Annotated in this window: 59 protein-coding genes (2 of these 59 running past the window's edge); 35 read left to right on the top strand and 24 right to left on the bottom strand. The window is 63.4% G+C overall.

Translation table 11 applies throughout. The features are described from left to right. Positions 1-1,650: the 3' portion of a glycoside hydrolase family 127 protein gene (locus X727_RS138840; protein WP_023835120.1), read on the top strand. 318 nt of this gene lie to the left of the window's left edge; the window shows 1,650 of its 1,968 coding nt (coding positions 319-1,968); its start codon lies off the left edge, out of view; the stop codon is at positions 1,648-1,650. Position 1,651: 1 nt separating this feature from the next. Here the strand turns inward: X727_RS138840 and X727_RS138835 are convergent, their stop codons facing one another. From X727_RS138835 to efp, 3 genes are all read right to left on the bottom strand, one after another. Beyond that, positions 1,652-2,452, bottom strand: a complete 801-nt coding sequence (locus X727_RS138835; protein ID WP_023671569.1) for an endonuclease/exonuclease/phosphatase family protein — start codon at positions 2,450-2,452, stop codon at positions 1,652-1,654. A gap of 81 nt (positions 2,453-2,533) precedes the next feature. Then, positions 2,534-3,994, bottom strand: a complete 1,461-nt coding sequence (locus X727_RS138830; RefSeq protein ID WP_023712778.1) for a phospholipase D-like domain-containing protein — start codon at positions 3,992-3,994, stop codon at positions 2,534-2,536. An 89-nt stretch (positions 3,995-4,083) separates the two neighbouring features. Next, positions 4,084-4,653, bottom strand: a complete 570-nt coding sequence (gene efp / locus X727_RS138825) for an elongation factor P (RefSeq protein WP_023682947.1) — start codon at positions 4,651-4,653, stop codon at positions 4,084-4,086. A 129-nt stretch (positions 4,654-4,782) separates the two neighbouring features. Between efp and epmA the strand changes: the two genes are divergently transcribed. From epmA to X727_RS1000000165740, 8 genes are all read left to right on the top strand, one after another. After that, positions 4,783-5,829, top strand: coding sequence for an EF-P lysine aminoacylase EpmA (gene epmA, locus X727_RS138820; RefSeq protein WP_023712779.1), 1,047 nt, complete (start codon positions 4,783-4,785; stop codon positions 5,827-5,829). Positions 5,830-6,031: 202 nt separating this feature from the next. After that, the gene (locus X727_RS138815; protein WP_023712780.1) at positions 6,032-7,375 is read left to right on the top strand and encodes a TldD/PmbA family protein; all 1,344 of its coding nucleotides are present in this window, start codon (positions 6,032-6,034) and stop codon (positions 7,373-7,375) included. After that, positions 7,362-8,168, top strand: coding sequence for a 3'(2'),5'-bisphosphate nucleotidase CysQ (locus tag X727_RS138810; RefSeq protein ID WP_023712781.1), 807 nt, complete (start codon positions 7,362-7,364; stop codon positions 8,166-8,168). Before X727_RS138815 ends, X727_RS138810 begins: the two co-directional genes overlap by 14 nt. 68 nt (positions 8,169-8,236) lie before the next feature. Further along, positions 8,237-8,482: a DUF4170 domain-containing protein gene (locus tag X727_RS138805; protein WP_023682943.1), complete on the top strand. Its 246-nt coding sequence runs from the start codon at positions 8,237-8,239 to the stop codon at positions 8,480-8,482. A gap of 5 nt (positions 8,483-8,487) precedes the next feature. Next, a complete protein-coding gene (locus tag X727_RS138800) occupies positions 8,488-9,276 on the top strand; it encodes a lysophospholipid acyltransferase family protein (RefSeq protein WP_023682942.1) in 789 nt (262 codons plus the stop codon). Next, the gene (gene waaA, locus X727_RS138795; RefSeq protein WP_023689593.1) at positions 9,273-10,589 is read left to right on the top strand and encodes a lipid IV(A) 3-deoxy-D-manno-octulosonic acid transferase; all 1,317 of its coding nucleotides are present in this window, start codon (positions 9,273-9,275) and stop codon (positions 10,587-10,589) included. Before X727_RS138800 ends, waaA begins: the two co-directional genes overlap by 4 nt. Further along, positions 10,590-11,618, top strand: a complete 1,029-nt coding sequence (gene lpxK / locus X727_RS138790; protein WP_023734236.1) for a tetraacyldisaccharide 4'-kinase — start codon at positions 10,590-10,592, stop codon at positions 11,616-11,618. A gap of 89 nt (positions 11,619-11,707) precedes the next feature. Continuing rightward, positions 11,708-12,187, top strand: coding sequence for a hypothetical protein (locus tag X727_RS1000000165740; protein WP_155923614.1), 480 nt, complete (start codon positions 11,708-11,710; stop codon positions 12,185-12,187). 60 nt (positions 12,188-12,247) lie between these two features. On the opposite strand, the gene X727_RS138785 is transcribed toward X727_RS1000000165740, so the two are convergent. Beyond that, positions 12,248-12,481: a DUF2093 domain-containing protein gene (locus tag X727_RS138785; RefSeq protein ID WP_023694434.1), complete on the bottom strand. Its 234-nt coding sequence runs from the start codon at positions 12,479-12,481 to the stop codon at positions 12,248-12,250. 112 nt (positions 12,482-12,593) lie between these two features. On the opposite strand from X727_RS138785, the gene X727_RS138780 reads away from it, so the two are divergent. Next, the gene (locus X727_RS138780; RefSeq protein WP_023734234.1) at positions 12,594-13,193 is read left to right on the top strand and encodes a hypothetical protein; all 600 of its coding nucleotides are present in this window, start codon (positions 12,594-12,596) and stop codon (positions 13,191-13,193) included. Between the two features lie 17 nt (positions 13,194-13,210). Here the strand turns inward: X727_RS138780 and X727_RS138775 are convergent, their stop codons facing one another. Further along, a complete protein-coding gene (locus X727_RS138775; RefSeq protein ID WP_023734233.1) occupies positions 13,211-14,137 on the bottom strand; it encodes a LysR family transcriptional regulator in 927 nt (308 codons plus the stop codon). A 91-nt stretch (positions 14,138-14,228) separates the two neighbouring features. Between X727_RS138775 and X727_RS138770 the strand changes: the two genes are divergently transcribed. Together X727_RS138770 and X727_RS138765 are read left to right on the top strand one after the other, a co-directional pair. Next, positions 14,229-15,122, top strand: a complete 894-nt coding sequence (locus X727_RS138770; RefSeq protein ID WP_031204698.1) for a DMT family transporter — start codon at positions 14,229-14,231, stop codon at positions 15,120-15,122. Positions 15,123-15,231: 109 nt separating this feature from the next. Continuing rightward, positions 15,232-15,993, top strand: coding sequence for a hypothetical protein (locus X727_RS138765; protein ID WP_155923615.1), 762 nt, complete (start codon positions 15,232-15,234; stop codon positions 15,991-15,993). A gap of 25 nt (positions 15,994-16,018) precedes the next feature. On the opposite strand, the gene mutL is transcribed toward X727_RS138765, so the two are convergent. Next, complete coding sequence (mutL, locus tag X727_RS138760; protein ID WP_023745493.1) at positions 16,019-17,872, bottom strand: DNA mismatch repair endonuclease MutL; 1,854 nt, start codon at positions 17,870-17,872, stop codon at positions 16,019-16,021. Positions 17,873-18,146: 274 nt separating this feature from the next. Further along, positions 18,147-19,049 carry a LysR substrate-binding domain-containing protein gene (locus X727_RS138755; RefSeq protein WP_023671586.1) on the bottom strand — a complete coding sequence of 301 codons (903 nt, stop codon included), beginning with the start codon at positions 19,047-19,049 and terminating at the stop codon, positions 18,147-18,149. A gap of 89 nt (positions 19,050-19,138) precedes the next feature. Between X727_RS138755 and X727_RS138750 the strand changes: the two genes are divergently transcribed. The 4 genes from X727_RS138750 (at position 19,139) to X727_RS138735 (ending at position 23,589) form a co-directional block, all read left to right on the top strand. After that, on the top strand, positions 19,139-20,689 hold the full coding sequence (locus X727_RS138750) for a trimethylamine methyltransferase family protein (RefSeq protein WP_023694427.1): 1,551 nt from the start codon (positions 19,139-19,141) through the stop codon (positions 20,687-20,689). A gap of 61 nt (positions 20,690-20,750) precedes the next feature. After that, positions 20,751-22,400: an ABC transporter substrate-binding protein gene (locus tag X727_RS138745; RefSeq protein WP_023698003.1), complete on the top strand. Its 1,650-nt coding sequence runs from the start codon at positions 20,751-20,753 to the stop codon at positions 22,398-22,400. Between the two features lie 93 nt (positions 22,401-22,493). Then, positions 22,494-22,973: a DUF3828 domain-containing protein gene (locus tag X727_RS138740; protein WP_023835126.1), complete on the top strand. Its 480-nt coding sequence runs from the start codon at positions 22,494-22,496 to the stop codon at positions 22,971-22,973. A 4-nt stretch (positions 22,974-22,977) separates the two neighbouring features. Beyond that, positions 22,978-23,589: a hypothetical protein gene (locus X727_RS138735; RefSeq protein WP_031204700.1), complete on the top strand. Its 612-nt coding sequence runs from the start codon at positions 22,978-22,980 to the stop codon at positions 23,587-23,589. Positions 23,590-23,808: 219 nt separating this feature from the next. On the opposite strand, the gene queF is transcribed toward X727_RS138735, so the two are convergent. After that, positions 23,809-24,270 (bottom strand): preQ(1) synthase, encoded by a 462-nt coding sequence (gene queF / locus X727_RS138730; protein WP_023682931.1) that lies wholly within the window; start codon positions 24,268-24,270, stop codon positions 23,809-23,811. A gap of 140 nt (positions 24,271-24,410) precedes the next feature. Between queF and X727_RS138725 the strand changes: the two genes are divergently transcribed. Next, on the top strand, positions 24,411-26,456 hold the full coding sequence (locus X727_RS138725) for an NADH:flavin oxidoreductase (protein ID WP_023835128.1): 2,046 nt from the start codon (positions 24,411-24,413) through the stop codon (positions 26,454-26,456). A gap of 220 nt (positions 26,457-26,676) precedes the next feature. Here the strand turns inward: X727_RS138725 and X727_RS138720 are convergent, their stop codons facing one another. Beyond that, entirely contained in the window at positions 26,677-27,084 is a 408-nt protein-coding gene (locus tag X727_RS138720; RefSeq protein ID WP_023745497.1) for a hypothetical protein, read from the bottom strand. A 162-nt stretch (positions 27,085-27,246) separates the two neighbouring features. Here X727_RS138720 and X727_RS138715 point away from each other — a divergent pair, with 162 nt between their 5' ends. After that, positions 27,247-27,681, top strand: coding sequence for a MarR family winged helix-turn-helix transcriptional regulator (locus X727_RS138715; RefSeq protein ID WP_023682928.1), 435 nt, complete (start codon positions 27,247-27,249; stop codon positions 27,679-27,681). 21 nt (positions 27,682-27,702) lie between these two features. On the opposite strand, the gene X727_RS138710 is transcribed toward X727_RS138715, so the two are convergent. Next, complete coding sequence (locus X727_RS138710; RefSeq protein WP_023745498.1) at positions 27,703-29,769, bottom strand: EAL domain-containing protein; 2,067 nt, start codon at positions 29,767-29,769, stop codon at positions 27,703-27,705. A gap of 310 nt (positions 29,770-30,079) precedes the next feature. Here X727_RS138710 and X727_RS138705 point away from each other — a divergent pair, with 310 nt between their 5' ends. After that, entirely contained in the window at positions 30,080-31,267 is a 1,188-nt protein-coding gene (locus tag X727_RS138705; protein ID WP_023835129.1) for a glycine C-acetyltransferase, read from the top strand. A gap of 45 nt (positions 31,268-31,312) precedes the next feature. Beyond that, on the top strand, positions 31,313-32,347 hold the full coding sequence (gene tdh, locus X727_RS138700; protein WP_023745500.1) for an L-threonine 3-dehydrogenase: 1,035 nt from the start codon (positions 31,313-31,315) through the stop codon (positions 32,345-32,347). Between the two features lie 209 nt (positions 32,348-32,556). Here tdh and X727_RS138695 read toward each other — a convergent pair whose 3' ends face one another. After that, entirely contained in the window at positions 32,557-33,795 is a 1,239-nt protein-coding gene (locus X727_RS138695; protein WP_023743968.1) for an FAD-dependent monooxygenase, read from the bottom strand. 19 nt (positions 33,796-33,814) lie between these two features. Then, positions 33,815-34,060, bottom strand: a complete 246-nt coding sequence (locus X727_RS138690) for a zinc-finger domain-containing protein (protein WP_023705697.1) — start codon at positions 34,058-34,060, stop codon at positions 33,815-33,817. A gap of 234 nt (positions 34,061-34,294) precedes the next feature. On the opposite strand from X727_RS138690, the gene X727_RS138685 reads away from it, so the two are divergent. Both X727_RS138685 and ppx read left to right on the top strand, forming a co-directional pair. Beyond that, entirely contained in the window at positions 34,295-36,487 is a 2,193-nt protein-coding gene (locus X727_RS138685) for an RNA degradosome polyphosphate kinase (protein ID WP_023689905.1), read from the top strand. Next, complete coding sequence (gene ppx / locus X727_RS138680) at positions 36,487-38,019, top strand: exopolyphosphatase (RefSeq protein WP_023697723.1); 1,533 nt, start codon at positions 36,487-36,489, stop codon at positions 38,017-38,019. The genes X727_RS138685 and ppx overlap by 1 nt, the downstream gene beginning before the upstream one ends. Before the next feature lie 256 nt (positions 38,020-38,275). Here ppx and X727_RS138675 read toward each other — a convergent pair whose 3' ends face one another. The 6 genes from X727_RS138675 to X727_RS138650 form a co-directional block, all read right to left on the bottom strand. After that, complete coding sequence (locus X727_RS138675) at positions 38,276-38,683, bottom strand: DoxX family protein (RefSeq protein ID WP_023734272.1); 408 nt, start codon at positions 38,681-38,683, stop codon at positions 38,276-38,278. 138 nt (positions 38,684-38,821) lie between these two features. Further along, complete coding sequence (locus X727_RS138670; RefSeq protein ID WP_023697721.1) at positions 38,822-39,244, bottom strand: DoxX family protein; 423 nt, start codon at positions 39,242-39,244, stop codon at positions 38,822-38,824. A gap of 255 nt (positions 39,245-39,499) precedes the next feature. Then, positions 39,500-40,897, bottom strand: coding sequence for a class II fumarate hydratase (gene fumC / locus X727_RS138665; protein WP_023697720.1), 1,398 nt, complete (start codon positions 40,895-40,897; stop codon positions 39,500-39,502). Between the two features lie 562 nt (positions 40,898-41,459). After that, a complete protein-coding gene (locus X727_RS138660; protein WP_023835130.1) occupies positions 41,460-42,446 on the bottom strand; it encodes a glycosyltransferase family 10 in 987 nt (328 codons plus the stop codon). A 103-nt stretch (positions 42,447-42,549) separates the two neighbouring features. After that, on the bottom strand, positions 42,550-43,311 hold the full coding sequence (locus tag X727_RS138655; RefSeq protein ID WP_023835131.1) for an SDR family oxidoreductase: 762 nt from the start codon (positions 43,309-43,311) through the stop codon (positions 42,550-42,552). 128 nt (positions 43,312-43,439) lie between these two features. Next, positions 43,440-44,201 carry an NIPSNAP family protein gene (locus X727_RS138650; RefSeq protein WP_023835132.1) on the bottom strand — a complete coding sequence of 254 codons (762 nt, stop codon included), beginning with the start codon at positions 44,199-44,201 and terminating at the stop codon, positions 43,440-43,442. Between the two features lie 85 nt (positions 44,202-44,286). On the opposite strand from X727_RS138650, the gene X727_RS138645 reads away from it, so the two are divergent. Next, the gene (locus X727_RS138645; RefSeq protein WP_023671495.1) at positions 44,287-44,973 is read left to right on the top strand and encodes a TetR/AcrR family transcriptional regulator; all 687 of its coding nucleotides are present in this window, start codon (positions 44,287-44,289) and stop codon (positions 44,971-44,973) included. Between the two features lie 18 nt (positions 44,974-44,991). Here the strand turns inward: X727_RS138645 and X727_RS138640 are convergent, their stop codons facing one another. After that, complete coding sequence (locus tag X727_RS138640; protein ID WP_023835133.1) at positions 44,992-45,585, bottom strand: hypothetical protein; 594 nt, start codon at positions 45,583-45,585, stop codon at positions 44,992-44,994. A gap of 131 nt (positions 45,586-45,716) precedes the next feature. Here X727_RS138640 and X727_RS138635 point away from each other — a divergent pair, with 131 nt between their 5' ends. Then, positions 45,717-46,841: a metallophosphoesterase gene (locus X727_RS138635; RefSeq protein ID WP_023835134.1), complete on the top strand. Its 1,125-nt coding sequence runs from the start codon at positions 45,717-45,719 to the stop codon at positions 46,839-46,841. A gap of 50 nt (positions 46,842-46,891) precedes the next feature. Here X727_RS138635 and X727_RS138630 read toward each other — a convergent pair whose 3' ends face one another. After that, positions 46,892-47,071 (bottom strand): CsbD family protein, encoded by a 180-nt coding sequence (locus X727_RS138630; protein ID WP_023835135.1) that lies wholly within the window; start codon positions 47,069-47,071, stop codon positions 46,892-46,894. Between the two features lie 170 nt (positions 47,072-47,241). On the opposite strand from X727_RS138630, the gene X727_RS138625 reads away from it, so the two are divergent. The 8 genes from X727_RS138625 (at position 47,242) to X727_RS138600 (ending at position 51,086) form a co-directional block, all read left to right on the top strand. After that, the gene (locus X727_RS138625) at positions 47,242-47,895 is read left to right on the top strand and encodes a glutathione S-transferase family protein (RefSeq protein WP_023735852.1); all 654 of its coding nucleotides are present in this window, start codon (positions 47,242-47,244) and stop codon (positions 47,893-47,895) included. Positions 47,896-47,924: 29 nt separating this feature from the next. Next, positions 47,925-48,254 (top strand): YciI family protein, encoded by a 330-nt coding sequence (locus X727_RS0134610; RefSeq protein WP_023705709.1) that lies wholly within the window; start codon positions 47,925-47,927, stop codon positions 48,252-48,254. A 467-nt stretch (positions 48,255-48,721) separates the two neighbouring features. Beyond that, complete coding sequence (locus X727_RS138620) at positions 48,722-48,931, top strand: cold-shock protein (RefSeq protein WP_023671502.1); 210 nt, start codon at positions 48,722-48,724, stop codon at positions 48,929-48,931. 291 nt (positions 48,932-49,222) lie between these two features. Then, entirely contained in the window at positions 49,223-49,447 is a 225-nt protein-coding gene (locus X727_RS138615; protein WP_023689917.1) for a hypothetical protein, read from the top strand. Beyond that, positions 49,447-49,854: a hypothetical protein gene (locus tag X727_RS138610; protein WP_023814785.1), complete on the top strand. Its 408-nt coding sequence runs from the start codon at positions 49,447-49,449 to the stop codon at positions 49,852-49,854. The genes X727_RS138615 and X727_RS138610 overlap by 1 nt, the downstream gene beginning before the upstream one ends. Position 49,855: 1 nt before the next feature. Beyond that, on the top strand, positions 49,856-50,020 hold the full coding sequence (locus X727_RS1000000168655) for a hypothetical protein (protein ID WP_023671505.1): 165 nt from the start codon (positions 49,856-49,858) through the stop codon (positions 50,018-50,020). A gap of 52 nt (positions 50,021-50,072) precedes the next feature. Then, positions 50,073-50,405, top strand: a complete 333-nt coding sequence (locus X727_RS138605) for a YkgJ family cysteine cluster protein (RefSeq protein WP_023671506.1) — start codon at positions 50,073-50,075, stop codon at positions 50,403-50,405. Positions 50,406-50,474: 69 nt separating this feature from the next. Next, positions 50,475-51,086, top strand: coding sequence for a LysE family translocator (locus X727_RS138600; RefSeq protein ID WP_023689918.1), 612 nt, complete (start codon positions 50,475-50,477; stop codon positions 51,084-51,086). Positions 51,087-51,109: 23 nt separating this feature from the next. Here X727_RS138600 and X727_RS138595 read toward each other — a convergent pair whose 3' ends face one another. Then, a complete protein-coding gene (locus X727_RS138595; RefSeq protein WP_023697711.1) occupies positions 51,110-52,102 on the bottom strand; it encodes an AraC family transcriptional regulator in 993 nt (330 codons plus the stop codon). Positions 52,103-52,284: 182 nt separating this feature from the next. Between X727_RS138595 and X727_RS0134615 the strand changes: the two genes are divergently transcribed. Continuing rightward, entirely contained in the window at positions 52,285-52,710 is a 426-nt protein-coding gene (locus X727_RS0134615) for a GFA family protein (RefSeq protein WP_023734267.1), read from the top strand. A gap of 56 nt (positions 52,711-52,766) precedes the next feature. Next, positions 52,767-53,282, top strand: coding sequence for an OsmC family protein (locus tag X727_RS138590; protein WP_023671510.1), 516 nt, complete (start codon positions 52,767-52,769; stop codon positions 53,280-53,282). Positions 53,283-53,353: 71 nt separating this feature from the next. On the opposite strand, the gene X727_RS138585 is transcribed toward X727_RS138590, so the two are convergent. From X727_RS138585 to X727_RS138575, 3 genes are read right to left on the bottom strand one after another with little or no spacing between them, the layout of a single operon-like run. Then, on the bottom strand, positions 53,354-53,740 hold the full coding sequence (locus X727_RS138585) for a nuclear transport factor 2 family protein (protein WP_023697709.1): 387 nt from the start codon (positions 53,738-53,740) through the stop codon (positions 53,354-53,356). A gap of 17 nt (positions 53,741-53,757) precedes the next feature. Further along, on the bottom strand, positions 53,758-54,207 hold the full coding sequence (locus X727_RS138580; protein WP_023697708.1) for an OsmC family peroxiredoxin: 450 nt from the start codon (positions 54,205-54,207) through the stop codon (positions 53,758-53,760). A 41-nt stretch (positions 54,208-54,248) separates the two neighbouring features. Then, positions 54,249-55,259 (bottom strand): NAD(P)-dependent alcohol dehydrogenase, encoded by a 1,011-nt coding sequence (locus X727_RS138575; RefSeq protein ID WP_023835136.1) that lies wholly within the window; start codon positions 55,257-55,259, stop codon positions 54,249-54,251. Between the two features lie 102 nt (positions 55,260-55,361). On the opposite strand from X727_RS138575, the gene X727_RS138570 reads away from it, so the two are divergent. Continuing rightward, on the top strand, positions 55,362-55,707 hold the 5' portion of the coding sequence (locus tag X727_RS138570; RefSeq protein WP_023828903.1) for a TetR/AcrR family transcriptional regulator. 263 nt of this gene lie beyond the right edge of the window; 346 of the gene's 609 nt are visible here — the first part of the coding sequence; the start codon lies at positions 55,362-55,364; its stop codon lies beyond the right edge, outside the window.

Here is a 55,707-nt window from a genome sequence, read left to right on the forward strand (position 1 = left end):
TCGCTCTACCGGCGCAAGAACGCGGCGCTCGAGACGAAGATCGATGCCGTCATCGACCTCTACGGCAGACTGCAGCAGGAAGACGGTTATCTCTCCAGCTGGTACCAGCGCATCCAGCCCGGCAAGCGCTGGACCAATCTGCGCGATTGCCACGAGCTCTATTGCGCCGGCCATCTGATCGAAGGCGCGGTCGCCTACTACCAGGCCACCGGCAAGCGCAAGCTGCTGAATATCATGTGCCGCTACGTCGACCATATCGCCGACACCTTCGGTCCGGAGCCGGGCAAGAAGAAGGGCTATTGCGGCCATGAGGAGATCGAGCTGGCGCTGGTCAAGCTGGCGCGGGCGACCGGCGAGCAGAAATACATGGACCTGGCCAGGTATTTCATCGACCAGCGCGGGCAGCAGCCGCATTATTTCGACGAGGAGGCGCGTGCGCGCGGCGCCGACCCAAAGGCCTATCATTTCAAGACTTATGAGTACAACCAGTCGCACAAGCCGGTGCGCGAGCAGGACAAGGTCGTGGGACATGCGGTCAGGGCGATGTACCTCTATTCCGGCATGGCCGACATCGCCACCGAATATGGCGACGATACGCTCAGGGTAGCGCTCGACCGTCTGTGGAACGATCTCACCACCAAGAACCTCTATGTCACCGGCGGCCTCGGGCCGTCGGCGCACAATGAGGGCTTTACCAGCGACTACGACCTGCCCAACGAAACCGCCTATGCCGAGACCTGTGCCTCGGTCGGCCTGGTGTTCTGGGCCAGCCGCATGCTCGGCATGGGTCCCAACGCCCGCTACGCCGACATGATGGAGCGGGCGCTCTACAACGGCTCGATCTCCGGCCTGTCGCTCGACGGCTCGCTGTTCTTCTACGAGAACCCGCTGGAGAGCCGGGGCAGGCACAATCGCTGGAAATGGCATCGCTGCCCCTGTTGCCCGCCCAATATCGGCCGCATGGTCGCCTCCATCGGCAGCTATTTCTACTCCCTCTCGGACGACGCGCTGGCCGTCCATCTCTACGGCGACAGCACCGCGCGCTTCGACATATCGAACCGGGCGGTCAGTCTGATTCAGACCAGCAATTATCCTTGGGATGGCGCGGTCTCGATCCGGATCGAAGCCGACGCGCCGGTCGAGTTCACCTTGCACCTGCGCGTCCCCTCCTGGTGCGGCAAGGCGGCGCTCAAGGTCAACGGCGCCGCGGTCGGTCTGGATGACATCACCAGCGACGGCTATGCCGCGATCCGGCGCGAGTGGCGCCAGGGCGACCGGGTCGAACTCGATCTCGAAATGTCGATCGCTCGTCTGTTCGCCAATCCGGAGGTGCGTCAGGACATCGGCCGCGTCGCACTTGCGCGCGGTCCGCTGATCTATTGCGTCGAGGAGACCGACAATGCCGGCCAGTTGCATCGGATCGCTCTGCCGCGAACGGCAAAAATCGAGGCGCATGCCGAGCCGAACCTGCTCGGCGGCATCGTCACGCTTTCGGCACTTGCCAGCAAGGAAGCGCAGGAAAACTGGGAACCCGGGCTCTATCGCACCGATCCGCCGGCGGTGAGCGAAACGAAAATCACCGCCGTTCCTTACTACGCCTGGGACAACCGTGAACCCGGCGAGATGCTGGTCTGGCTGCGGGACGGATGAGTTAGAGGCTGACAAACGCCGTCAGCGGCAAATGATCCGACGCAACCCGCGACAGCGGCGTGTCATGGGCTTCCACCGACGAGACCATGCCGTGCCGGTTGGCCATGATCCGGTCGAGCGCCAGTACCGGCAGGCCTGAGGGGAAAGTCGGCACCGCCGCCGGCGTGAAACCAAAGGTGGCGTGCAGCGTCTTGAGCGCCGAGCGGTTGCCCAGCCGCCATTCGTTGAGGTCGCCGAGCAGCAAGGTCGGCCTTTCATCCTGGTTGCTCATGATGTCGAGCACGACGCGGGCCTGCTCCGAGCGCGAGCGGCGCAACAGGCCGAGATGCGCGGCGATGACGCGCAGAGTGCGCGTTTCGTCGAGGTCGATCTCGGCAACCAGCGCGCCGCGGGGCTCCAGTCCCGGAAGCTTGATCTGATGGACGTCGCGCACGGTGCCGCGCTTGAACAAAAGCACGTTGCCGCGCCAGCCATGGCCCTTGCCGCTTCCGGAAACCGGCACCGGCACAAGCCCGGTTTCGTGTTCGATCCGGGCAAGGTCGAGCAGCCCGGCGCGATCGCCGAAGCGGTTGTCGGCCTCCTGCAGCGCGATGACGTCGGGGCCGATCTCGCGGATGACGCGGGCGGTGCGTTCGGGGTCGAACCTGCGGTCGGTGCCGATGCATTTGTGGACGTTGTAGGAGGCGACCACCATCTGGGCGCCTTCAATGTGCTTGCGCGGCGTCGCGTTCGCCTTGCGCGCTTTCCTGCCGCGGATCGACAGGAGCACTGTTTCAGGAAGGCTGCGTCCGTTTATGTCCATAGGCCTGCTATTCGATGTCCTGATTCTTTGTTCTATGCATATCGTTCTCTCACAACCGGGACCACTTCGAGGCGGTATGCATTAGAGATAGGGCGATCCCAGCCATAACAACCGGTCAAAAACCCGGATGAGAAATGGCCGCGCTTTCAAGGTTGCGAGTGTGACGGGTTTGGCGGAAGCGATTGCCGCTCCGATGCGCCCTTCGATCTCGGCGGCAAAGCCGGTATCCAGCACCTCCAGGTCGATTTCGAAATTCAGCCGCAGCGACCGGGCGTCGAGGTTGGAAGAGCCGACATAGGCCCAGACGCCATCGACCGACAACAGCTTCGAATGGTCGAACGACCCCTCATGCCGCCAGACGCGGCAATAGTGCTTCAGCACCTGGTCGTACTGCGCCGTCATGGCGCGGCCGACCAGGAAGAGATTGTTGACCGCGGGCACGACGATGTCGATCTCGACGCCGCGCCGGGCCGCCGTGACCAGCGCGCTGACAAATTCCCGGTCCGGCAGGAAATAGGGCGACATGATGCGGATCGATTTGCGGGCGACGGAAAATGCCCCCATCAGCAATTTATGGTTGGTTTCGATGCTGGCGTCAGGCCCCGAGGCCACCGCCCGCACCAGGATCGGTTGACCGGGAGGCGGCGAGGGCTTTTCCACGTGCCAGACCTCGTCCTTGAGGGCCTCGTTGCCGGCAAAACGCCAGTCTTCGGCGGCAACCGCGAAAAGGTCGGCCACGACGGGCCCCGTGACCTGGAAATGCGTATCCGCCGAACTGGCGCTGCCGGCGAATTCGGCCGAAAATCCCTTGCGGATGTTCATGCCTCCCGTGAACGCCACCACACCGTCGACGATCAGGATTTTCCTGTGCGTCCTCAAATTCGCATAGGGAAGTCTCAGGCCCATGACGATGTTGCCGTTGAACAGATCGACGGTGACGCCGGCTTCCCGGAGTGTCCCAAGGATGCTGGGCACGGAATAGCGCACGCCGACCGCATCGATCAGCACGCGAACCGTCACACCGCGCCGGACCGCGCCGGCCAGCGATTCCACAAAACGTCGTCCGATCTCGTCATTGTCGAAGATGTAGGTCTCGAGCAGAATGCTGCGCTGTGCGCTGTCTATCGCCCGGCACATTGCTGCGTAAGCTTCGTCGCCGGTCCTGAGGATCGTGATCGCGTTTGCCGACGTCAGTGCGCGCCGCGCCACCCTGTCGCCTAGCGTCTTCAGGCCGGCAAAGCGCTGGCCGAATTCGGCTGAGATGAGTGTTTCGAGCGCAATGTCGTGGTCGTGTTTGGCTGTCTCGGCTTCACCGGCGACGGGCCGCATGGCGCTGATCGTGGCGCGGCGGATGCGGTTGATGCCGGCAATGGCATAGATGATCGCGCCAAGGAACGGCGACAAGATCATCACGCCGACCCAGCCGGTGGCGGCGCGCACGTCTTCCTTGGTCATGATTGCGTGGACGATGCCGATGGCGGCCATCAGCATCGGAATGATCACAAGGATCAGAGGCCAGTAGGTCACAAAGGTCTGCCACATCGGCAGGACTATCGAGCCAGCGGCCGCAGAAGGCAATGTGGGGGATTAGTACCGGGCAAGGGATTAACCAGGACGGAGGCGCTCGCGCCTCAGTCCTTCGCCCGCTCCACATAGGCCCCGTCAGCCGTCATCACCACCACGCGGGTACCCGGCGCGATGTGCGGCGGCACCAGCGTGCGCACGCCGTTGGAAAGCACGGCCGGCTTGTATGACGAGGACGCCGTCTGGCCTTTGGTCGTCGGCTCCGTCTCGACCACTTCGAAAGTAGCGCGCTGCGGCAGCACCAGGGCTATGGCGATGCCGTTGAACTGCGAAATCTGCACCGCCATGCCTTCGAGCAGGTAGGGCGCCATGTCGCCGACCACGCTTTCCGGCACCGCGACCTGGTCGTAGCTTTCCGGGTTCATGAAGTGATACCCCTCGGCGTCGGCGTAGAGGAAGGTGTGCTCGCGCTCCTCGACATAGGCGCGCTCGACCTGCTCGGTGGTGCGGTAGCGCTCCGAAACCTTCACCCCGTCGGAGATGCGGCGCATGTCGAGCTGGGTGACCGGCGTACCCTTGCCAGGGTGGATGTTTTCGGCAAAGAGGATCACGTAAAGCTTGCCGTCCTTGTCGACGACATTGCCTTTACGGAGCGAACTGGCGATGACCTTCACCACGGTTTTCAATCCTAGACTTCGTTGGCCTGAAACGATCGTTCGGCGCAAATCGGCTGCGAGAGCCGTCGCCGTAGCGCATCTTGGCCCGAACCGCCAGCCCTGTCAGCAATTCCGTTGCCCGGCAAACCCATGACTGGCGCTTCGCCCTGGTGGACGCCGGATGTTCACGCCGACCGCCGGCCGCGGCTGATGGCCCGCAACGCCATAGCTGCCGCAATGCGCGGCTGGTTTGGCGAGCGGGACTTCATCGAGGTCGAGACGGCGGCATTGCAGATTTCGCCCGGCAACGAGGCGCATCTCTCAGCCTTCGCCACCGAGGCGATCGGCGCCGACGGCGCGCGCCGGCCGCTTTATCTCCACACCTCGCCGGAGTTCGCCTGCAAGAAGCTGCTGGCCGCCGGTGAGCGGCGCATCTTCAGCCTGGGCGCCGTCTGGCGCAACCGCGAGCGCGGCCCCTTGCACCATCCCGAATTCACCATGCTGGAATGGTATCGGGTCGGCGAAACCTATGACAGCCTGATGGCCGATTGCGCCGAACTGCTGAAGCTGGCAGCCGAGCGGGCCGGCGCCAAAACCTTCCGCTTTCGCGGCCGCGAGGCCGATCCGTTCGCCGAGCCGGAACGCGTGAGCGTGGCGGAAGCTTTTGCGCGTTACGCCGGCATCGATCTTCTTGCCACCGTTTCTGCCGATGGCGGCACAGACCGCGCCGCACTCCATGATGCTCTGATCAAGGCCGGCCTGCGCACGGCCGGCGATGACAACTGGGCCGATTTGTTCAGCCGGGTAATGGTCGAGAAGGTCGAACCGGTGCTGGGGCAGGGGCGGGCCACCATCTTGTACGGCTATCCGATCTCGGAAGCGGCGCTCGCCCGGCCGAGCGCGGAGGACCAGCGCGTGGCCGAGCGCTTCGAGCTCTATTGCTGCGGCGTCGAGCTCGCCAATGCTTTTGGCGAACTGACCGATCCGGCCGAGCAGCGCCGGCGCTTTGCCGCCGAGATGGACGAGAAGGAGCGCGTCTATGGCGAGCGCTATCCGCTGGATGAGGATTTTCTCGCCGCCCTCGCCATCATGCCGCAAGCCAGCGGCTCGGCGCTCGGCTTCGACCGGCTGGTGATGCTGGCAACGGGCGCGACGAGGATCGATGACGTGATCTGGACGCCGGCCGCCACTCCTTGACGGAAATCGGCCTCGGTTAAACTCACAAACCGGTCAAGCCGCGCGTCTCTGGCGGCCGCCGCCGCGGATAGCTTTCGCGCTCCGCTCGGGCGCTATGCCGCAGCGGGACAATTGTCCGTGCGCCATTGCACAAGCCGCATTGGGACAATAGATGGTGCAACAGCCGCTACCGCCCGGCGCGGCTTCAGCCAGGACCACGCGCATGACCGATACATCAGAGGCAGCGAAATTGACCGACCGCGTCGCGGCACTGGTCGAGGCTGCCAAGCGGGCCGGCGCCGACGCCGCCGACGCGGTTGCCGTGCGCGGCCGTTCGATCGGCGTGTCGGTGCGGCTGGGAAAGGTCGAGAACACCGAAGCGTCCGAGGGCGACGATGTCTCGCTGCGCGTCTTCGTCGGCAACCGGGTGGCGAGCGTCTCGGCGACGGCGGCATCGGACCCCAAGGCGCTGGCTGAGCGCGCCGTGGCCATGGCCAAAGTCTCGCCCGAGGACCCCTATCAGGGTCTCGCCGATCCGGCTTTGCTGGTTGGCAAGGTGCGCGACCTCGATCTGTTCGACGCCACCGAGGTTTCGGCCGATCAGTTGAAGGAAGCGGCCCTTGCCGCCGAGGAAGCGGCCCTTGCAGTCAAGGGTGTCACCAATTCGGCCGGCAGCGGCGCCAGCGCAGGCCTCGGCGGGCTGGTGCTTGCCACGTCGGACGGCTTCGTCGGCCACTATGTCGCGTCGCGCTTTTCGCGTTCGGCCAGCGTGATTGCGGGTGAGGGCACCGGCATGGAGCGCGACTACGAATACTCCTCGAACCAGCATTTTTCCGATCTCGACGCGCCGGAGCTGATCGGCCGCAAGGCCGGCGAGCGCGCCGTGCGCCGCCTCGGCGCCCGCAAGGCGGCGACCGGTCCGGTCAACGTGGTGTTCGATCCGCGCGTTGCGCGCGGCATTGCCGGCCATCTCGCCGGCGCCATCAACGGCGCTTCGGTGGCGCGCAAGACCAGTTTTTTGCGCGAGATGATGGGCAAGCAGGTTGCGTCGGCTGCCATCACCGTCACCGACGAACCGCTGCGGCGTCGCGGTCAGGCCTCGCGCCCGTTCGACGGCGAAGGCGTCGAGGGCGAAAAGCTGTTGATGGTCGAGAACGGCGTGCTGAAGCACTGGTTCCTGTCGACGTCCGCCGCGCGGGAATTGGGGCTGACCACCAACGGACGCGGCGCGCGCAGCGGCTCGTCGGTATCGCCGTCTTCGACCAATCTCGCCATCGAGCCGGGCGACAGGACGCCGGAAGACCTGATCAGGTCGCTAAAATCCGGCTTTTATGTCACTGAAGTGTTCGGCCAGGGCGTCGACATGGTGACCGGCGAATACAGCCGTGGCGCATCCGGCTTCTGGATCGACAATGGTGAGCTTGCCTATCCGGTGGCCGAGGTGACCATCGCCTCGAATTTGAAGACGATGTTCCTCAACATGGTTCCGGCGAGCGATCTTGACCGCGATTTCGGCACTGCCGCACCGACGCTGCTGATCGAAGGAATGACCCTTGCCGGAGCGTGACCCGGTCATATCGGCCGGGGCCTCGGAAGACCTCGATCTGCTGCGCGACGCCGCCCGCGAGGCGGGCGCGATCGCCATGCGCTATTTCGGCAAAAACCCGCAAGTGTGGATGAAGGGCGGCACCTCGCCGGTCAGCGAAGCCGACCACGCGGCGGACGCCTATCTGCGCGATACCCTGCTGGCGGCCCGGCCGGACTATGGCTGGCTGTCGGAGGAAACGACTGACGATCCGGCGCGGCTTCTGGCGCGGCGCACCTTTGTCGTCGACCCCATAGACGGCACCCGCGGCTTCCTCGAAGGTCTGCGCTCGTGGTGCGTCAGCGTCGCGGTGGTCGAGAATGGCCGCACGCTCACCGGTGTGCTCGAATGTCCGGCCAAGGGCGAAACCTATTGGGCGCTGCCTGGCCATGGAGCTTTCCGCAACGGCAAGCCGATTGCCGTGCGCGGCCTGGGCAAGACGGTCGAGATCGGCGGGCTGAAGCAGTTGATCGACCTGATGCCGGCGCAATGGCAGGGCCGGGTGCGGCGGGCGGCGCACATTCCCTCTCTCGCCTACCGGCTGGCGATGGTCGCCAACGGCACGCTCGACGCAACCTTCGTCAAGCCCAACGCGCATGACTGGGATATCGCCGCCGCCGATCTCATCTTGCGCGAGGCTGGCGGCGCCGTGCTCGACGGCCATGGCCGCGCGCCGCTTTATGCCGGGGAGATCATCCGTCACGGCGCGCTGGTCGCCGGCAGCGGCCAGTTGCTGACCGTGCTTGCCGGCGTCATTGCCGATACGGAAGCGTGATCGAAGGTTCCAAAGTCGGCAGCTTTGGGCTAGACCTGTCGCAAACTCACAATATGTGAAGGACCGAAATGGCCGCGGAAGACGGAAAGAAACAGCTTTTGCACCTGGTGTTCGGCGGCGAGCTGAAGAAGCTGGGAGGCACCGAGTTCCGCGATCTCGACGCGCTCGACATCGTTGGCGTTTATCCGGACTATCAAACCGCGCACACCGCGTGGAAGGCAAAGGCGCAAGCCAGCGTGGACAATGCCCATATGCGCTATTTCGTCGTCCATCTGCACCGGCTGCTCGACCCTGAAAGCAAGGCCGCCGGTTGACAGCGATGGAGCATGAAGCGGTGAAAGGGCAGCCCACCGGCGCCGCGGTCCGAAGAAGACGCGGCGGCAGTTCGAAGACATTCTGGCGCAAGATCCGCGAGCCGTTGGCGCAGTCGCGAATCGTCAAGAGCATGATCGTCAGCCTGCTCGCCCAGTTCGTCCGCCTGGTGCGCCTGACCAACCGCGTGGTCGAAGGCTCGGCTAAATTTTCAGGCGGCGACTACGCCGAATTCGAACCCGGCATCATCGCGCTCTGGCATGGCCAGCATCTGCTGACCCCAGCCTATTATCCCAAGGGACGGCCGCTGGTCGCCATGGTCTCGCGCAGCGCCGATGCCGAACTCAACGCGCTGATGATCGAAAAATTCGGCATCGAGGCGGTGCGCGGCTCCGGCGGGCGTGAAAGCACGAAGCATCTCGACAAGGGCGGCGCCAAGGCGCTCATCGCCCTGAAAAAGTCACTCGTGGCCGGCAAGAACGTCGCCATGATCGCCGACATTCCCCACGGCACGCCGCGCGACGCGGGGCTTGGTATCGTTCTGCTGGCACGCCTTTCCGGCCGGCCGATCATGCCTGCCGCCATCGCCACCAGCCGCCGCAAGGTGCTGGAAAGGAGCTGGGACAAAACCACCATCAACCTGCCGTTCGGCCGCTCCTCGATCGTCATCGGAACGCCGGTTTTCGTGCCGGCCAATGCCGACGAGGCCGAAATGGAGCGCAAGCGCCAGGAAGTCACGGCCGCGCTCAATGCCGCAACCGCCGAGGCCTATCGGCTCGTGGACGGCAGGCCATGAGCGTCGGCTGGGCGCGCGCCTTCCTGGCGGCCTACCGCCTTGCCGGTGCAGCCGCCTATCCGCTGATGGGTCCCTATGTCGCCTGGCGCACATCGCAGGGCAAGGAAGACCGCAGCCGCAGCCGTGAGCGCTACGGCGTTGCCGGGCGGCCGCGCCCCGAAGGGCCGGTGATCTGGATCCATGCGGCAAGCGTCGGCGAGACCCTTGCGGTCGTGCCGCTGGTGCAAAGCATCCTCGACTACGGTGTCAACATCGTGCTGACGACGGGAACAGTGACCTCGGCGCAGGTTGCCGACGAACGGCTGGGCGACCGCATCATCCACCAATATGTTCCGCTCGACCTCAAGCCGGCCGTCAGCCGCTTTCTCGATCACTGGCGGCCGGACCTGGCTATCATCGCCGAATCCGAGATATGGCCGATGACGATCCTCGAGCTCGGCGCCCGCCACGTGCCGCAGGTGCTGGTCAACGGCCGGCTCTCCGACCGTTCGTTCAAATCCTGGAAGAAGCGCGCCAACATCGCCGAGGCGCTGTTCGAGAACCTTGCACATGTCGTTGCCCAGTCGGATGTCGACGGCGAACGGTTTCGCGCGCTTGGCGCCCGGCCGGTCACCGTGTCCGGCAACCTCAAGGTCGACACCTTGCCGCCGCCCGTCGACGAACGGGCGCTGGCGACGCTGAAGCGCCAGATCGCCGGCCGCCCGACCTGGGCGGCAATTTCGACCCATGACGGCGAGGAGGTGGTCGCGGCGGAAGTCCACGCCACGCTCTACAAGCGCCACCATGGCCTGCTGACGATCATCGTCCCGCGCCATCCCGACCGCGCCGAAGCGCTGGCCGCACAGATTTCCGGCATGGGCCTGAAGCTGGCGCGGCGCAGCAAGGGCGACCGGATCACCGCCGACAGCGATATCCTGCTCGGCGATACGATCGGCGAGATGGGGCTTTATCTCCGGCTGACGGAAATCGCCTTTGTCGGCCGCTCGCTGACCTCGGAAGGCGGCCAGAATCCGCTGGAGCCGGCCATGCTCGACACCGCTGTGCTGGCCGGCCGCAACGTCCAGAATTTTCGCGAGGCCTATCAGCGCCTGCTCGACAGCGGCGGCGCCAAGCTGGTGCGCGACCGCGACATGCTGGCAGGCGCCGTCAATTTCCTGCTGAGCAATGAAGTTGCGCGCCACGAGATGATGGCGGCCGGTGCCGCCACAGTCGACCAGATGCGCGGTGCGCTGGCGCACACGCTGAAGTCGCTCGAGCCTTATATCCAGCCATTGATCGTCAAGTCGCGCCTGAAGGGCGCCGACGGGCGATAGGTGGCGTCGGAAGCACCACCTTTCTGGTGGGAAGCGCCGGACTGGCGGGTCTTTGCGCTGTCGCCGCTATCAGCCGTCTATGGCATCGTCGCCGGCCGCCGCATGCATCGGGCGGTACGTGAAAAGATCGACGCGCCAGTGCTTTGCGTCGGCAACTTCACCGTCGGCGGCAGCGGCAAGACGCCGGTCGCCATCGCGCTGGCAAAGCAGGCCAGGCGCATGCAACTCAATCCCGGATTCCTGTCGCGCGGCCATGGCGGCTCGTTCGCGCAGCCGCATGTCGTCGATGCCGGTCACGACGCTGCCAAGCATGTCGGCGACGAGCCGCTGCTTTTGGCCGAGCACGCGCCGGTTGCGGTGAGCCCCAACCGCGCTGCCGGCGCCAAGCTGCTCCTGGAAGCCCATGGTTGCGATTTCCTGATCATGGATGACGGTTTTCAGAGCGCGCGCATCCATATCGATTATGCGCTGGTCGTCGTCGACGCCCGTTACGGCATCGGCAACGGCCGGGTCATTCCGGGCGGTCCGCTGAGAGCCAACATCGTCGACCAACTGGTGTTCACCGACGGGCTGTTGAAGATGGGCGAGGGCGCTGCCGCCGACCAGGTCGTGCGCCAAGCGGCGCGCGCCGGCCGGCCGATCTTCGAGGCGCATGCCGAGCCCGCGGCCAAGGAGCGGTTCGCCGGCCGGCGGTTCCTCGCCTTTGCCGGCATCGGCCACCCCGAAAAATTCTTCGACACGCTGCGCGGCACTGGTGCGGAAGTGGCGCTGAGCCGGTCGTTTCCGGACCATCACTTCTATGCCCCTGATGAACTCGCGGAACTGGCGGCAACGGCGCGCCGCGATGGACTGGGCCTCGTCACCACCGCCAAGGACGCCGCCCGGCTGCGCCACGGCGCTGCCCCGGCCGATTTCCTCGCTGAACTCGCCGTGCTGGAGATCGACGCCACGTTCGAACTCGACACTGTGCCGGAGCGCATCATCGACGAGACGCTGGATGCCTGGAGACAGCGCCGGCTGCGAGGGTAGGGCGCTCCCGCGTTGACACAGGATATTTCTCGCCGCTTATCACTATTATAAGTCAGACCGGCTTCAGCGCGGGGGGTGGAATGGTTAGGTTGCGGGCACTCTTTGTGGGCTTTGTTCTTGTGGCGATAGCGAACCCATCTTCGGCGCAGGCACCCACCGCGACCGACAGCGAATTTCTGGTCTCGGTCACCGAAGCGGACGGTGCTACCCACGTTCGGCCCTCAAACATTGTACCGCTTATCCCCGATAGCGCCTGCTTTGAATGGCGCGTACGTCTGGCGCAAGGCGACAGACTGGTATCGGTCACCGAGGTGTTCGCGCTTCCCGCGGAGCCCAGGCAGTGGGGTATCGACGGAAACGAATACAGCTTGAGCAAGCTATCGGGCGATCGAAGGGTCTCCGAGACCACCATGTTCTACAAACCGCAGGACGGATGGATCTCGCATGGCTGGTGCATGGCCGAGGGTGATCCGATCGGGCCGTATTCCATCAAAGTGCTTGTCGGAGATCGGCTTGTTCATAAATTCGACTTTTCGGTCGAAAACGCGCCGGCATCCTCAAAGCCATAGTCCTGCAGGCGTTCCAGGAAAATCAGATCGACGGTGAGCCTTGCTTTCCGGTGTGCCGATCTAACCCCGGCTGCGCAGGTCCGGATGCATCTCGATCTCGCGGCGCAGCGAGGCGGCGGCGCTGACATAGGGCTCCTGCCTGGCGACGCTCCAATATTTGAGCTCGTCCAGCGGAATGCTCTCGCCGGTCACCGCGCAGCGCACGAAGGCGCCGGGGCTGGTGACCTGGAAGTCGCCGTCGAGATAGCGGATACGGGCTTCCTTGCCGCCGGGGCCTTCGAAGCGGTTCATGATGGAGTGGTGCCAAGGTTCATGCTGATTTCATCGCCATAAATTGCCGGCAAGGTCAAGCTTGACGCAATGCTGAGGCGCTATTGTCGCTCCAAACCATTCTTATGGGACCGGCATGGACATTTCATCCGCCCGCCTGACCGCGCTGCTGCGTGAGGCCATGATGTTGGCAGCGTTGCCGTCGGCGAAGGCCGATCCGGCGAAAGCAGCACTTATAAAGGCGCTGGTGCAGCCGCCGACGCCGTCCGGCGCGCCTTTGCAGCCGGCAGCGGCGCCGGCGCTGCAGGCGCTGTTGTCCGCAGCCACCGCAAAGGGGCAGCAGACGGGTTCTGCCGAGGTCCTGCAAGCCTATCTGGCCCTTGCTGAACCTGGCGTCGAGGCGCCAGACAAGGTCGCGCCGACAAGGGTCGTTGCGGTCTCGCCGGCAAATGACGACACACGGCGCGGTCTGCCGCTGCCGTCGGCCAAGGCCGAAGATGGCGCTGCCGCAAAGCCCGCAGGACTGCCTTGGTTTGCGCTTCTCGCACCCGTGGTTTCGCCGCAGCGCCGCGCTGCCACCACCGATATGCCAATGAAGCGGGAGCAGGCGACGTCTGGGCCGAATGATGCGGCCCAGCCGCAAGGCCGACAGCAGACGCGTGTCGGTCTGATGGCGCTGGCAACCGGGTTTCTGGCCGTCGCCATTGTCGGGCTAGCCCTGCTGGTGCTTCGCTGAGCACCGAACGACCGCCGCTATCGCTCGGCTTCGAGGAATGCTTCCATCTTGTCCATCGCCAGCCCCGCCTCGACAGCGATACGGCGTGAAAGTTCGGCGGCAGCCGTGCGTGGCCGCCCCAGCGGCCGGTCGAGCCAGTACGACACCGGGTTCAGCGCCGTGCGCTCGTCGACGGCGACGATGCGGCCTGCCTCCAACTGGTGTCCGGTCAGCGGCGGCCGCGCCAGCGCGATGCCGAGCCCGTAAGCTGCGGCGTCGAGCACCAGATTGTAGTCCTCGAAGCGGCGATCCTGCGGGCGCGGGCGGTAGTCCATCCCTTGCGCGGCAAACCAGGCACGCCAACCCGAAGCGTCGGAATCGTTGATCAGTGGAAACCTCAGCAGCCGGGCCGGGTCGCCGCGGCCGATCTCGCGGGCAAGGCCGGGCGCGGCGACGGGAAAGACATGTTCCTCGAACAGCTTCACCGAGATGCGGCCCGGAATGCCCCCGCGGCCGCAGCGGACCGACAGGTCGATGCCTTCATCGGCAAGGTCGGCCTGGCGGATGTCGACGTCGAGCACGATGCGCAGCTTGGTTGGATTGTTCTCCAGCGCCGCCATGCGTGGCATCAGCCACAGCCCGCTGACGGAGGGTATCGAGGTCAGCCGCACCACGGCGGTGCCGCGCGGCTCGACCCAGCGGTCGGAATGACTGGAGATCAGCGCAAAGGCTTCCGCCGTGCGCAGATGCAGGCGGTTGCCCTCGATGGTCAGCGAGACGCCGCGGGCCCCGCGGTCGAACACTTTCAGGCCCAGCCAGTCCTCCAGCTTGGCGATCTGCCGGCTGACGGCGCCATGGGTGATGTTGAGCTTCTCGGCCGCGGCCGAAAAGCTCCCCGTGCGCGCCGCCGCATCGAAAGCACGCAGTGTCTCGAGCGGCACCATTGTGTCTGAGCTGTGATCCATAGTCACAGGTGATCCTCGATTTGATCGTTTGTCAACGGCGCCGAAAAGGCGCTTTCTGCGGTTCATGACTGAAAAACGCGAGGACAGTGGAATGAGCGCAGTAACCGGCACATCGAATCAGACACAGCGGATGGACACCACGGCAGCCATCGCCGTGGCTCTGACGGTGGTCGGCTGGGCATCGGCCTTTCCAGCGATTCGTGCGGGTCTCGCCGCCTTCGGGCCGCTGGAACTCGGTTCGCTGCGCTTTGCCATTGCCGCGGTGCCGGCGGCGATCTTTCTTGCCGTCAAGCGCCCGGCACTGCCGAGGCTCGATGAAGTGTGGCGCCTCGGCTTTGGCGGCGCCATTTTCGTCGCGCTCTACACCGTCATGCTTAATTACGGCGAACTGACCGTGTCGGCTGGCGCCGCCGGTTTCATCATCAATGTCAGCCCGATCTTCACCGCCATCATGGCAATGGCATTGCTGGGCGAGCGTTTCTCAACGTGGGCCTGGTTTGGCACGGCCATTTCTTTCGCCGGCATCGGCATCATTGCGGTCGCCGACGGCAATGGCTTGAGTTTCGACACCGGCGCGCTGCTGGTTCTTGGCTCCGCGCTGTGCTCGGCCGTCAACACGATCGTCCAGAAGCCGCTCTTTGCCCGCCATCACCCGCTGACCATTTCGGCCTCGAACATGATCCTTGGCGCACTTTGCCTGGCGCCCTTTTTGCCAAGCGGCTTTGCGCAGGCAGCGGTCGCCAACACGGCCGGGATCGGCGCCGTGATCTTTCTTGGCATCGTGCCCAGCCTGATCGCCTATGCCGCCTGGGCAACCGCTCTGTCGCGTCTCCCGGCCGCCCGTGCCTCGAACTTCCTCTATCTGGTCTCGCCCATGTCAGCCCTGATCGGCTTCTTCTGGCTGGGCGAAGTGCCGACGCTGCTCGGCATAATCGGCGGTGCGCTGGCGCTCGGCGGCGTCATCGTCGTGAATTTGATGCGTTAAAACAAATGATTGGAGCTGTTTTCGGACTCAAACCGGGAACCGCTTCCATCAGAACGCAGACACCCAGAGGAAGGACAGCTATGGTACGCTGCCTTCACTGGGGGACGGAATGGGAAGACTGTTCATATCGGCAATGTTTTGCGTTTTGCTGCTGACCGGGAAAGCCGCCGCGGGCTGGTATCAGGTCGAAAACTACGAAGGCTCCATCGGACCTAACCCCGTCCACCTATCGCTGCAGAGATATGACAGTTTCGGCAGCGGGATTACGGTCGAGGGGAGCTATTTCCACGACGCGAAGCAAAGCCCGATAGCGGTGTACGGCAAGATCAGTGGCACCAGCGTCTTCCTTTGCGAGATTGCGGACGACAGGGAGTTCGACCGGGTGCTGGTCATGGGATCGAAAACGCCCGTTGGCACCGCCGGATGTCCGTTTTCTCTCGACCTTGGCGAAAGCGGCGCAACAGGGACTTGGAGCAAGGGCTCGGACAAGTTCCCGATCACGCTGAAGAAGGTCGCAAGCCTCGACGATACCGGTGAGGCGAAGGTTGACGGCACCGTCGAGATTCCCTTCTGGGCGCAGACAGCCACCCACAGATTTGCCGGGGTCTACGAGAAAGCGGGCTTTCTCGTCTGCATGAATAAGCTGCGGGTCATCGATAAGAAGAAAAAGAAGGTCGTTCAGGAGATCGCTTTCGATGACGACGATTGTGATGCCGGCATGCTGATGACTCCCATCTACATGAATGTTCAAAAACAGGTTGGGAGAAGCTTCGAGATAATCTCCGTGAATTTTCGCGGCGGTGGCGCCGGTTACTCAAGGGATTACGTTTTCTCTCATAGGTTCAAGGATTATCGCCTGTTGGTGAATTGAGCGTGTGGCCTGACCTGGCTTGTGCTCACCGCCTTCCGAACAACCGCTCGATATCGGCGAGCTTGAGTTCGATATAGGTCGGGCGGCCGTGGTTGCAGGTGCCGGAGCCGGGAGTCGCCTCCATCTGTCGCAGCAGTGCGTTCATCTCCTCGGGTTTGAGCAGCCGGCCGGAGCGCACCGAGCCATGGCAGGCCATGGTGGCGGCGATCTTGTCCAGCCGCTCTTTCAGCGTCTCGACGGTATCGTTGTCGGCGATCTCATCGGCAAGGTCGCGCACCAATTGCTGGACATTGGTTTCGCCGAGCATGGACGGCGTCTCACGCACCGCCACCGCACCGGGGCCGAAACGCTCGATGCCGAGGCCGAACCGGGCCAGCGTTTCGGAATGCATGGCCAGCCGCTCGGCGTCCTCCTCCGGCAGGTCGACGATCTCCGGCAGAAGCAGCATCTGCGAGGGCACCGCGCGCGAGTGCAGGGCATTCTTCAGCGCCTCGTAGACCAGCCGCTCATGCGCCGCGTGCTGGTCGACGATGACAAGCGAATCCCTGGTCTGGGCGACGATGTAGTTCTCGTGGACCTGCGCGCGGGCGGCGCCCAGCGCGGTGCCGAGCAGCGTCTCGGCCGGCTCGGCTAAGCCGGCACGCGCATCGGCGCTGGCGAGCGGACCGGCGTCGAATGCAGCCTGGTCGTTTTCGCGGAAGCCGGCGCCGTCAAATCCCATATCCAGCGGCCGCTGTGGCGAGCGGTCAAAGCCCGAAAAGCCCGAGGCCCGGTAGGCCGCGTCATAACTGCGATGACCGTTGGCAGGACCCGCATGGGCGTAGGAGGCGGCTCCCGGCCGGAACGCCGCCACCATCCCGGCGGCCCCGCTGGTGGCGGCGCGGATGCCGGCATTGGCCAGCGCCTCGCGAATGGCGCCGACGATCAGCCCGCGCACCAGGCCGGGGTCGCGAAAGCGCACATCGGCCTTGGCCGGGTGGACGTTGACGTCGACGGTCGCCGGATCGAGCGTCAGGAACAGCACGGTCACCGCGTGCCGGTCGCGCGGCAGCACATCGGCGAAAGCGCCGCGAATGGCGCCGGCAATCAGCTTGTCGCGCACCGGACGGCCGTTGACATAGGCATATTGCTGCAGCGCGTTGGCGCGGGTGAAGGACGGGATCGAGACGTGGCCGGTCAGGTGCACGCCGTCCCGGCTGGCGTCGATAGCGATGGAATTGTCGGGAAACTCGGCGCCCATCACCTGGGCGACGCGGCGCAGGCTGCCCTCGGTACTGTCATCGGTCGCCGGCAATTCCAGCGTCGAGCGGTCCGAGCCGGCCAGCGTGAAGCGCACGGCGGGGAAGGCGATGGCGATGCGCTTGACCACGTCGCTGGTGGCCGAGCTTTCGGCCCGCTCGCCCTTCATGAATTTGAGCCGCGCCGGCGTGGCAAAGAACAGGTCGCGCACCTCGACCGTTGTGCCGCGATTGGCCGCCGCCGGTTTGACCGCCGAAACGCGGCCGCCTTCGATGGCGATCTCGGCGGCAGCGTCGCCTGCGGTCGTGCGCGAACGGATCGACAGCCGCGCCACCGAACCGATCGACGGCAGCGCCTCGCCACGGAAGCCGAGCGAGCGGATATCATGAATGTTGTCGGCAAGTTTCGAGGTGCAGTGGCGCGCAATGGCCAGCGCCAGTTCCTGTTCGGGGATACCGGAGCCGTCATCGGTGACGCGGATCAGGTTCAGCCCGCCGCCGGCAGTGACGACCTCGACGCGGGAGGCGCCGGCGTCGAGCGCGTTTTCGACCAGTTCCTTCACCACGCTCGCCGGACGCTCGATGACTTCGCCGGCGGCGATCTGGTTGATCATCGTTTCGGAAAGCTGGCGAATGGGCATGGGGGTATTATAGGCGGATTCGAAGGGTGTGCGGAAGGCTTCAATGAATGCCGGACATTGGAGACGCCAGCGGGACAGCACCCCCCTCTGGCCTGCCGGCCATCTCCCCCGCAAGGAGGGAGATCAGATGTCACGACGGCTTTCGCCAATCTCCAATGCTTGAAGGGTGACGCGACATATGAACTGCCAATCTCCCCCCTTGCGGGGGAGATGTCCGGCAGGACAGAGGGGGGTGTGAAGGAACTCCGCGATAGTGACTACGCTGCAACCGATTTCAAGCCTGCGCCGCCAGCCAGTCCCTGACTTTCCGCGCATTCTCGCTCAACTCCCGGTTCTTCGGCCAAACCACATAGAACGCCTTGCCGGTTCTCAGCACATGGTCGGTCACCGGCACCAGCAGCCCCGACGCCAGGAGCCGTTCGGCCAGATGCCGCCAGCCGAGCGCGATGCCCTGGCCCTCCATGACGCCCTGGATCACGAGGCCGTAATCGTTGATGCGCAGGCCGCGCGCGGTGTTGTCGAGCCTGCCGCCCGCAGACTGGAACCATTCGTCCCAGCTAGCCGCCTCGCGGTAGGGCTCCTCGAGGTGGATCAGGCGATGCGTCGCCAGCTCCGCGACGCTCCTTGGCATGCCGAATTTCGCGAGATAGCTGGCGCCAACCACCGGAAAAATCTCCTCGTCGGCCAGCGGCAGCGAATGATAATCGGCCCAGTCGCGCGGTTCGCCGCCGCGAACGGCGAGCGGGATGCCCTCGGCGATGATGTCGAGATCACGGTCGGCGGTCTGGATGCGCAAGTCGATGCCCGGCAGTTCATCGCGGAACTGCTGCAGGCGCGGCATCATCCAGAACGAGCCGAAGGCGGTCGACGCCGCCAGCGTGACATGGCCGCCGCTCGCCTGCAGGCGCAGATCCTCGGCCGATTTGCGGATATGCGACAGACCGAGCGAGACGTCGGCATGGAAGCGTTCGCCCGCTTCTGTCAGGACGACCTGGCGGTGGCGGCGCTGGAACAGCTGCGCGCTAAGCTGTTCCTCCAACCCGCGCACCGCATAAGAGACGGCGGCCTGCGTCATGCCGAGCTCGCGCCCGGCAGCGGTGAAGCTCGACAGCCGGCCCGCCGCCTCGAAGACGATCAGGCTGCCGGCCGAGGGCAGGAGGTGGCGCAGGCTACGCATAAGCTGAGCTTATACAAGAGATCAGGATTTTCCAGCATCACATCCATATTTCCTCTCGCTAACTTGGTTGGACGGAATGAGGAGGCTCCATGAACGCACCGGCCACTGAACTGACCGAGCAAACCCACCGCCGCGGCGGCGGTCGCCTCGGACGCAAGGCGCTGAGGAGCGCCCCCGTCACCTCGTTCCCGACGCTGGTCCGCGAGATCCCCACCTACCAGATGGTCCCGGACGAGGCGGTGGAACTGATCCACCAGGAGTCACTCGCCATCCTCGAAGAGGTCGGTTGCGAGTTCCGCGACGACGAGGCGATCGCCATGTGGAAGGCGGCGGGCGCCGACGTGTCCGAGACACGCGTCCGCATCGACCGCGGCCTGCTGATGGAACTGGTCGCGAAGGTTCCGTCCGAATTCACCCTCAATGCGCGTAATCCCGAGCGCACCGTGCGCGTCGGCGGCAAGAACTCCATCTTCGCGCCGATGTATGGCGCGCCTTACGTGCGCGACCTCGACAACAACCGGCGTTATGGCACGCTTGAAGACCTCAACAATTTCCACAAGCTCGCCTACATGGCCCCGGCGCTGCATTCGTCGAGTTCGATCATCTGCGAGCCGATGGAGATCGCGGTGCCGAAACGGCATCTCCACATCATCCATTCGGCGCTGAAGCATTCCGACAAGCCGTTCATGGGCATCGTTACTTCCAAAGACCGCGCCGAAGACACGATGGCGATGGCGGGCATCGTCTTTGGCGAAGATTTCGTTCGCGACAACCCGGTGCTGGTGTCGATTACCAACTGCAACTCGCCGCTGGTGTGGGACGCCACCATGCTGGACGCGATGAAGGTCTATGCGCGCAGCAATCAGCCGCTGATCCTGGCTCCCTTTGCGCTGTGCGGCGCATCGACTTCGGCCTCGGCCGTCGGCGCGGTGGCGCAGGTCAATGCCGAAGCACTGGCCGGCGTCGCTTTCACCCAACTGCTGCGCCCGGGTTCGCCGCAAATCTACGGCCAGTTCATGGTGACGGTCGACATGAAGACCGGCGCGCCGATGGGCGGCACGCCGGAAGCCGCCCAGATGATGTATCTGATGGGCGCGCTGGCGCGGAAATACAAACTGCCCTGGCGAACCTCCGGCTTCCATGTCGGCTCCAAGCTCAACGACGCCCAGGCCGGCTATGAATCCAACATGCTGATGCATGCCGCCATCCTCGCCGGCGCCAATTATATCTGGCACTCCGCCGGCTGGTTGGAGGCCGGGCTGACCTGCGGCTATTCGAAATTCGCCACCGACTGCGAGCAGCTTGTCGGCTGGTATAAATATGCCGGCGGCCTGCCGTTCGACGATTTCAAGGAGGCCATGGCGGCGATCCGCGAAGTCGGGCCGCAGGGCCATTTCCTCGGCACCCAGCACACGCTCGATCATTACGAGTCGGCATTCTTCATGCCCACCATCATGGATTTCAACTCCTACGAACAATGGAAGGCTGGAGGGGCGAAGGACCACGACACGCGCGGCCGCGAGAAAGCCCGCAACATGCTGGCCGACTATGAAGAGCCGAAACTCGATGAGGGCATTGCCGAGGGCCTCAGGGACTTTATCGCGCAGCGCGAAGAGAGGCTGCCCGACAGCGTTAGCTAAGAGAACGACGAATGAGTTGATAACGGGCGAAGACCCGATGGGAACCGCAAGGGAGAGAGACATGACAGTTTTCAAAAGCAATGGCGATCGCGTGCCAACGGCCATCGAGGCGATGGCGCAAGAGACGCGTGCTGGCCGTATGGACCGGCGCGAGTTTCTTGCATTGGCAAGTGCGTTCGGCGCATCGACGGCGCTGGCCTACGGCATGATCGGCCTTGCCGCGCCGGGACAGGCTTTTGCCGAGGAGCCGAAGAAGGGCGGCACGCTGCACATATCGATGTCGGTCAAGGCCCAAAAAGATCCGCGCACCTATGACTGGGTGGAACTCGCCAACATCTCGCGCTGCTGGCTGGAGCCGCTGGTCCGCTACACCAGGGAATTCACCTTCGAGCCAGTGCTGCTCGAAAGCTGGGACATCAATGACGACGCCACGGAATACACGTTGCATGTGCGCAAGGGCATCACCTGGAACAATGGCGATGCTTTCAACGCCGATGACGTGGTCTTCAATGTTACCCGCTGGTGCGAGAAGAAGGTCGCCGGCAACTCCATGGCCGCTCGCGTCGGCGGGCTGATCGACGAAAAGTCGGGCAAGGCCAGGGAAGGCGCGATCGCCAAGGTCGACGACAATACGGTCAAGCTGACGCTCAGCGCGCCCGACATTTCGCTGATCCCGAACCTCACCGATTATCCCGCGCTCGTCGTCCACCGCAATTTCGACGCCGAAGGCGCCGACCCGGTCAAGAAGCCGATCGGCACGGGCCCGTTCGAACTGGTCTCCTACGATGTCGGCCAGAAGGCGGTGGTCAAGCGTCGTGAAAACGGCAAGTGGTGGGGTGGTGAAGCGCCGCTCGACAGCGTCGAGTTCATCGACTACGGCACCGACTTCAACGCTTCGATCAACGCCTTCGAATCCGGCGAGATAGACCTCAATTTCGAGACGCCGGCCGACTTCATCGACATCCTGGATAAGATGGGGCTGGAGAAGTCCGAGGTTGCGACGGCAACCACGCTGGTTGCCCGCACGAACGTTACCCACAAGCCCTACGACGACCAGCGGGTGCGCAACGCGCTGCAGATGGCGGTCGACAACAATGCGGTGCTGGAACTCGGCTATGCCGGGCGAGGGACGGTCGGTGAAAACCACCATGTCAGCCCTATCCATCCTGAATATTTCGCGCTGCCCAAGAAGACGCGCGACGCGGCCGGCGCCAAGAAACTGATGGCCGACGCTGGGCAGGCCGATTTCGAGCACGAGCTGATCACCGTCGAGGACGATTGGCAGAAGAACACCGGCGACGCGATTGCCGGCCAACTGCGCGACGCCGGCATCAAGGTCAAGCGCACGGTGCTGCCGGGCTCGACCTTCTGGAACGACTGGACGAAATATCCCTATTCGATGACCATCTGGTACATGCGCCCGCTTGGCGTCCAGGTCCTGGCGCTTGGTTATCGCACCGGCGAGGCCTGGAATGAATCGGCCTATTCCAACCCGGACTTCGACGCCAAGCTGAAGCAGGCGCTGTCGCTGATCGACGTGGAGAAGCGGCGTGAGGTGATGAAGGATGTCGAGCAGATCCTGCAGGATTCCGGCGTCATCATTCAACCCTTCTGGCAGAAGCTCTACAGCCACATGAACAAGAAGGTGAAAAACTACGGCGTCCACCAGACCTTCGAGATGGACCTGCAGAACGTCTGGCTGGATGGCTGAGACGGTGCAGCCGGGGCTTCATGAGCCGCAAAAAAGCCGATATGCAGGATGTCTGGTATTGCCGCCTTGCCGCCAAACTTCCGGAGATCCTGCATGAAACCGATAGTGCTTGCCGCTGTCTTTTCGATTGCCTTGCCAGCGACGGTGCTGGCCGGGCCGGCTTCCAACGCCGTGAAGTTCTTTTATGTGCCCGAGGTGAAATTCGAGGGAGATGCAAAGTACCGCGACCGCTTCACCGAGCCGGTGACCAAGCTGTTCGATCTCAACGACCAGGCAACGAAGAACAAGCCCGACGAAGTCGCCTGCCTCGACTTCGATCCCGGCCTCGACGCCCAGGATTTCGACCAGAAGTCGATTGCCAAGACATTGAAGCTGGCCGAGACCGTCAATGGCGATACGGCCGAAGTCACCGCCACCTTCAGCCTTTTTGCGGAAGGCGATGATTCTAAACGCGAAATGCTGTGGTCGCTGAAGCAAATCGACGGCAAATGGAAGGTCGCCGACATCACCTCCAAGACCAGCAACTGGACGCTAAGCGCGCTGGAATGCATGCCCGACAAAGCGCCGGAGTGATCCCGTGCTCCGGCGTCTTGCCCTGGTGCTGTCGCCCATGTGCGTGCTGGCGGTGGGTATGAGCGCAGCCGCAGCACAAGGCCTGTTGGGCCCGCCGCCAGCCAATGCGCCGGCCGTGGCGGCACCGGCCGGCGCAGCACCGCCCGCAAATCCACCCGGGACAGCGGTGGAACCGGCGACACCGCCGGTTGGGTGGCCGCCGGCCGACGCCGCACGGGCCGCACCCATTCTGCCGGGATCCCCGACGGCGGTGGTGCGGCCATTTTACGATCAGGTGGGACTGGAGCTCGATCCGACCCAGCGCAAAAACTTCGTCGACCCGGCCAAGACCGTACTCGACAAGAGCGACGCGTTGCGCAAATCCGGGCAGGGCGAATGCCTCGACCCCAACATGGCGCTCGACAATGCCGCCTATGACAAGGCCGAGATCGATAAGAGCCTGAAGACGCTCGAAGCGATCAATGGCGACCAGGCCAAGGTCATTGTCGCCTTCGTCGTCGCCGGCAACCCGCATCGCCTTGAATGGAAATTCAGGAAAGTCGACGGCGACTGGAAGATATCCGATCTGCTTTCGGTGACCGGTGAATGGGCGCTCAGCCAGTATCAGTGCGAATAATGTTGATTGAGGGTCAGCGCCTGCGATCCTTCGCGCCCCCCTCTGTCCTGCCGGACATCTCCCCCACGGGTGGGGAGATCAGCAGTTCCAGCGTCTCGCCCGCTTCGCAAGATTTGAGATTAGCGAAAGCCTATGTGGCGGCCAATCTCCCCCCGTGTGCGGGAGATGTCCGGCAGGACAGAGGGGGGCGCTGTCCCGCTAAAGGTCCGCAAAATAGCTTCAGCCCCTTCCGCGATAGGGGGCAACGCCGGTGTCGGGCAACCAGGCGCCTTCGGGCGGAGCGCCGGTCTGCCAGAAGACATCGATCGGAATGCCGCCGCGCGGATACCAATAGCCGCCTATGCGCAACCACAGCGGCTTCGTTGCCGCCACAATGCGGCGGCCGATCATCACCGTGCAGTCTTCATGGAAAGCGCCATGGTTGCGAAACGAGGTCATGAACAGTTTGAGCGACTTCGATTCCACGAGCGTGGCATCGGGTGCGTAGTCGATGACGATATGAGCGAAATCCGGCTGTCCGGTTACCGGGCAGAGCGAGGTGAATTCCGGGCAGGTGAAGCGCACGATCGCCGGCGGTCCGTCGCCGCGCTGGAACGGCACGGTCTCCAGGACCGCGGTCTCCGGGCTCTGTGGCGTCTCGACGTGGGCGCCGAGCTGGGTGAGGGTTTTGGTATCGATCATCGTGGTTTTCCTGGGGATTTTCCGCGCTCATTAGCATCGGATCAAAAAGTGTGCAGCGATTTTCGGATAAATTCGATGCTCAAGACAAGAACTGGAGCAGCGCGCGCTGCTCCGACACAAACTGGAATGGCAGGAAGATGATGACCAGCAACGACCCGCTTCTCCAGCCTTACCAGCTCAAACACCTGACGCTGAAGAACAGGGTGATGTCGACCAGCCACGAGCCGGCCTATTCAGAGGACGGCATGCCGAAACAGCGCTACCGGCTCTACCATGCCGAAAAGGCCAAGGGCGGCATGGCGCTGACCATGACGGCGGGCTCGGCGATCGTCTCGCGCGACAGCCCGGCCGCCTTTGGCAATCTGCATGTCTATGACGACCGCATCGTGCCGTGGCTGGCCGAACTGGCGGACGCCTGCCACGAGCATGACTGCAAGGTGATGATCCAGATCACCCATCTTGGTCGCCGCACCGGCTGGAACAAGGCAGACTGGCTGCCGGTGCTGTCGGCCTCGCCGGTGCGTGAGCCGGCGCACCGCGCGTTCCCGAAAACTATCGAGGACTGGGACATCGAGCGCATCGTCGCCGACTATGCGTCCGCTGCGCAGCGCTGCCAGGCGGCCGGCCTCGACGGCATCGAGTTCGAATCCTACGGCCATCTGATGGACGGCTTCTGGTCGCCGGCCACAAACCATCGCGACGACGAGTTCGGGGGTTCGCTCGACAACCGGCTGCGCTTCACCGACATGGTGCTGGATGCCGTGCGGGCTGCCGTCGGTGAAAAGTTCATCGTCGGCATCCGTATGGTCGCCGATGAGGATTTTGACAAAGGCCTGTCGAAGGCCGAGGGCGTCGAGATCGCCAGACGGCTCGCGAATTCCGGCAAGGTCGATTTCCTGAACATCATCCGCGGCTCGATCGAAAGCGACGCGGCGCTCACCAAGGTTATCCCGGTGACCGGCATGCGCTCTTCCCCGCATCTCGATTTCGCCGGCGAGGTGAGGGCGGCAACGAAATTTCCGACCTTCCATGCGGCGCGGATTTCCGATGTCGCCACGGCGCGCCACGCCATCGCGACCGGCAAGCTCGACATGGTCGGCATGACCCGCGCCCATATCGCCGACCCGCACATCATCAAGAAGGTCATGGAAGGCCGCGAGCACGAGATCCGGCCTTGCGTCGGCGCCACCTATTGCCTCGATCGTATCTATGAAGGCGGCGAGGCGCTGTGCGTCCACAATGCCGCGACCGGCCGCGAGGCCGAGATTCCGCATATCATCCTGAAGACCGAAGGGCCCAGGCGGAACGTCGTCGTCGTTGGCGCTGGCGCTGGCGGGCTCGAGGCAGCTCGCGTCATGGCCGAACGTGGCCATCATGTCACGGTGCTTGAAGCCTCCGGTCAGGCCGGCGGCCAGGTCCGGCTGGCGACGCAGAACCCGCGCCGCAAGGAACTGATCGGCATCATCGACTGGCGGCTGGCCGAACTCGACCGGCTCGGCGTCGGGATCCGCTACGATACATGGGCCGAGCAGGACGATGTGCTGGCGCTGTCGCCCGATGTGGTGGTGATCGCCACCGGCGGCCTGCCGCAGAACCCGCCGCTGACATCAGGCGACAATCTCGTCACGTCGAGCTGGGACATCATGGCCGGCAGCGTCAAGCCGGCGGAGAACGTGCTGCTCTTCGACGACAATGGCGGCCATCAGGGCATGGGCGCGGCGGAGCTGATCGCCAATGCCGGTTCGAAGCTGGAGCTGGTTTCGCCGGAGCGCTTCTTCGCCCCCGAAATGGGCGGCATGAACCACGTGCCCTATATGCGCGCCTTCCAGGAGAAGGGCGTCACCATCACCATCAACACCAGGCTGCGCTCGGTACGGCGCGAGGGCAACCAGCTGGTCGCCGAACTCGCCTCCGACTTTGCCGACGGCTGGCGCGGCGAGAGGCGGGTCGACCAGGTGGTGGTCGAGCACGGCACGGCGCCGCTCGACGATCTCTATCTCCAGCTGAAACCGCTGTCGAAGAATGGTGGCGCGGTCGACTATGAGCGGCTGGTCGGCGGCGGCGATATTTTTCCTTCACGCAATCCCGAAGGCGGCTTCGTGCTGTTGCGCATCGGCGATGCAGTCGCCTCGCGCAACATCCATGCCGCCATCTATGACGGCATCAGGTTCGGCTTGCGGGTTTGAGCCTACAAGCCGGCCTACGGCTTGTTCCAAAGCTCGATCTCACCCTTCCGGCGGGCGCAACTCGATCGATCAAAGTGATGGGTGGCGCGCAGCCAAACCTCTGTGCGGAGAGCCACCTTGCACATCCGTCCGAACTGCGCGCCGCGTACGCCACCAGCCGAGAGCCAGGCGACGCACCATGCGGAATGCTTTTCAACCGGGAGGCAACGCGCGGCAGGGCTCAAATCATCCTGGCCGTCGCCATGCAAAGTACGGTGAGTACCAGAAGCCAGGCGGCGATGCGCTCGCCGCGGGCCATTTTGGTGCGCAGCGCCGCTTCCGTTGCGGCGTCCGCGCCGGCAAGCTGCCGGCTGGTCTTGCGGACGACGACGCTGAGAACGCCGGCAGCGGCGAAGGCGGCCAGGATGCCCAGCGCCAGCACCATTTCCATCGAGCCGAAATAGGCGCCGTGGAAGAAATACCAGAGCAGGGCGCCGGTCACGAACACCATACCGGCCGAGCCCATTTGCGGTCCAATAAAGCGCTCCGCCCTGATCTCGGGGTCGCGGGCAAGCGTGATGGTGGTGCCGGCCCAGAACACACCGGCCATGACGTGAAGGCCGATAACGACGATGTAGACATATTGCATGACCGCTTCCTCCTTGCCCGCCGCCCGTCCTCGGATCCCTGTCGAATGCGGGATAATACGAACTCGGTAGATCGACACGCATGATAGTTAGGTATCAAATGGTTCGATGTCAATGTATAATGCCGCGTTCCATCGCTCGGCGCCTTGTTCTACTGTCGGCGCATGACTCCCTTTGACCGTCCGCCAATCGGCATGAATCTCGCGCGCACCTCCAAGCTGGTGGCGCAGGCCTTTGACGCCGCTTTGGTCGAGGCCGGCGGCACGCTGCCGGTGTGGCTGACCTTGCTTTCGGTCAAGTCGAGCGAGCTTGCCAACCAGCGCGAACTTGCCGGCATGATCGGCATCCAGGGCGCCACGCTCACCCACCATCTCAACGCCATGGAGGCGCAAGGCTTGCTGACGCGCCGCCGCGATCCGGACAACCGCCGGGTTCATCTGGTCGAGCTGACGCAGGCGGGCGAAACGATGTTCCTGAAGCTGCGGGCGGCGGCTCTCATCTTCGACAAGCGGCTGCGCGCGGGATTGCCGGACGACAGGCTGGCGGAGTTCGCCGAGGTGCTGGCGGCATTGCGGGCGAATGTCGCGCCGGCCAAATGACCGGCACCGGTGGGCAATAGTCTAGGCTAAATTGCCCTGAAGCACCTTCAGCTTGGCTTTCTTCGGGCTGCGCGCCAGCAGCCATTCGCGCGCTTTGTCCTGCGGCATCGGGAAGGCGATGGAATAGCCCTGCACCTGGTCGCAGCCGATTGCCATCAGCGAATCGAGCTCGGCTTCGGTTTCCGCGCCCTCGGCGACGATCGAAATGCCGAGACCGCGCGCCAGCTCGGTGATGGCGCGCACGATCTTGGTGTTGTCGCCATTCTCGTTGATGTTCTGGACGAAGCGGCGGTCGATCTTCAGCCGGTCGATCTCGTTGGGATTGACGTGGCTGAGCGAGGCATAGCCGGTGCCGAAATCGTCGAGCTCAAGATGGACGCCGGCAGCGCGGATGTGGCGCAGCTTCGCCGCGATGCCCGTCTTCTCGTCGTCGAGAATGACGGATTCGACGATTTCCAGCGACAGTTTCTGCGGAGCAAGGCCGGCCTTTTCCAGCGTCGCGAACAGGAAGCGGTCGAAGTCGGGTTCGCGCAGCTCGGTGCCGGACACGTTCACGGCGAGCCGGCCGAAGGCAATGCCGGCGCGATCCCATTCGGCTGCTTGCTCGATCGCCTTGGTAAAGACGATGCGGCCGATCTCGGGCATGAAGCCGCATTTTTCGGCGACCGGAATGAACTCGCCCGGCGCAATCATGCCGCGCTCGGCATGCTTCCAGCGCACCAGCGCCTCGATGCCGCTGATGGCGCCGTTGCTCAGCGACACCTGCGGCTGGAAATAGACTTGGAAGGCGTTCTCCGAAATCGCGACCTTGATGTCGTGCTCGAGCTGCTTGCGGTAGTCTAGCTCGCGCCTGAGTTCCTCGGAGAAGAACGAGAAGCTGCCGCCGCCGAGCTTTTTGGCGGAATAGAGCGCGAGGTCGGCGTGGACGAGCAGATCCTCGGCATTGTCGGCGTCGATGGGATAGACGGCAACGCCGGCGCTGGCCCCTGGAAGGATGGTCGTGCCCTGGAAGGTAATCGGCTCGTTGATCTCCTCCAGGATGCGCCGGGCCAGCATGTTGATGTCCTCGGGGCCGCCGGCGCCATTGAGGATCATCACGAATTCGTCGCCGCCAAGGCGCGCGCACAGATCCGACGCGCGGCAGGAATCGCGCATGCGCTGCGCGGTGACGACCAGAACATAGTCGCCGGCGGCGTGGCCGAGTGTGTCGTTGATCTGCTTGAACCGGTCGAGGTCGAGCTGGATCACCGCCAGCCTCTCACGCCGGCGATGCGCGCCCTTGATCAGCGTCTCGAAGTGATCGGTCAGGAAGGTGCGGTTGTGCAGGCCGGTCAGCCCGTCATGTACGGCGATGAAGGCCATCGAGTTGCGGGCATCGACAAGCTCATGGGTCTTGCGCAGGATCGCCTTCGACATCGGCCGGAAGATGAAAAGCGCCACCAGCACGATGACGCCGATGGTGGCGTAGAACAAGGTGCGGTGGAGATCGAGGAGCTTTTCCGACCGCTCGTCGGCGAATGCGGCGATGCGTTGGCCGAGCGCGGCATAACCCGACAGCGTCGCATTGGCGACGGAAGCATCGAGATTGACGCGCTCGCCGCCGCCCTTGTAGGCGGCATTGCCGGAGAGCTGGGATTCGAAGGACGAGATCAGCCTTTCGCCATTGGCGACCAGCCCGACCGAGAAATAGTCGAGGTGGAACGGCTTGCCGTAGAGCACGCTCTCGATCGACCTTGGGTCGGACAATGCCGGCGACAGCGGGTCGGCTCCCGTCTGTTTGAGGAGCAGGTCGTAGTTCGTCTCGAACTCGGCGGTCGCCTGTTTCAGCGCGGCAACCAGGGCCGGCTGCTTGTCACGCGCGGCGGAGCCGGTTGCGCTGGTCAAAAAGACGATGCGCTGCGACAGCGCCTTCTGGGTGCTGACGATGTCGAGCAGAGTATGGTTGTGCTGTTGCGCCGCCATCATCTGCTGCAGCAGGATGAAGGAGGCCATCACCATGGCGGCGATGATCAGCAGCGCCAGCCAATAGCCGCTCTTGATCAGCAGGATGAGTTTGCCCGAGACGGTTTGCGCCGGCTGCTGCGACATATTCTAGGTGACCCCTCGGTCGAACTGATTCTGCCACCGATTCGTGGCGAGAAGACCATTGCCTTGAAAGGGTTAACAGGTCTGGAAGCCGGCGGAACTGTTGCTTCGGCAGTAAACGAAAGCTGCCGAGATGGTTATCATGTTCTTTCGCGGCATAGCCGTATTCGCGTGCCTGCTACTCCAGCACGCGGGCCATGCGATCGGGTCGCGCCAGGGTTGAGCCCGCCGTGCCACCGAAACGGTCGCTTTTGCGATGGATTTTTAGTGCGCGTAGCGCGACAGTCGCGCCAATCTCAACAGGACCTGATCCATGAGCGCGGCATTCCTCTCCCATATCGACAACGAACTGCAAGGGCTGAAATCCGCCGGGCTCTACAAATCCGAGCGGGTGATCACCTCGACCCAGTCGGCTGAGATCGAAGTCGGCGGCGACAAGGTGCTGAATTTCTGCGCCAACAACTATCTCGGCCTCGCCGACAGCTCAGAATTGCGCGATGCAGCCAAAGGCGCGCTGGACCGCTACGGTTACGGCATGGCCTCGGTGCGCTTCATCTGCGGCACGCAGGAAGAGCACAAGCAGCTTGAATCAACGATTTCATCATTCCTCGGCATGGACGACACCATCCTCTACGGCTCCTGCTTCGACGCCAATGGCGGCCTGTTCGAAACGCTGCTCGGCGAGGAGGATGCGATCATCTCCGATGCGCTGAACCATGCCTCGATCATCGACGGCGTGCGGCTGTCGAAGGCCAAGCGTTTCCGCTATGCCAACAACGACATGGCCGACCTCGAAGCGCGGCTGAAAGAGGCGAAAGACTGCCGCTTCCGCCTGATCGCCACCGACGGCGTGTTCTCCATGGACGGCATCATCGCCAATCTGAAAGGCGTCTGCGACCTCGCGGAAAAGTACGGCGCCATGGTGATGGTCGACGACAGCCATGCCGTCGGCTTCGTCGGCAAAAACGGCCGCGGCTCGGCCGAGCATTGCGGCGTCGAGGGCAGGGTGGATATCATCACCGGCACGCTCGGCAAGGCGCTCGGCGGCGCCTCCGGCGGCTACACCTCCAGCAAAAGCCAGGTCGTCGACTGGCTGCGCCAGCGTTCGCGGCCTTATCTCTTCTCCAACACGCTGATGCCGGCGATCGCCGGCGCCTCGATCAAGGTTTTCGAGCTGATCCGAAATGGCGATGCGCTACGCGAGCGCCTCTATGCCAATGCGGCGCGGTTCAGGTCCGAGATGGGCAAGCTCGGCTTCACATTGGCCGGCGCCGATCACCCGATCATCCCGGTGATGCTGGGCGATGCCAGCCTGGCGCAGGAAATGGCGGCGCGCATGCTGAAGCGCGGCATTTATGTCATCGGCTTTTCCTTCCCGGTGGTGCCGAAAGGCCAGGCGCGCATCCGCACGCAGATGTCGGCGGCGCATTCCGCCGCCGACATCGACCGCGCCGTGGCGGCATTCGCCGCAGTCGGCAAGGAACTGGGCGTCATCTCCTGAGCCGCCAAAAGCGATTCCGGATCAAAGGATTCAAGGGACAAAAGCATGTCGAACATGATGAAGGCGCTGGTGAAGGCCAAGGCCGAGCCGGGTATCTGGATGGAAGAGGTGCCGGTGCCGGAGATCGGCCCCAACGACGTGCTGATCAAGGTCAAGAAGACCGCGATCTGCGGCACCGACGTGCATATCTACAATTGGGATCAGTGGGCACAAAAGACCGTGCCGGTGCCGATGGTGACCGGCCATGAATTCGTCGGCACCGTTGCCGATTTCGGCTCGGCGGTCACCGAATACAAGGTCGGCCAGCGCGTCTCCGGCGAAGGCCACATCGTTTGCGGCCATTGCCGTAACTGCCGCGCGGGCAGGGGCCATCTCTGCCGCAACACGCTCGGCGTCGGCGTCAACCGTCCCGGCGCCTTCGGCGAGTATCTGGCGATCCCGCAGCACAATGTCGTCTCTATCCCCGACGATGTGCCCGACGAGATCGCGGCGATCTTCGATCCGCTCGGCAATGCCGTCCACACCGCCCTGTCCTTCGATCTCGTCGGCGAAGACGTGCTGGTCACCGGAGCCGGACCGATCGGCATCATGGGCGCGCTCGTTGCCCAATGCGTGGGTGCGCGAAAAGTCGTCATCACCGACATCATCCCGGTGCGGCTGGCGCTGGCCAAAAAACTCGGCGTCCAGCATGTCGTCGATGCGTCCAAGGAAAAGCTGCGCGACGTCATGCCGGCGCTCGGCATGACCGAGGGTTTTGACGTCGGCCTCGAAATGTCGGGCGCCGCGCCCGCCTTCCGCGACATGATCGACACGATGAACAATGGCGGCAAGATCGCCATTCTCGGCATCGCGCCGACCGGCTTCGAAATCGATTGGAACAAGGTCATCTTCAAGATGCTTCATCTCAAGGGCATCTACGGCCGCGAGATGTTCGAGACCTGGTACAAGATGATTGCGCTGGTGCAGGGGCCGCTGGATGTGTCGGGTCTGATTACGCACCGCATTGGGATCGACGATTTCCAGACGGGGTTTGACGCGATGCGGAGCGGCAGTTCGGGCAAGGTGGTGATGGATTGGTGAGGCGCAGAGGCACGTTCTAGCTGGAGAAGCCGGCGGGACAGCACCCCCCTCTGGCCTGCCGGCCATCTCCCCCGCAAGGAGGGAGATTGGCAGCTTTGACGCCTCGCCAACCTCTGCAACATTGGAGATTGGCGAAAGCCTTCGCGACATCTGATCTCCCCCCTTGCGGGGGAGATGTCCGGCAGGACAGAGGGGGGTGGGAAGGATCGCTACGTCGACGATCTAGACTGCCGAGTGTCCGCTCGCCATCCATAGAGCCAGTCGAGGTCGGCGGCGAGCTTGTCGGGCGAGCGCATGGCCAGGAACAGATTGCGGGCGATCGCCACCGGGCCGGCAGCATGCCAGGCGAGGCGGTTTACGGCCCCACGACGCGCGGCCTTGGCGACACGCGGCCGCCGAAGATTTTCCCAGATTTGAAAACTTCTGGGCAGATCGCCAGGGAAATCGGCGATAGCGTCGGCAAGCGTGATGGCATCTTCGATCGCCATTGCCGCGCCCTGTGCGGCAAACGGCGTCATCGCATGCGCAGCGTCGCCGATCAGCGCGATGCCCTGCGGGCTCGTCCACCGCTTCTGTTCGACGGTGTGGATCGGAAAGGCCGTCCATGGGCCGGCCAGTGCCACAAGCTTCGTCAGGCCCGGCGCGGTGCCGCGCAGGGCAGCCGTGAGGATCGCGGGATCGGCATGGCCCGACCAACCTTCGGCCATGCGCTCACCCTTGGTGAAGGCGGCGAGATTGAAGGCCCGGCCTTTGCTGACGGGGTAGGCGACCATGTGGAAGCCAGGATGCAGGAACGTGGTGACGCAGTCGGCGGCGCCGATCGCGACAAAGGCTTCTCCGGCCGCACCGTCGGCCGCGATTGTAGCCCGCCAGGCGAGTTCGCCCGAAAAACGGCTTTTGACGAAGTCCTCGCCTGCGAGTTGCGCCCTGACCGCCGACCAGACGCCGTCGGCGCCGACCAGCAGTTTGCCGCGTGCCTCGATCTCGCGGCCGTCCACTTCGGCGGTCACGGCGACATATTGCGCGTCTTTGACGATGCCGGTCACGCGGGCGCCGGTGATGAGCTCAATCTGCGACCGTTCAGCCATTTGCCCCAGCAGCGCTGCCTGCAGATCTGCGCGATGGGCGACAAGATAGGGCGACTGCCAGCGCGCTTCGGCGGCGTGCCCGAGCGGTACCCGCGCCAGTTCGCGCAGCGTCCCGGCGTCCTTGAGCACGACCGCTTCCGGCCGCAACGCTGCGGGCAGCAGTCGGTCGAGCACGCCGAGTTTTCCAAGAATGCGTGTTGCGTTGGGCGAAAGCTGGATGCCGGCGCCGGCCGCTTCGAGGTGCTGTGCCTGTTCGATAAGCTTTACCGGATAACCCCGTCCGGCGAAGGCAAGGGCAGCGGTCAGCCCGGCGATGCCGGCCCCGGCGATTATGACCTGCCGGGACCTGATGTCTTCCATCGGGCTTGTCGCGGAAGGATCAGGCGGCCTGGTCGATATAAAGGCAACCAGCCGGCAGCGTTTCCGTCGCCCTCAGCTTCGCCGAATAGCGGTAGAGCGTCGAGCAGTAGGGACAGACCTTTTCATTGTCGTCGCCCATGTCGAGGAACACATGCGGGTGGTCGAATGGCGGGTTGGCGCCGGTGCACATGAATTCCTTGACGCCGATGTCGATTGCCGGATGGCCCGCATCGTTCTGGAAATGGGGAATGGAACCGCCTGCCATCGTCGTCTCCTTGATCTCGTCGAAAAGCATCTGGAACATAACAGGCCTGTTTGCAAGATCGATGAAATGAAACTGTCGCAAAAGCCTGTCAGAGGATACGTTGAGCCGGTTAAGTGCATGTCCCTGAAATCGGAACGGTTTTCGCCGAAGGGTCATGCGCCACAAAAGCGTGTTAGAGGCATGGCACGTCCAGCGGCGCTCCAAGGGACGGTTGGCGGGGGAAGAGCAGGAACCATGAACGAACTGAAGCCGGTGCAGAGCGAATTCATCAATGTCGAGGTGGCGAGCCCCGAGGGCGGCAACCCCGATCGGTTCGTCAACCGTGAGTTCTCCTGGCTGCAGTTCAACCGGCGTGTGCTCGAGGAATCCCAGAACCAGCACCATCCGCTGCTCGAACGCGTCCGTTTCCTGTCGATTTCAGCCGCCAATCTCGACGAATTCTTCATGGTCCGCGTCGCCGGCCTTGCCGGCCAGGTGCGCGAAGGCATTGCGCTCAAGAGCCCCGACGGCCGCACGCCGGAGCAGCAGCTGGAACAATTGCTGCGCGAGGTCGAGCGGCTGCAGGAGGACCAGCAGAACAGCCTTTCGGCGCTGATGCTGCTGCTCAACAAGGAAGGCATTGAGAGCATCACCCGCGATGCACTGACCAAGGATGAGAAAGTCTGGCTGGAAGACCATTTCCAGGACCAGGTCTTCCCGGTCCTGACTCCACTGTCGATCGACCCGGCGCATCCGTTTCCGTTCATTCCCAATCTCGGCTTCTCGATGGCGCTGCAATTGCGCCATCGCAAGAATGGCGAGGAGATGAGCGCGCTTCTGCGCCTGCCGGTGGCGCTGAAGCGCTTCATCCGTCTGCCCGACCGCAAGCAGCACGTTCGCTTCATTCCGTTGGAGGAGGCTGTCGGCCTCTATATCGGCAAGCTGTTCCCCGGCTATGAGGTCAAGGGTTCCGGCACCTTCCGCATCATCCGGGACAGCGATATCGAGGTCGAGGAAGAGTCGGAAGATCTCGTGCGCCTGTTCGAGACGGCGCTGAAGCGGCGCCGCCGCGGTTCGGTCATCCGCATCGAATTCGACAAGTCGATGCCCGGCGAATTGCGCGAGTTCGTCGCCGGCGAGCTTGGCGTCTCTTCGAGCCGCATCAGCGTTCTGACCGGCCCGTTGGCGCTCAGCCAGATTTCCGAGATCGTTGCCGTGCCGCGCGACGACCTGAAATTCACCCCTTACAATCCGCGCTTTCCCGAGCGCATCCGCGAGCATGGCGGCGATTGTTTCGCGGCCATCCGCGAGAAGGACATCGTCGTCCACCACCCCTATGAATCCTTCGACGTGGTGGTCCAGTTCCTGCGCCAGGCGATGGCCGACCCGGAGGTGGTGGCGATCAAGCAGACGCTCTACCGCACCTCCAACGACAGCCCGATCGTGCGCGCCTTGGTCGACGCGGCCGAGGCAGGCAAGTCGGTGACCGCCCTGGTCGAGCTCAAGGCGCGCTTCGACGAGGAGGCCAACATCCGCTGGGCGCGCGACCTCGAACGCGCCGGCGTCCAAGTCGTGTTCGGCTTCCTCGAACTGAAGACCCATGCGAAAATGTCGCTTGTGGTGCGGCGCGAGGACGGCAAGCTGCGCAACTATGTCCATCTCGGCACCGGCAACTACCATCCGGTGACCGCGCGCATCTACACCGACCTGTCCTTCTTCACCACCGATCCGACGATCGCGCGCGATGTCGCCCAGCTGTTCAACTTCATCACCGGCTATGCCGAGCCGACCGATGAGATGCGGATCGCCATCTCGCCATTTACGCTGCGCAGCCGCATCCTCAAGCACATTGCCGACGAGGTCGCCCACGCGCTGGCTGGCCGTCCGGCGCGCATATGGATGAAGATGAACGCGCTCGTCGATCCCAACATCATAGACGCGCTCTATGACGCCAGCCGTGCCGGCGTCGAGATCGATCTCGTCGTGCGCGGCATCTGCTGCCTGCGGCCGCAGGTGCCCGGCCTGTCGGAAAACATCAGGGTCAAGTCGATCGTCGGCCGCTTCCTCGAACACAGCCGCATCTACTGCTTCGGCAACGGCCATGGCCTGCCGTCGGACGAGGCGATCGTCTACATCGCCTCGGCCGACTTGATGCCACGCAATCTCGACCGCCGCGTCGAGACCATGGTGCCGATCACCAATCCAACGGTGCATGAACAGATCCTTGGCCAGATCATGCTGGGCAACATCATGGACAACCAGCAAAGTTTCGACGTATTGGCTGACGGAACCTCCCGGCGCGTCGTGCTGGAGGAGGGTGAGGAACCGTTCAACGCGCAGGAATATTTCATGACCAATCCGAGCCTGTCGGGACGGGGTGACGCGCTGAAGTCGCATGCGCCCAAGCGCATCGCGCAGTTCAAGCGTCGCAAGAAGAACACCGGCTGATGATTTCAACGTCCCAAGGCCGGCTGCAGGATCGCCGGCCGCTGTCCATCATCGACATCGGCTCGAACTCGATCCGCCTTGTCGTCTATGAAGGGTTGGCGCGCTCGCCGACCTTGCTGTTCAACGAAAAGATGCTGGCCGGCCTCGGCCGCGGCATCGTTTCGACCGGCAAGCTCGACCCCGAGGCGGTGACGCGCTCGATGGAGGAGTTCCGCCGTTTCCGCGCGCTCTCCGACCAGGCGGGTGCGGAGCACATGTTTGTGCTGGCAACGGCCGCGGCCCGCGAAGCGATCAACGGCCCCGACTTCATCCACCGCGCCCAGGATGTGCTCAAGACCGAGATCCGCGTGCTCACTGGCCGGCAGGAGGCGCATTATTCGGCGCTTGGCGTCATTTCGGGCTTCCACCCCGCCAATGGCATTGCCGGCGATCTTGGCGGCGGCAGCCTGGAGCTTATCGACATCAATGGCGAGGCGATCGGCGACGGCATCACGCTGCCGCTGGGTGGCCTGCGGCTGCAGGACATGGCCAGGAATTCGCTCGCCCAGGCGGCAAAGATCACCCGCGACGAACTGGCGCGCGCCAAATTGTTGAAGGGCGGGCTGGGACGGCCCTTTTACGCCGTTGGCGGCACCTGGCGAAACCTTGCCCGGCTGCACATGGAAATGACCAACTACCCGCTTGGCGTCATGCACCACTATGAGATCGGTGTCGAAAGCGCCGCCAATTTCCTGAAGCAGGTGGCGAAAGGCGAGATCGAGAAGGTCAAGGGCATCGAAGGTGTGTCGAAGAACCGCCGTTCGCTGCTGCCCTATGGCGCGGTCGTGCTGCAGGAGATCATGGCGGCGATGCAGCCGTCGAAGATCATCGTCTCGGCGTTGGGCGTGCGCGAAGGGTTTCTCTATTCGCTGCTCGACCCTGCCGAGCAGAAGGCCGATCCGCTGGTCTCCGCTTCGGAGGAACTGGCGCGGCTGCGGTCGCGCTCGGTCACCCATGCGCATGAGCTTGTCGAATGGACGGACAAGACCTTTGCCGCCTTCGGCATCGACGAGACGGAGGATGAGGCGCGCTATCGCCACGCTGCCTGTCTGCTGGCCGATATAGGCTGGCGCGCACACCCGGAATATCGCGGCAAGCAGTCGCTCAACATCATTGCCCACGCGTCCTTCATTGGCGTCGATCACCCCGGCCGTGCCTTCCTGGCGCTGGTCGGCCTGTTCCGCCACGAAGGCGTGTTCAACGATGCGGCGCCGGAAATCCGCGGCCTGGCGACGCCGCGCTATCTCGAGCGCGCCCGCATCCTGGCGGCGGTGCTGCGCGTCGTCTATCTGCTGACTGCGGCCATGCCCGGCGTCATGCCGCGGCTGAAATGGGAAAACCGCGGCAATGGCACGTTGGCGCTGGTGCTGCCGGCCTCACTTTCCGATCTTTACGGCGAACGCCCGGCCGGACGGCTGGCGCAACTGGCGCGGATCACCAACCGCCGGCTGGTGCTGGCGGTCGAGGGTGGGCAGAGCGTGTCGGTGAAGTAGGCGCGGCCTGACAGCAAAACCATGTCGTCGTCGGCCTCGCGTTCGAGGACCGGCTTCCTCAATCCGTCGCTGCTTCGCACCGCCACCTTCCCCCTCCGGAGGGAAAGGAAGGGAGCCTCGTTGGAAAGCGTTGGCGGCAATAGGCTCGCGCACTTCCTCTACCCCGTCGATCGGGGGAGAGGTGGCTCGACGAAGCCGAGACGGAGTGGGGGTCGACCTGGCACGGATGGTTCAACCGGGACGATATTTGACGATATCAGACCGCGGCGCGGCGCCCGTCGATCGACCAGGCCCCGGCGCCGGCCATGGCTAGCGCCAGGAATCCACCGGCGATGGCAATATCCTTCATCAGCATCTGCTGGTGCAGGAAGGTGAGCATCGGGTCATCGCCGCCCTGGCCGTAGTGGCCGATGGAGCCTGCAACGATGCAGAAAGCGGCAAGAAGTATCGCAACGACCGGCGTCTGAAAGCCGACCAGTATCAAGAGACCGGCAATCAACTCGAACAGCCCGGTGCCCCAGGCGGCAAGCGTCGGCAATGGCATGCCGAGGCCGGCGAAATAGCCGGTCGTCCCGGCAATGTCGGCGAGCGCGTGGTAGCCGGAGGGAACGAGCAGGACGGCGAGCAGCAGCCGGGAAATCAGAAGCAATGCATCGCGGGGCATGGTCATCTCCGATGTCTGTCCGCCGGCTGTTTCGAGACCGATCCTAGCAGGGATGGGTCGAGCGTGCGCTTGGGCAGACAACGAAAAAGCGGCGTGGAAAATTCCACGCCGCTTATTTCAGGCTTGGGAAGGGAAAGCTCAGCCGCGCTTGGCGTCGATCGAGTAGGTGCCAGGGCCTGAGGAAGCCAGCAGCAGGAAGCCGCCGGTGATGGCGACGTTCTTCAGGAAATGGATCATCTGGTTCTGGTCGGCCCAGCCGGTATGGGCGACAAAGGCCGAGGCGATGGTGAAGACCGCGAGCACCCAGGCGGCGATGCGGGTCTGAAAGCCAACGAGCACGGCAAGGCCGCCGAGCAATTCGATCAGGCCGACGACAATGGCCGTTACGGTCGGCACCGGCAGGCCCATGGCGCCGAAATAGCCGGCGGTGCCGGAAATGGCGGTGAGCTTGCCGAAGCCGGAAAGCAGGAAGATGGCGGCGAGCAGGATGCGGCCGAGCAGGATGGTGGTGGAGCTGTTGGACGCGATGCCGGCGCCGGCAGCGGAAGTGTTGATGGACATGGTGGCTCTCCGAAAAGGGTTGATGTCCCGTCAGATAGACCAAGCCGACTGTTCACCAAAGCCGCCAGTCCGGCGACACATTGTTCACAGGACGTACATTTCGGGATCGTTCGACCGACGCAAAATTCTTGTCGCGGCCAGCAGCGGCGGGAGCAAATTGTCCCGCCACAAAATTCGGATTTCTAGTTGACGCAATCCCCAAGAAGAGGGCTGCGCGCTTCCCGAGGAAACGCAAGGCACTTTCCCTGGAATCGCTTAACCCGGATGCGTCATGTCCTCCGGCCGCACCAGCCGGTCGTAGTCTGCCTCGCTGACCAGCCCAGTGGCCAGTGCTTCCTCGCGCAAGGTGGTGCCCTTCTTGTGCGCGGTCTTGGCGATCTTGGCGGCATTGTCGTACCCGATCGTCGGCGCCAGCGCGGTCACCAGCATCAGCGAGCGGTCGAGCGCGGCTTTGATGTTGTCTTCGCGAGCCTCGATGCCGACGACGCAATTGTCGGTGAAGGAGATCGAGGCGTCGGCCAACAACTGCACCGACTGCAGGAAGTTGTAGGCCATCAGCGGGTTGTAGACGTTGAGCTCGAAATGGCCCTGGCTGCCGGCGAAGGTCAGCGAGGCGTTGTTGCCGAACACCTGCACGCAGACCTGCGTCAGAGCCTCGCATTGGGTCGGGTTGACCTTGCCCGGCATGATCGAGGAACCCGGCTCGTTTTCCGGCAGCGACAGTTCGCCGAGGCCCGAGCGCGGGCCGGAGCCGAGGAAGCGGATGTCGTTGGCGATCTTGAAGAGGGCGGCGGCCGCCGCGTTGATGGCGCCATGCGAGAACACCATGGAATCATGCGCGGCGAGCGCCTCGAACTTGTTCGGCGCGGTGACGAAGGCGATGCCGGTGATTTCGGCGATGCGCGCCGCCACCGTTTCGGCAAAGCCCACCGGCGCGTTGAGGCCGGTGCCGACGGCGGTGCCGCCCTGCGCCAGTTCCTGCAGGCCGGGCAGCGTCATCTCGATGCGCTTGATCGAAGAGGCCACCTGCGCGGCGTAGCCGGAAAATTCCTGGCCCAGCGTGAGGGGTGTCGCGTCCTGCGTATGGGTGCGGCCGATCTTGATGATGTGGGCGAAGGCCTTCGTCTTGACCTCGAGCGCAGCGTGCAGATGCTTCAGCGCCGGCAGCAGATCGTGCACGATGCGCTCGGCGCACGCGATGTGCATGGCTGTCGGGTAGGTGTCGTTCGACGACTGGCTCATATTGACGTGGTCGTTAGGGTGCACCGGCTTCTTCGAGCCCATGACGCCGCCCAGAAGTTCGATCGCCCGGTTGGAGATCACCTCGTTGGCGTTCATGTTGGACTGCGTGCCCGAGCCGGTCTGCCAGACGACCAGCGGGAAATGATCGTTCAGCTTGCCGTCGATCACCTCTTGCGCCGCCTCGATGATCGCCTTGCCGACTGCCGGATCGAGCCGCTTCAACTCCATATTGGCTTCCGCCGCCGCTCGCTTGACGATGCCGAGCGCACGCACGATCGAGGCCGGCTGCTTTTCCCAGCCTATCCTGAAATTGCCGAGGGAACGCTGCGCCTGCGCGCCCCAATAACGGTCGGCGGCAACCTCGATGGGGCCGAACGTGTCGGTTTCGGTTCTGGTCCTGGCAGCGGTCACTTGTCTCTCCGACGATCGAATTCGGCAACGGCGTATCGCGTTGCACAATGGCCTTCAAGCAGAGATTGCGGCCGGCAGGCAGTAAATCGGTTGAAGCGGTAGCGCCGCCCTTCGGGATCCTGCACCCTCCACTTTCGTGTGAAGGAAATTGCTCCTCAGTGCGGCTTGATCCCATAAAGTGGACGGAAACTTGCGGATTTAGCTCGATAAGATCATGTCGAGCTGGCGGATTGCTCTACGCAAACTTCCCCCAGGATCAGCAATGCGCAATTCTCGTCTACATACGAGCGACGATGCCACACAAGCGTCTCACTGGCAACAGCAGCGATGAGGTAGCTTATGCACTTGTCCTTCTGTTCAGTTTCCCGACCAAAATCCGGCATCGCATCCGGATCGAGCTTCGGATCGCGAAGCCGAGAATTTCAAGTCCACCCTGGGAGCGCCTCCACATAGCCTCGGAGATTTCCAAGATGCATGGCGGCAAGGCCGAAGCCGTCTCGACGTCGCAAGAGACGCTCTTTGTCCTCCGTATTTTGCTGAAAGCGCGCCTGATCGCGGACCGTCAGCTCGGAACCTTTTTCCTCCAACGGCGCAGCTTTGTCCTGAGATAGGATCTATAGCCGAACGGAAGTGTTCGCCGTCCGGAAGGCGTGCTTGTCCGCGCCTCCAGACGCTGGCGCACGACGCTCATCAGTCTGCAGAACGCGGGTGTTTCCAATGATTGCACCCGTTTGACGAGATTGTCGGGCAATGGCTTTGAGCGCCAGTCGAAATAAGCCTCGTAGTCTTTCGGCGTTGCGATCAGGTGCTGGAGATAGGCTGCAAGATCGCTGGCGCTGGCGAAGGCACTGGCGTCAATAAAGGAGTGCTCCGGAACGAACTCGTCCACATTGGGAGCGCCAAGGTAGATCGGCACCGTGCCCGCCATGAACGCGTCATAGATTTTCTCGGTGACATAGTCGGCCTCGGTCGAGTTCTCCATGGCCAGGCAGAATTTGTGCCGCGCAATGGTTTCGATCTTGGTCTTCGAGCCCAGATCGGGGCCAGAGACCGATCGGTTGTTGCGATATCGGCCATAAGAATCGATCTTGATGTGGCGCGCCAGTTCGTTCGCCAAATCGACACGGCCGCTATAATTCAGGCCGGCCGACTGGAAGAGTGCGACCGGCGCTTCTTCCGTTTTCGGTACGATTGGTCTGGCCAGCGCATCTTTCCACCACACCGCACGCGGAAGGTAGGGTACCCAGACATCAGACCGGGATTCATGCGTCATGATGATATCGAAGTGCCGCATGATTTTGGGGTCGGCAAGTCGCTTGTAGTTTTGGCCGCATTCCATCGACCAGGCGACCCAATATTGACCAGGGTATTTGTAGGCATCGCCAACTTCGCGAAAGTTCGGAATATGGAAGACGACTGCCGCGGCCTCGGAAATCCGTCGTTTGTCCAGTGTCCACCGCCCGGGCATTTCGCACTGTATCGACGCGATATCGACGGGTTTGCTGAAGAACGTTGTGTAGAAGAGGATCAGTGGATCGATAGACAGCATGGCACCACGAATGTCTGAAGCATTGCTCAATCTGCAGACAGACGCGGTATCGGAAGTTTGGTCAAGTGCTCCGCTTGTTCGAGGCAGAGGGCCGTCCAAACGGTCACCCCGCCGTATACCCGCCATCGATCGCGAAAATGCCGCCGCTGGTCCACGCCGCCTCGTCGCTGGCGAGATAGACGGCGATGCCGGCAAGATCGCTGGTCTGGCCGATGCGGCCGAGCGGGTAGCTGCGCTCGACATAGGTTTTCAGCTCGGCCTGCGCTGCCGCCGGCAGGTTGTCGATCGACTTGCGCCGCATGGCGGTGTCGACCGTGCCGGGCGCAATCGCATTGACCCTGATGCCGCCCGGACCAAGCTCGAAGGCCAGCGACTTGGTCAGCGAATTCAGCGCGCCCTTGGACAAGGAATACAGGCTCGACGGCCGCTTCGGGATCATTTTGTCGGCGAAGTAGGACGAGATGTTGATGACGGAGGCGTTGGCGCCGAGATGCGGCAGCAGCCGCTGGGTAAGGAAGAACGCCGCCGTCACATTGAGCGCGAAGGATTGCTGGAATTGGTGCTCGGTGACGGTCTCGAAAGGCACCAGATAAGCGACGCCGGCATTGTTGACGAGGATGTCGAGTGGGCCGGTTGCTTTCGCGCGATCGACCACGGCATCGATGCCGGAAGAGGTCGAGAGATCGGCCGACTGGGTGCCGACGTTGCCCGCCGCCGCAAGTGTCTCGCGGGCGGTCTCGAGCTTGCTGGTGTCGCGACCGACGATCAGCACGTCGGCGCCCTCGCGCAAGAAAGCTTCCGATATCGCCAGGCCGATGCCGTCCGAGCCGCCGGTCACCAGTGCTCGCTTGCCAGAAAGTCTCATTGAAGGCCAAGTCGCATCGAATGCTCTCGCTGTTGCCCGCGTCACGAAGGCAATGCCGATCGGCGAGGGCGGTCAAGCCGCCGGCCTATCGCTCAGTATGAACTTCGGTTGGCCGCGTGCCGATCCGGTTACCGCAGCAGCGACTGCGACGTCGGCGTCAGGCGCAAGGTTTCGGTCCGCCAGGTCACATCGGCCGCTTGCCATTGGGGCGAAGCGGCAACTGCGGCTTCGTAATTGGCATGCGCCTCGGGACTGTTGAAACCCGTCACCGCGATAAAGACGTTTTCGCTCAAGCGCACCGGCAGGCGGGGAAAGCTGTTTTCGGCGTGCTCGGTGATGAAGGCGCCAAGCAACCGTCCGCCGACGCCGATAAGGACCGGAACGGCATCCGTTTCGAAATTGCCGGCGAAATCGGCTTCGGCGCCAGACCGCAGATGATGAATCTGGATGGCAACGATAGCGGTCAAGCGGTTGTCTGCGCTCAGCTTTCCATCCGGCGGCATGGCGCCTCGCTGCGCGCCTGACAGATCGAAGCCGGCGCCTGGCCATGCCGGCTTCAAGAGCAGTACATCGTCGGAATCGATCATCGTCGCATTGGCGGCGTCGCGGTGCGCCGTCCACACCGGCCCGTCATAGAAGGCGGTGAGCGCCTGCTTCCGCGCTTCCATGCCATCGAAGCCGCGCAGCCAGACGAACATGTCGGGGCGGTCGAGGTCGCGGAACTGTCCGATGATGGTCATGCCGGCGTGTTCCTGGCCTTCGATGAACCGACTGTCGAAGATGTCGATCAGCGTCTCGCGCCGGCCCGGCTTCAGCGTGTACTGCCGCAACTCGACGACAGGCGAAGCGAGCAGTTTTGCCGCCGCAGGCGCATTCAGGGGTACGGTCATTGTGTCGTCTCCAAAAAACAGGATGATCATCCGGTTTATAAAACAGACCGGTTGTCCTGTTTTGTCAATCTGCTATCGTTGGCAAATGTCAGCAGAGATTGCTCGGGCTCCGAAAGGGCCGCCGCGAAAACGCACCAACGATCCCGAAGGGCTGCGCAACAAGGTGCTCGATATCGCCGAAGCGTCGTTCCAGGCGCGTGGCTATCATGCATCCGCCCTTGGCGAGCTGATGACGACCGCAGGCGTCAGCGGCGGCGCGCTGCATCATCATTTCCCGACGAAGAAGGCGCTCGCTCTGGCGGTGATCGAGGAGCGCGTGGCAGCGGCCCTCGATGAAACCTGGATCAACCCTGTACGGGCGGCAGGCTCGGCGCGCGAAGGCGTGCGCGCGGTGTTCGAGGCGGTGGCGACCGAGCTTGAGCAGCAAGGCTTCGTGCGCGGCTGTCCGCTCAACAATCTGGCGCATGAACTGTCGCTCGCTGACCCGGATTTCCGCGCCGCTCTGGACGATATCTTTGCCGGATGGCGTCAGGCGGTTGCCGACAAGGTGCGAGCCGACCAGCAGTCGGGGAGGGAGCAGGGCACCGACCCCGAGCGCTTTGCGGCACTCGCCATCGCCGCCTATTCCGGCGCCATGTCGATGGCCAAGGCGGCACAGGATGCCAGCGTGCTGCGCGATTGCCTGGCCGAACTTCAGGGTAGCTCAACGCCGCCATTCCTGAGCAGAGCGAAGCGGCGTAGCAGGATCCTGCTGCGGCCGGGAAAACCTTGAGGCCGGAACTGCGCTGTTCTAGTTGGAAAGCGGCTTGATCGTCTCGTAACCGTTCACCGATTCCGCGCTGGTCCCTTCGTCGTAGCGCCGGGCGAGGGACGCTTGCAGATCAGGCGCATAAAGCGCGGTAAATGTGTCCAGCGTTTCGCCGGCGCCGTTCTTGAAGGTCTCCGTGACCGCCAGCACGTTGTATTTGCAGCCGCCGACACTGAACGTCTCCTTGCCCTCGACGACCAGGCTCAGCGTCTTGGTGCTCTTCGGCTGCTTGTTCGGCGACAGCTCGACGAATTCGATCGTGCTCTTGGCTCCCGTCTTCAGCGGAAACAGTTTTCGCAGATCGGAAAACGGGATCGTCGCCACCCGTCCGGTATCGCTGTCGCGAAACACTTCGACCAGGCCGGCAAACAGGAACTGTGTCTGCGGCGATTGCGATTCGTAGGTGTTGGCAACGGAGACCATGCCGCCGGCCACCGGCCGAAACTCGCTGCGGACGCCGGGCATTTCCAGAACGAAGCCGGCCTTGGCCGATTTTGCGTCGACACAATCGGCGGCATGCACCGCAGCCGCCGGCAGCAACCCAGCCAGCACCACGCCTATCGAAACGGCTCTCATGAAATCCTCCCCTCTGCTTGTATTTGCTGCGCGCCAGCATGACCCAAGAAATGCCAGAGCCTCAGTGCCGTGTCGACCTGCCATTCCTGGCAACTGGACGGTGGGGCGCCGGCTGTGCTGAATTTCAGGTCATGAATCGCAAGCTCGTCCTCTCCCGTCGCAATTTCCTCGCACAGGCAGCCGGCCTTGCCATGGCTGGCATGCTGCCGCGCGCCGCGCTTGGCCAGACCGGCAAGCGCATCCAGCCCATCGACGCCACCTTTCTGTTCATCGCCGATGTCCATGCCTGCCGCATGTCGAGCGGCCTCAGCCCCAACTGCCTGGAGGAAGGCAAGACCGATGCCGCGCTGTTGCGCAATGTCGCTGTCCTCAATGGCTTGGTCGGCCGGCAATGGCCAGTCGAGATCGATGGCGTTGCAACCCGCCTGCGTTCGGCCGGCGGCCGCATCGATGCGCCGCTCGGCCTCGTTGTCGGCGGCGACATCACCGACGATGGCGGCGGCCAGATCACCGAGCCCAGCGAAGGCACGCAACTGTTGCAGTTCAGCCAGCGCTATCAACAGGGCGTCGGTCCCGATCGCGTGCACATGCCGGTCTATGTCGGCCTCGGCAATCACGATCTCGACCAGAATGGCTCGCCGCCCCATGTCGACTGGTATCGGCGTGAATTGCGCGACTATGTCGAGGTCAACCACCGCCCCGGCGTGTTCTTCAAGCCGCCGGTGCCGGCCACCGAATACGATGTCGACACCGACTGCTATTCCTGGGACTGGGGCGGCCTGCATCTCGTCCAGACCCACCGCTTTGCCGGCGACACCGGCCATGGCGCGGTGAGCAGCCTGCCGTGGCTGAAGCAGGATCTGGCGACCTACGCGGCGGATGGCCGTCCCGTCATCCTGTTCCAGCACTATGGCTGGGACACTTTCTCGGTCGAGCGCTGGGACCCGGCCAAGCGCACCTATGACGATGACGGCGCAGGCGCGCCGCACTGGTGGAGCGAGGCCGACCGCCAGGCGATGCTGGCGGCGCTGAAGGGCTACAATGTCATCGCCATCTTCCATGGCCATCAGCACGAAGTGCCGATGATCTACAAAAGCGATGGCCTCGACCTGTTCAAGCCGAAGGCTGCCTATATGGGTGGCTTCGCGCTGGTGAGGGTAACCGGGGACGGCATGGACGTGGTGCTGGGCGAGGCGGCGGGCGACCGGGGCGGGGTCAAGTTCACCAGCGCCTTCAGCAAGAGCCTCAGCCTCTGACAAGAAAAAGGCGGCCTTGAGCCGCCTTCCTCATTGCCTGCAAGATCGAATCAGAGCGCCTTTTTGATCTTGTCCTTCACGTCGCCATAGACCTTCTGCACCTTGCCGGCGGTCTTGTCGGCCGTGCCTTCGGCCTGGGTCTGCCTGTTGCCGGCCGCCTTGCCGCCGGCCTCCTTGACCGAGCCCTTGACCTGCTTGGCCACGCCGGCAACCTGATCCTTGTTCACCATCTTTGCATCTCCTGGGATTCCGGGGATTCATTCGCAGGAGGCAAACGGGCCGGCTTGGCTTAGGTTCCCTGGGCGGCGATCATCGTCGCATCTGGTCGCTTATAGGTCGCCGAAACGCTTTGCCGCGTCGTATCATGTGACTAGTGTGACGAAATTTTGGGGAGACCGCCTTGGCTGAATTTACGCTCATCATCGCCAACAAGTGCTTTTCGTCCTGGTCGCTGAGGCCATGGGTGGCGATGAAGCATCTGGAGATCCCGTTCGAGGAAGGTTTCGTGCGCCTGCGCACGCCCGAGACTTTTGCCAATCTGGCGAAAGTCTCGCCCACCGGCCTGGTGCCAGTGTTGAATCACAATGGCAGGATCGTCTGGGAAACCCTTGCCATCCTTGAATATCTGGCCGACCTGTTTCCTGAGAAAAAACTTTGGCCGCAGGATATCGGCGCCCGCGCCTTGGCTCGCTCGGTGGCGACCGAGATGCATTCCGGCTTTCGCGAGGTGCGCTATGGCTGGCCGATGAATTTGCGCCGGCCGAAGGCCCACAAGCCGCTCGACGCCGAAGGCGACATGCAGCGCGCGCGCATCGAAACGATCTGGCGCCAGTGCCGGGAACAATACAGCAAGGGCGGCCCCTTCCTGTTCGGTCATTTCACCGCGGCCGATGCCATGTATGCACCTGTCGTCACCCGCTTCGACACCTATGGCGGCAAGCTCGCGCCCGACACGCGCGCCTATGTCGACGCCGTGTTGGCAACGCCGGCGATGCGGCACTGGTATGCGGAAGCAGCGAAGGAGACCTGGCCGGAACCCGGCCCGGACGAATAGGACACTAGTGACATCACGGTGAGTGACCGATGGCCGGCAATGATGGACCGCGTGAGACTACCGCGCCAACAATCTTCCACTGCCGGCTAATCCCGCCTCGGCCGGACTTCGCCTTCACCCTGACGGAGGAGGAGAGGGAGTTGATGGGCCGGCATGCCGACTATCTGCGCGGCAAGCTTGCCGAGGGCACCATGATCCTGGCCGGGCCGGTCGCCGACCCGGCCGGCCCTTGGGGTCTGCTGATCCTACGTGTCGGCAGCGAAGCCGAGGCAAGAGCGGTCACCGACGGCGATCCGGTGTCGAACTCCGGCCGTGGTTTCCGCTACGAAATCCTGCCGCTGATCAGCGCGATCCTGTAGGCGAGCGTAAGTTTAAGGAAAAGTGTGAAACGGTTTTCCCTTGGAAATTGTGTCAGACAACGGCACATACAAGAACGCCTCTCGCACCGTTTAATGTGCGGGAGGCGTCCTTTTGCCAGCATTACTGAGATTGCTCTCTGAATTGCTGACACCACGGAAATGCGCCGGCTTGCGATTGGTTCCGGGGGCGTGGAATATTTTTTGGGAACGCCTTGCGCTCCGCCACCTCGTCAGTTGAGGCTTATGCCTCAGGCATCCTCAGGTTGAATTTTGGCTGCGGGCAAACCAGAAATTGACTCGGCGCTAAAAGAAGTCTATAAGAAACATGTCGATATTTGTTTGACCGACTTTTGTTATCCGCGCATGCATGCGCGCCTTTGACGAACTTCCCCATCAAAAATCGAGACAAAACGCTGTTGTGCAGTCGCACGATGGTGAACGAATATTTGCCAGGGAAAGGGTTCTTCATGGCCACCGGCACAGTGAAATGGTTCAACGCCACCAAAGGTTTTGGTTTTATTCAGCCTGACGACGGCTCCGCCGACGTTTTTGTCCACATCTCGGCCGTAGAGCGCGCCGGCATGCGTGACATCGTCGAGGGTCAGAAGCTCGGCTACGAGATGACCCGCGACAACAAGTCGGGCAAGATGTCCGCCGACCAGTTGAAGGCGGCCTGATAAGGATTCGGCCTTCCGGTGACCACGGATGTACTGGCACCGATGAAAGGCTGAAAGGAGCGCCTTGCGCATCCAACTGGATGCGCGGCGCTTTCATGGAAGGTCAGGCGGTGCCTGGCCTTTTTCATTTGTGCGTCATGCCGCTAAAAGTGCGCCGCACGCCGGCCGGAACGTGCTAAGGGACGCTCCAGCAATCTGAACCGCCCATACTGCCCCGCTGCCGTATTGCTTTGGTCCTAATCGAAGACCGCTCTCGCTCTATCGGCACCAGGCTCCCGACAGGAGAAAGTTTTGACCACGCAATCCAAGACCGCCGACCAGGCCGGCTCGCTGTTCAGCAAGACGCAAACCCAGTCGATGTCACTCAACCGCATCCTGTCCGAGCGTGATGCCGTCAGCGAGGCTCGCGAAGCCAAGACCGCGCGCTTGCGCGAACTGCGCAAGGAAAAGGAAGCCGACGACATGGCAGCGGCCGCAGTCCTTGCGGCGCTGCCGAAGCGGGCAGGCAAACGCTGATGGCCACCAAGCGCGTACCGCCGACGCCGATCGATGCCGATGCGACCATAGCGTCCATGGTCCCGGGCCTGGACAAGCCGGTCGAATATGTCCGCCGTGTGCTGGAAAAGCTCGAGCGCTGCAAGCGCGCGCATGGCGATGCCCAGGTGCGCGTCGGCGTGCGCGGCCGTGCCGAAGCCCCGAACTATCTGGTCGAATATGTCCGCGAGGACAAAAGGACCCAGGAGCGCGTGACCTACCAGGATGCCGCCTATAGCGGCAGCACGCATCGCGAACTGGCGGCGCACCACATTGCCGAGGCGAGGAACTGGTCGCCCGAGGAAATGAACATCACAGCGGTCTCGGCGCTGATCGGCCGCTTGCGCAATCCGCGCGCACCATCATCCCGCTTTTCCGACGAGGACTGACATGGCCATAAAGTTTTCCACCAAGGACCAGCCGGCAGCGCCGGCTGCTGCCACTGCAAAGCAGGCCAAGCCCGCTGCCGCGCCGAAGGCCGCCGAACCGTCGGCAACCGATCTGTTCGAGGCGCCAGCCGCCACGCCCAAGGGCAAGGCAGGCAAGAAGAAATAGCGCCTTGCCGCACCAAGCCGATCGCAATCTCGCAGCACCTGGGCTGGTCGCGTTGGCCGCCAGGGATATCCGGTCGTCAAAACAGGACGACCAGCCGGTTTTCGATTGCCAGAGCTGCGGCGCCTGCTGTTCCTACTCGGCCGAATGGCCGCGCTTCTCGACCGAGGACGATGCGCAACTTGACCGGATTCCGGAAAAGTTCGTGTCCGCCGACCTGTCCGGGATGCGCTGCGAGGGCGTGCGCTGTTCGGCGCTTACGGGCGAGATCGGCAAGCACACGGCCTGCGGCATCTACGAGATCCGCCCGGACGTCTGCCACGCCTGCATGCCTGGCGGCGACGATTGCCTGATGGCGCGCAAGGCGCACGGGATGCCAACGATCTAGCCGACGCCCACCTTGCCTGATCCCACATCCCCCGATAGCTTCCACTACGGGCAGGGCGTTGGAGGAACCATGAGCATCGAATTCCTGTTGACGTCGCTGATCGTCGTGGCTTCGCCCGGCACCGGCGTTCTCTACACGCTGAGCGCCGGGCTTTCGCGAGGCGCGCGCGCCTCGATCACTGCTGCATTCGGCTGCACGCTTGGCATCATCCCGCATATGGCCGCCGCCATCACCGGCCTGGCGGCGCTGCTGCACACAAGTGCTGTCGCCTTCGAGACGCTGAAATATCTCGGCGTCGCCTATCTCCTCTACATGGCCTGGAACACGCTGAAGGAGAAGGGCGGCCTGAGCGTCGATGAAAACGCGGCACCCCGCTCGGCAGCCAAGGTCATCACCTCCGGCATCCTGATCAACATCCTGAACCCGAAGCTGTCGATCTTCTTCTTTGCCTTCCTGCCGCAATTCGTCAGCACGACCGAACCGAACGCATTTGCCAAGATGCTGGAGCTCTCGAGCGTCTTCATGCTGCTGACCTTCGTCGTCTTCGTCGCTTACGGCATCTTTGCCGCCTCGATCCGCAGCCATGTCGTGTCGCGGCCGATGGTGCTGACCTGGATGCGCCGCACCTTCGCCGGCGCCTTTGTCATGCTTGGGGCCAAGCTGGCGCTTGCTGATCGATAGAACAGGATCTGGCAGGCATCGGCCTACTCTTCGTCGGTTCCGGATCCGGTCCGGATGCCTAGACGCCAGGCGGAGGGCGGAAGGCCGATCATCTTCTTGAAGGCGCGGCTGAACGCTGCCTCGGATTCGTATCCGATTTCAGCGGCGATGCTGGCCATGTTGCTGGAGCCGGCGCTGAGCAGCTCCGAGGCGATCTGCATGCGCCATTTGGCGAGATAATGCATTGGCGGCATGCCGACCAGCCTGGTGAAGCGTTCGGCGAGCACGCTGCGCGACAGCGCGGAGTCCTTCGCCAGCGCCTCCACCGTCCAGTTATGCGCCGGCCGGTCGTGGATCAGCGCCAGTGCCCTCGCCAGGTGCGGATCGCGCAGGCCAGCCAGCCATCCCGTGGTTTGTGGCGGCAGCGATTCCAAGTAACGGCGCAACACGTCGACAAACATCAGTTCGCTCAGTTTGGTGAGCACCGTTTCACTGCCTGCGCGCTTTTGCGCCACCTCCGTGACAGCCAGGTTGATGAACTGGCTGAGCCAGCCGCCATCGCCTTTGGCAGCTCCGGCCTTGATCACCGGCGGCAAAGCCTCGAGCAGTGGATTGAAAGGCTGTGCATCACAGGCGAGATAGCCGCAAACCAGCCTGGCCGAGGTCGCGCCGTCGCCGGCGCAGTTGATGTAAAACGGCATCCGGCCGGCTGTTGCGATGTCGAGAACGTCGGCTGTCGGCGGATCGGCGCGCAGCGCCGGATTGCTGGACATAATATGCGGGTCGCTCCTGGTGAAGACGACGACTTCGCCGGCCTCCAGCGCGATCGCTTCCTGGCCGACGATGCGCGCGAAGCAGCGACCGGCCGTTACCACATGGTAGGAGATCAGATGGTCCGCACCGGGCAGGATCTTCGGCAGGATGGACGATGGCGCCGGCGAGCAGACGGCCCACGGCTCGTGGCCCTCAATGTCAAAAAACGTCGCGCCGGTAAGGCGTACCGTCCTCAACAGGTCAGACAGAGCATCCCCGGCCATTCCGTTTCGTCCCGCACCCGGCTAGCCGGTCAGCCATCCCTTTCGAGTTCCGGACGCGCTGTCAAGCGAGGCGGACGCCGTATCATTCAGTTCGCGGCCAGAACTCCTAAACCTGCACCGGTGCTCAAGCGCTGCCGAGAGAGGGCGCTGAGTGCTGTCGAAACCAACCAGGGACAAATGTCATGACGGTACATAAGGGCGGGTGTTTTTGCGGCGCCGTGGAAATCGAAGTGCACGGAGCCGCCGAGGCAATGGGCTATTGCCATTGCGGTTCGTGTCGATCGTGGTCGGCGTCTCCCGTGAACGCCTTCACGCTGTGGAAGCCTCAGAACGTCAAGGTCACCAGGGGCGCGGAGTTCCTGTCCGGGTTCGAGAAGACCGAAATGAGCGATCGCCAGTTCTGCACGAAATGCGGTGGTCATCTGATGACCGTTCATCCGCCGCTCGGCCTGGTCGATGTCTATGCGGCAACCATACCAGGCGTGAAATTCACGCCTGGGGTTCACGTCAACTACGCTGAGACCGTGCTGCCGATGAAGGATGGGCTGCCCAAGCTCAGGGACTTTCCGGCTGAGCTCGGCGGCTCCGGCATCGCGGTGCCGGAATAAGGCCCGGCCACTGCTCGCCATTTTTGACAACGACAATTCAAGACAGGAGATTGTTCATGGAAATCGCAACATTTCGCGCCACGCAGGAGCCGATCAAGGATCTCTATCGCAGGGATGCGAAGGCCGCGTTCCTCACCTTGAAGGCCAAAGGCGTCGCCGACGCGTCCACCGTGACCTGCAAGGTCGAGACCGGACGCGGGCTGGCGCTTGCCGGCATTCATCCGATGGCCGGGGGCAGCGGCCAGGAACTGTGCTCCGGCGACATGCTGCTGGAGGCGCTGATCGCATGCGCCGGTGTCTCGATGCGCGCGGCGGCGGCCGTGCTCGAAATTCCGATCAGGTCCGCCGAAGTTTCCGCGGAAGGTGACGTCGATCTTCGCGGCACGCTCGGCGTGACTGCGGGTGTTCCAGTCGGCTTCAAGGAAATCCGCTTGCGCTTCGACATCGACACCGACGCTCCCCAAAGTCAGCTCGACCAACTGCTCGAACTCACGGATCGCTATTGCGTGATCTTCCAGACCATCCAGAACAGTCCCAGCACCACGGTGAAGCTGCACCGCGTCATCCAGTGACCAGAAAACCGGCCCGGAAACTCGACTTGAGCGAGATTCCGGGCTGGGAACGGGAGTGCCGGGCAACGCTTCTATCCTTTGACGTAACCCATCGCCTCGACGATCAGCTCGTCCGCGACACGCATCAGGTTGACGCCGCGGATGGAGTTGCCGTCGGCCATGAAGTAGCGCCAGCGGATCGTCGCCCGTTCACCGGCGACGAAGGTTTCCTCGAGGTCGAAGCGCGTGCCGGGCTGGGTGGCGATCGCCGACCATAGGTCAATGCATGCCTCTTTGCCGGCATGGCGGGCGCCGTCCGGCGCCGGCACGGTGTTTTCGATAACGCAATCCTGCGCCACCAACTCGGCAAGCGCGGACGGATCGTGCAACTGGAACACATCGTTGAAGCGACGCATGATCTCGGCCGTCTGGCTAGAGTGGTCGCCCGGATGAATGCTCGTGATGCTGTCCTGGCTCATCTCATACCTCCTGGTTTTCATTGTTCCGTGGCAGTGGTGGCGGCCAGCTCGGCCTTGAGGGTGATGGTTGTAACGCCGGCCAAAGCGCGAGAGACAAGGCAGGTCGTCTTCGCCGTCTCCGCCATACGCTGGAATTCGGCAGGCTGAAGGCCGGGAATCTCTGCTTCCGTTTCGAGCTCGATGCGGGTGATCGTCGGCCCGGCGGCGGTCGCGCCGAGATGCACCTTGGCGACGGTGCGGATGGTGCGGGCGACGTGGCCTTCCTGGCCGAGGATGAAGGTCAGCGCCATCGAGAAGCAGCCGGCATGTGCTGCCCCGATCAGCTCTTCGGGATTGGTGCCCGGACCGTCCTCGAACCGCGACGGAAAGGAATAGGCGCCTTCGAAGACGCCGCTGCCAAGCCGCAGACGGCCGCCGCCTTCCTTCAGCGTGCCTTGCCATTCTGCGGAAGCTTCACGGATGGTCATGGTCGTTCTCCTGATTCGGGGTTGAAAAGCGGGCAATTGGGTCAGGCGCAGTCGATGACAACCTTCCCGAACACGTCGCCCTGCTGGAAGTGGCGGTACGCTTCGGGGGCTTCGGCAAAGGGGAAGACCCTGTCGATAACGGGCTTGAGGCGATGCTGCGACACGGCGCGCAGCATGGCCTCAAGATTGCTGCGGCTGCCGACGAACAGGCGGCTGATGGTGGCGAGGCTGCGCTGATAAAGCGCTGCCGGCATTTCGATCGATCTGCCACTAGCGTCCTGCAGCGTCAGCAGCACGATGTGTCCATAAAGCGTGCTGGCAATCAGCGACTGCGCGAAGGTGGCCGGGCCGCCGGTTTCGACGACGAGGTCGATGCCGCCTGTCTGCTCGCGCGCCCAGCCGCCCCATTCCGGTATGTCGGTGCTGGAGACAACGAGGTCGGCGCCCAGCGCCCGCAGCCTGTCGGCCTTCTCCGCGCGCGATGTGATGGCGACAACCCGGCAGCCGAGCAACTTGGCGAACTGCAGAGCAAACAGCGAAACGCCACCCGAACCGATGGTGAGAACCCATTGACCAGGCTTCGGAATCCGGGTCCCGGTCACCGCGTTCCAGGCCGTCACGCCGGCGCAGGTCAGCGTCGCCGCTTCGTGCCAGCTCAGATGATCGGGCAGTCGCGCCGCCCATTGTTCGTCGAGCACGGCAAACTCAGTCAGCATGCCGTCCAGCGTACAGCCGAGCTGGTCGATCAGACCGGCATTGATGCGGCCATCGATCCAGCGGGCGAAGTAGCTGCCTGTGACGCGGTCGCCGACGGCAAAACGGGTGACGGCATCGCCGATTGCGACGACGTCACCGGCGCCGTCGCTCAGCGGCACGATGCCTTGCCGCGGCGGCAACGGATAGGTGCCGCCAAGGATCATCGTGTCGCGCCGATTGAGCGAGGCGGCGCGGACTCGCACCACGATCTCATGCGGTTTCGGTTCCGTCCGCGCCTCCTCGCGCATCGCCAGGGATTCGGTTCCACCAAACCCTTCAAGACGGTAGCTGCGCATATCACTCTCCTATATAATATATAGACTGATCTACATATTATATAGACCGATTGTCATATTGTTGGCAAGGCCTATAATGCGTCACTGCTGACAGAGGTTGACATGGCCAACGACACCCGCACCCGCATACTCGAGACCACAGGCCTGTTGCTCAGGCAGCGCGGCTATCACGGCACCTCGCTCAACGACATTCTGGGGGCCAGCGGGGCGCCGCGCGGCTCGCTCTATTTTCATTTCCCAGGCGGCAAGGACCAACTGGTCATCGAGGTGACGCGCAACAGCGTTGCCGACGTCACGAAAAGGCTGGGCGAAGCACTGGCAGCCGAGAGCGATCCTGCAGTGGCCGTCCATCACATCTACCAGTCGGTCGGGCGCATGCTGGAGGACAATGATTTTTCGCTGGGTTGCCCCATCGCGCCGGTGGTGCTGGATTCACCCACCGATGTGC

The sequence above is a fragment of the Mesorhizobium sp. L103C105A0 genome (genome assembly GCF_000502215.1).
In the GTDB taxonomy this organism is placed as follows: Bacteria; Pseudomonadota; Alphaproteobacteria; order Rhizobiales; family Rhizobiaceae; genus Mesorhizobium.

What these genes read in the sequence shown, in the direction of transcription:
- X727_RS138835 (WP_023671569.1), bottom strand. Translation starts at nt 2,452, where the DNA reads ATGGACATAAACGGACGCAGCCTTCCTGAAACAGTGCTCCTGTCGATC.
- X727_RS138830 (WP_023712778.1), bottom strand. Translation starts at nt 3,994, where the DNA reads ATGTGGCAGACCTTTGTGACCTACTGGCCTCTGATCCTTGTGATCATT.
- epmA (WP_023712779.1), top strand. Translation starts at nt 4,783, where the DNA reads ATGACTGGCGCTTCGCCCTGGTGGACGCCGGATGTTCACGCCGACCGC.
- X727_RS138815 (WP_023712780.1), top strand. Translation starts at nt 6,032, where the DNA reads ATGACCGATACATCAGAGGCAGCGAAATTGACCGACCGCGTCGCGGCA.
- X727_RS138805 (WP_023682943.1), top strand. Translation starts at nt 8,237, where the DNA reads ATGGCCGCGGAAGACGGAAAGAAACAGCTTTTGCACCTGGTGTTCGGC.
- X727_RS138800 (WP_023682942.1), top strand. Translation starts at nt 8,488, where the DNA reads ATGGAGCATGAAGCGGTGAAAGGGCAGCCCACCGGCGCCGCGGTCCGA.
- waaA (WP_023689593.1), top strand. Translation starts at nt 9,273, where the DNA reads ATGAGCGTCGGCTGGGCGCGCGCCTTCCTGGCGGCCTACCGCCTTGCC.
- X727_RS138780 (WP_023734234.1), top strand. Translation starts at nt 12,594, where the DNA reads ATGGACATTTCATCCGCCCGCCTGACCGCGCTGCTGCGTGAGGCCATG.
- X727_RS138775 (WP_023734233.1), bottom strand. Translation starts at nt 14,137, where the DNA reads ATGGATCACAGCTCAGACACAATGGTGCCGCTCGAGACACTGCGTGCT.
- X727_RS138770 (WP_031204698.1), top strand. Translation starts at nt 14,229, where the DNA reads ATGAGCGCAGTAACCGGCACATCGAATCAGACACAGCGGATGGACACC.
- X727_RS138765 (WP_155923615.1), top strand. Translation starts at nt 15,232, where the DNA reads ATGGGAAGACTGTTCATATCGGCAATGTTTTGCGTTTTGCTGCTGACC.
- mutL (WP_023745493.1), bottom strand. Translation starts at nt 17,872, where the DNA reads ATGCCCATTCGCCAGCTTTCCGAAACGATGATCAACCAGATCGCCGCC.
- X727_RS138755 (WP_023671586.1), bottom strand. Translation starts at nt 19,049, where the DNA reads ATGCGTAGCCTGCGCCACCTCCTGCCCTCGGCCGGCAGCCTGATCGTC.
- X727_RS138750 (WP_023694427.1), top strand. Translation starts at nt 19,139, where the DNA reads ATGAACGCACCGGCCACTGAACTGACCGAGCAAACCCACCGCCGCGGC.
- X727_RS138745 (WP_023698003.1), top strand. Translation starts at nt 20,751, where the DNA reads ATGACAGTTTTCAAAAGCAATGGCGATCGCGTGCCAACGGCCATCGAG.
- X727_RS138740 (WP_023835126.1), top strand. Translation starts at nt 22,494, where the DNA reads ATGAAACCGATAGTGCTTGCCGCTGTCTTTTCGATTGCCTTGCCAGCG.
- queF (WP_023682931.1), bottom strand. Translation starts at nt 24,270, where the DNA reads ATGATCGATACCAAAACCCTCACCCAGCTCGGCGCCCACGTCGAGACG.
- X727_RS138725 (WP_023835128.1), top strand. Translation starts at nt 24,411, where the DNA reads ATGACCAGCAACGACCCGCTTCTCCAGCCTTACCAGCTCAAACACCTG.
- X727_RS138720 (WP_023745497.1), bottom strand. Translation starts at nt 27,084, where the DNA reads ATGCAATATGTCTACATCGTCGTTATCGGCCTTCACGTCATGGCCGGT.
- X727_RS138715 (WP_023682928.1), top strand. Translation starts at nt 27,247, where the DNA reads ATGACTCCCTTTGACCGTCCGCCAATCGGCATGAATCTCGCGCGCACC.
- X727_RS138710 (WP_023745498.1), bottom strand. Translation starts at nt 29,769, where the DNA reads ATGTCGCAGCAGCCGGCGCAAACCGTCTCGGGCAAACTCATCCTGCTG.
- X727_RS138705 (WP_023835129.1), top strand. Translation starts at nt 30,080, where the DNA reads ATGAGCGCGGCATTCCTCTCCCATATCGACAACGAACTGCAAGGGCTG.
- tdh (WP_023745500.1), top strand. Translation starts at nt 31,313, where the DNA reads ATGTCGAACATGATGAAGGCGCTGGTGAAGGCCAAGGCCGAGCCGGGT.
- X727_RS138695 (WP_023743968.1), bottom strand. Translation starts at nt 33,795, where the DNA reads ATGGAAGACATCAGGTCCCGGCAGGTCATAATCGCCGGGGCCGGCATC.
- X727_RS138690 (WP_023705697.1), bottom strand. Translation starts at nt 34,060, where the DNA reads ATGGCAGGCGGTTCCATTCCCCATTTCCAGAACGATGCGGGCCATCCG.
- X727_RS138685 (WP_023689905.1), top strand. Translation starts at nt 34,295, where the DNA reads ATGAACGAACTGAAGCCGGTGCAGAGCGAATTCATCAATGTCGAGGTG.
- ppx (WP_023697723.1), top strand. Translation starts at nt 36,487, where the DNA reads ATGATTTCAACGTCCCAAGGCCGGCTGCAGGATCGCCGGCCGCTGTCC.
- X727_RS138675 (WP_023734272.1), bottom strand. Translation starts at nt 38,683, where the DNA reads ATGCCCCGCGATGCATTGCTTCTGATTTCCCGGCTGCTGCTCGCCGTC.
- X727_RS138670 (WP_023697721.1), bottom strand. Translation starts at nt 39,244, where the DNA reads ATGTCCATCAACACTTCCGCTGCCGGCGCCGGCATCGCGTCCAACAGC.
- X727_RS138660 (WP_023835130.1), bottom strand. Translation starts at nt 42,446, where the DNA reads ATGCTGTCTATCGATCCACTGATCCTCTTCTACACAACGTTCTTCAGC.
- X727_RS138655 (WP_023835131.1), bottom strand. Translation starts at nt 43,311, where the DNA reads ATGAGACTTTCTGGCAAGCGAGCACTGGTGACCGGCGGCTCGGACGGC.
- X727_RS138650 (WP_023835132.1), bottom strand. Translation starts at nt 44,201, where the DNA reads ATGACCGTACCCCTGAATGCGCCTGCGGCGGCAAAACTGCTCGCTTCG.
- X727_RS138645 (WP_023671495.1), top strand. Translation starts at nt 44,287, where the DNA reads ATGTCAGCAGAGATTGCTCGGGCTCCGAAAGGGCCGCCGCGAAAACGC.
- X727_RS138640 (WP_023835133.1), bottom strand. Translation starts at nt 45,585, where the DNA reads ATGAGAGCCGTTTCGATAGGCGTGGTGCTGGCTGGGTTGCTGCCGGCG.
- X727_RS138635 (WP_023835134.1), top strand. Translation starts at nt 45,717, where the DNA reads ATGAATCGCAAGCTCGTCCTCTCCCGTCGCAATTTCCTCGCACAGGCA.
- X727_RS138630 (WP_023835135.1), bottom strand. Translation starts at nt 47,071, where the DNA reads ATGGTGAACAAGGATCAGGTTGCCGGCGTGGCCAAGCAGGTCAAGGGC.
- X727_RS0134610 (WP_023705709.1), top strand. Translation starts at nt 47,925, where the DNA reads ATGGCCGGCAATGATGGACCGCGTGAGACTACCGCGCCAACAATCTTC.
- X727_RS138620 (WP_023671502.1), top strand. Translation starts at nt 48,722, where the DNA reads ATGGCCACCGGCACAGTGAAATGGTTCAACGCCACCAAAGGTTTTGGT.
- X727_RS138610 (WP_023814785.1), top strand. Translation starts at nt 49,447, where the DNA reads ATGGCCACCAAGCGCGTACCGCCGACGCCGATCGATGCCGATGCGACC.
- X727_RS1000000168655 (WP_023671505.1), top strand. Translation starts at nt 49,856, where the DNA reads ATGGCCATAAAGTTTTCCACCAAGGACCAGCCGGCAGCGCCGGCTGCT.
- X727_RS138600 (WP_023689918.1), top strand. Translation starts at nt 50,475, where the DNA reads ATGAGCATCGAATTCCTGTTGACGTCGCTGATCGTCGTGGCTTCGCCC.
- X727_RS138595 (WP_023697711.1), bottom strand. Translation starts at nt 52,102, where the DNA reads ATGGCCGGGGATGCTCTGTCTGACCTGTTGAGGACGGTACGCCTTACC.
- X727_RS0134615 (WP_023734267.1), top strand. Translation starts at nt 52,285, where the DNA reads ATGACGGTACATAAGGGCGGGTGTTTTTGCGGCGCCGTGGAAATCGAA.
- X727_RS138590 (WP_023671510.1), top strand. Translation starts at nt 52,767, where the DNA reads ATGGAAATCGCAACATTTCGCGCCACGCAGGAGCCGATCAAGGATCTC.
- X727_RS138585 (WP_023697709.1), bottom strand. Translation starts at nt 53,740, where the DNA reads ATGAGCCAGGACAGCATCACGAGCATTCATCCGGGCGACCACTCTAGC.
- X727_RS138580 (WP_023697708.1), bottom strand. Translation starts at nt 54,207, where the DNA reads ATGACCATCCGTGAAGCTTCCGCAGAATGGCAAGGCACGCTGAAGGAA.
- X727_RS138575 (WP_023835136.1), bottom strand. Translation starts at nt 55,259, where the DNA reads ATGCGCAGCTACCGTCTTGAAGGGTTTGGTGGAACCGAATCCCTGGCG.